General features: G+C 71.8%; 54 protein-coding genes (2 of these 54 running past the window's edge). 23 read left to right on the top strand and 31 right to left on the bottom strand.

Annotation, left to right across the window (positions count from 1 at the left end; genetic code table 11):
- Positions 1 to 289: the end of an ABC transporter permease gene (locus ACIBX3_RS38575; RefSeq protein ID WP_397125485.1), read on the top strand. It extends 605 nt beyond the left edge of the window; only the last 289 of its 894 coding nucleotides appear in the window; its start codon lies off the left edge, out of view; it ends in the stop codon at positions 287 to 289.
- Positions 290 to 353: 64 nt separating this feature from the next.
- On the opposite strand, the gene ACIBX3_RS38580 is transcribed toward ACIBX3_RS38575, so the two are convergent.
- Together ACIBX3_RS38580 and ACIBX3_RS38585 are read right to left on the bottom strand one after the other, a co-directional pair.
- Positions 354 to 1,370, bottom strand: coding sequence for a TIGR04222 domain-containing membrane protein (locus tag ACIBX3_RS38580; protein ID WP_397125486.1), 1,017 nt, complete (start codon positions 1,368 to 1,370; stop codon positions 354 to 356).
- A gap of 107 nt (positions 1,371 to 1,477) precedes the next feature.
- Positions 1,478 to 1,630, bottom strand: a complete 153-nt coding sequence (locus tag ACIBX3_RS38585) for a hypothetical protein (RefSeq protein ID WP_397125487.1) — start codon at positions 1,628 to 1,630, stop codon at positions 1,478 to 1,480.
- A gap of 241 nt (positions 1,631 to 1,871) precedes the next feature.
- Between ACIBX3_RS38585 and ACIBX3_RS38590 the strand changes: the two genes are divergently transcribed.
- Complete coding sequence (locus ACIBX3_RS38590) at positions 1,872 to 2,360, top strand: VOC family protein (RefSeq protein ID WP_397125488.1); 489 nt, start codon at positions 1,872 to 1,874, stop codon at positions 2,358 to 2,360.
- Between the two features lie 336 nt (positions 2,361 to 2,696).
- Here the strand turns inward: ACIBX3_RS38590 and ACIBX3_RS38595 are convergent, their stop codons facing one another.
- The 5 genes from ACIBX3_RS38595 to ACIBX3_RS38615 all read right to left on the bottom strand — a co-directional run bounded on the left by ACIBX3_RS38595 (position 2,697) and on the right by ACIBX3_RS38615 (position 9,192).
- A complete protein-coding gene (locus ACIBX3_RS38595; RefSeq protein WP_397125489.1) occupies positions 2,697 to 3,608 on the bottom strand; it encodes a carbohydrate ABC transporter permease in 912 nt (303 codons plus the stop codon).
- A complete protein-coding gene (locus ACIBX3_RS38600) occupies positions 3,605 to 4,540 on the bottom strand; it encodes a carbohydrate ABC transporter permease (RefSeq protein ID WP_397125490.1) in 936 nt (311 codons plus the stop codon). The genes ACIBX3_RS38595 and ACIBX3_RS38600 overlap by 4 nt, the downstream gene beginning before the upstream one ends.
- On the bottom strand, positions 4,537 to 5,688 hold the full coding sequence (locus ACIBX3_RS38605; RefSeq protein WP_397125491.1) for an ABC transporter substrate-binding protein: 1,152 nt from the start codon (positions 5,686 to 5,688) through the stop codon (positions 4,537 to 4,539). The genes ACIBX3_RS38600 and ACIBX3_RS38605 overlap by 4 nt, the downstream gene beginning before the upstream one ends.
- A 254-nt stretch (positions 5,689 to 5,942) precedes the next feature.
- Entirely contained in the window at positions 5,943 to 8,129 is a 2,187-nt protein-coding gene (locus tag ACIBX3_RS38610) for a hypothetical protein (RefSeq protein WP_397125492.1), read from the bottom strand.
- Between the two features lie 43 nt (positions 8,130 to 8,172).
- Complete coding sequence (locus tag ACIBX3_RS38615) at positions 8,173 to 9,192, bottom strand: family 1 glycosylhydrolase (RefSeq protein WP_397125493.1); 1,020 nt, start codon at positions 9,190 to 9,192, stop codon at positions 8,173 to 8,175.
- Between the two features lie 273 nt (positions 9,193 to 9,465).
- Here ACIBX3_RS38615 and ACIBX3_RS38620 point away from each other — a divergent pair, with 273 nt between their 5' ends.
- From ACIBX3_RS38620 to ACIBX3_RS38650, 7 genes are all read left to right on the top strand, one after another.
- Entirely contained in the window at positions 9,466 to 10,452 is a 987-nt protein-coding gene (locus ACIBX3_RS38620) for a LacI family DNA-binding transcriptional regulator (protein WP_397125494.1), read from the top strand.
- Between the two features lie 43 nt (positions 10,453 to 10,495).
- Complete coding sequence (locus ACIBX3_RS38625; protein WP_397125495.1) at positions 10,496 to 10,759, top strand: hypothetical protein; 264 nt, start codon at positions 10,496 to 10,498, stop codon at positions 10,757 to 10,759.
- Between the two features lie 66 nt (positions 10,760 to 10,825).
- The gene (locus ACIBX3_RS38630; protein ID WP_397125496.1) at positions 10,826 to 13,240 is read left to right on the top strand and encodes a glycoside hydrolase family 2 TIM barrel-domain containing protein; all 2,415 of its coding nucleotides are present in this window, start codon (positions 10,826 to 10,828) and stop codon (positions 13,238 to 13,240) included.
- A gap of 553 nt (positions 13,241 to 13,793) precedes the next feature.
- Positions 13,794 to 13,892, top strand: coding sequence for a helix-turn-helix domain-containing protein (locus tag ACIBX3_RS38635; RefSeq protein WP_397125497.1), 99 nt, complete (start codon positions 13,794 to 13,796; stop codon positions 13,890 to 13,892).
- Between the two features lie 26 nt (positions 13,893 to 13,918).
- Positions 13,919 to 14,044 (top strand): hypothetical protein, encoded by a 126-nt coding sequence (locus ACIBX3_RS38640; RefSeq protein WP_397125498.1) that lies wholly within the window; start codon positions 13,919 to 13,921, stop codon positions 14,042 to 14,044.
- Positions 14,045 to 14,245: 201 nt separating this feature from the next.
- Positions 14,246 to 14,413, top strand: a complete 168-nt coding sequence (locus tag ACIBX3_RS38645) for a hypothetical protein (RefSeq protein ID WP_397125499.1) — start codon at positions 14,246 to 14,248, stop codon at positions 14,411 to 14,413.
- Positions 14,414 to 14,522: 109 nt separating this feature from the next.
- On the top strand, positions 14,523 to 14,852 hold the full coding sequence (locus ACIBX3_RS38650; RefSeq protein WP_397125500.1) for a hypothetical protein: 330 nt from the start codon (positions 14,523 to 14,525) through the stop codon (positions 14,850 to 14,852).
- Between the two features lie 169 nt (positions 14,853 to 15,021).
- Here ACIBX3_RS38650 and ACIBX3_RS38655 read toward each other — a convergent pair whose 3' ends face one another.
- The 4 genes from ACIBX3_RS38655 to ACIBX3_RS38670 form a co-directional block, all read right to left on the bottom strand.
- Positions 15,022 to 16,203 (bottom strand): RNA polymerase sigma factor, encoded by a 1,182-nt coding sequence (locus ACIBX3_RS38655; RefSeq protein WP_397125501.1) that lies wholly within the window; start codon positions 16,201 to 16,203, stop codon positions 15,022 to 15,024.
- A 50-nt stretch (positions 16,204 to 16,253) separates the two neighbouring features.
- Complete coding sequence (locus ACIBX3_RS38660) at positions 16,254 to 16,601, bottom strand: YciI family protein (protein WP_397125502.1); 348 nt, start codon at positions 16,599 to 16,601, stop codon at positions 16,254 to 16,256.
- Positions 16,602 to 16,698: 97 nt separating this feature from the next.
- On the bottom strand, positions 16,699 to 17,277 hold the full coding sequence (locus tag ACIBX3_RS38665; protein WP_397125503.1) for a hypothetical protein: 579 nt from the start codon (positions 17,275 to 17,277) through the stop codon (positions 16,699 to 16,701).
- Between the two features lie 95 nt (positions 17,278 to 17,372).
- Positions 17,373 to 17,951 carry a helix-turn-helix domain-containing protein gene (locus tag ACIBX3_RS38670; RefSeq protein WP_397125504.1) on the bottom strand — a complete coding sequence of 193 codons (579 nt, stop codon included), beginning with the start codon at positions 17,949 to 17,951 and terminating at the stop codon, positions 17,373 to 17,375.
- Between the two features lie 93 nt (positions 17,952 to 18,044).
- Between ACIBX3_RS38670 and ACIBX3_RS38675 the strand changes: the two genes are divergently transcribed.
- Entirely contained in the window at positions 18,045 to 19,712 is a 1,668-nt protein-coding gene (locus ACIBX3_RS38675) for an FAD-dependent oxidoreductase (RefSeq protein ID WP_397125505.1), read from the top strand.
- Between the two features lie 38 nt (positions 19,713 to 19,750).
- Here ACIBX3_RS38675 and manA read toward each other — a convergent pair whose 3' ends face one another.
- The 8 genes from manA to ACIBX3_RS38715 form a co-directional block, all read right to left on the bottom strand.
- Entirely contained in the window at positions 19,751 to 20,926 is a 1,176-nt protein-coding gene (gene manA, locus ACIBX3_RS38680; protein ID WP_397125506.1) for a mannose-6-phosphate isomerase, class I, read from the bottom strand.
- Positions 20,927 to 20,935: 9 nt separating this feature from the next.
- On the bottom strand, positions 20,936 to 22,228 hold the full coding sequence (locus ACIBX3_RS38685; RefSeq protein WP_397125507.1) for a cytochrome P450: 1,293 nt from the start codon (positions 22,226 to 22,228) through the stop codon (positions 20,936 to 20,938).
- A 3-nt stretch (positions 22,229 to 22,231) separates the two neighbouring features.
- On the bottom strand, positions 22,232 to 23,320 hold the full coding sequence (locus ACIBX3_RS38690) for an NAD(P)/FAD-dependent oxidoreductase (protein WP_397125508.1): 1,089 nt from the start codon (positions 23,318 to 23,320) through the stop codon (positions 22,232 to 22,234).
- On the bottom strand, positions 23,317 to 24,261 hold the full coding sequence (locus tag ACIBX3_RS38695; RefSeq protein WP_397125509.1) for a hypothetical protein: 945 nt from the start codon (positions 24,259 to 24,261) through the stop codon (positions 23,317 to 23,319). The genes ACIBX3_RS38690 and ACIBX3_RS38695 overlap by 4 nt, the downstream gene beginning before the upstream one ends.
- A gap of 53 nt (positions 24,262 to 24,314) precedes the next feature.
- Positions 24,315 to 25,298 carry a hypothetical protein gene (locus ACIBX3_RS38700; RefSeq protein ID WP_397125510.1) on the bottom strand — a complete coding sequence of 328 codons (984 nt, stop codon included), beginning with the start codon at positions 25,296 to 25,298 and terminating at the stop codon, positions 24,315 to 24,317.
- Positions 25,299 to 25,360: 62 nt separating this feature from the next.
- Entirely contained in the window at positions 25,361 to 26,779 is a 1,419-nt protein-coding gene (locus ACIBX3_RS38705) for an RICIN domain-containing protein (RefSeq protein ID WP_397125511.1), read from the bottom strand.
- A gap of 161 nt (positions 26,780 to 26,940) precedes the next feature.
- A complete protein-coding gene (locus ACIBX3_RS38710; RefSeq protein WP_397125512.1) occupies positions 26,941 to 27,666 on the bottom strand; it encodes an ABC transporter permease in 726 nt (241 codons plus the stop codon).
- Positions 27,663 to 28,349: an ABC transporter ATP-binding protein gene (locus tag ACIBX3_RS38715; protein WP_397125513.1), complete on the bottom strand. Its 687-nt coding sequence runs from the start codon at positions 28,347 to 28,349 to the stop codon at positions 27,663 to 27,665. Before ACIBX3_RS38715 ends, ACIBX3_RS38710 begins: the two co-directional genes overlap by 4 nt.
- A 111-nt stretch (positions 28,350 to 28,460) precedes the next feature.
- On the opposite strand from ACIBX3_RS38715, the gene ACIBX3_RS38720 reads away from it, so the two are divergent.
- The 4 genes from ACIBX3_RS38720 (at position 28,461) to ACIBX3_RS38735 (ending at position 32,125) form a co-directional block, all read left to right on the top strand.
- Positions 28,461 to 29,567: a sensor histidine kinase gene (locus tag ACIBX3_RS38720; RefSeq protein WP_397125514.1), complete on the top strand. Its 1,107-nt coding sequence runs from the start codon at positions 28,461 to 28,463 to the stop codon at positions 29,565 to 29,567.
- Positions 29,564 to 30,220, top strand: coding sequence for a response regulator (locus ACIBX3_RS38725; protein ID WP_397125515.1), 657 nt, complete (start codon positions 29,564 to 29,566; stop codon positions 30,218 to 30,220). The genes ACIBX3_RS38720 and ACIBX3_RS38725 overlap by 4 nt, the downstream gene beginning before the upstream one ends.
- A 171-nt stretch (positions 30,221 to 30,391) precedes the next feature.
- On the top strand, positions 30,392 to 31,582 hold the full coding sequence (locus ACIBX3_RS38730; RefSeq protein ID WP_397125516.1) for an SRPBCC family protein: 1,191 nt from the start codon (positions 30,392 to 30,394) through the stop codon (positions 31,580 to 31,582).
- A 126-nt stretch (positions 31,583 to 31,708) separates the two neighbouring features.
- Complete coding sequence (locus ACIBX3_RS38735) at positions 31,709 to 32,125, top strand: SPW repeat protein (protein ID WP_397125517.1); 417 nt, start codon at positions 31,709 to 31,711, stop codon at positions 32,123 to 32,125.
- Positions 32,126 to 32,166: 41 nt separating this feature from the next.
- Here ACIBX3_RS38735 and ACIBX3_RS38740 read toward each other — a convergent pair whose 3' ends face one another.
- A complete protein-coding gene (locus ACIBX3_RS38740; RefSeq protein WP_397125518.1) occupies positions 32,167 to 32,499 on the bottom strand; it encodes a hypothetical protein in 333 nt (110 codons plus the stop codon).
- Positions 32,500 to 32,643: 144 nt separating this feature from the next.
- Entirely contained in the window at positions 32,644 to 33,066 is a 423-nt protein-coding gene (locus ACIBX3_RS38745; RefSeq protein WP_397125519.1) for a MarR family winged helix-turn-helix transcriptional regulator, read from the bottom strand.
- 100 nt (positions 33,067 to 33,166) lie between these two features.
- Between ACIBX3_RS38745 and ACIBX3_RS38750 the strand changes: the two genes are divergently transcribed.
- From ACIBX3_RS38750 to ACIBX3_RS38760, 3 genes are all read left to right on the top strand, one after another.
- The gene (locus ACIBX3_RS38750) at positions 33,167 to 34,615 is read left to right on the top strand and encodes an MFS transporter (protein WP_397125520.1); all 1,449 of its coding nucleotides are present in this window, start codon (positions 33,167 to 33,169) and stop codon (positions 34,613 to 34,615) included.
- Positions 34,616 to 34,665: 50 nt separating this feature from the next.
- Positions 34,666 to 35,235: a TetR family transcriptional regulator gene (locus tag ACIBX3_RS38755; protein WP_397125521.1), complete on the top strand. Its 570-nt coding sequence runs from the start codon at positions 34,666 to 34,668 to the stop codon at positions 35,233 to 35,235.
- 155 nt (positions 35,236 to 35,390) lie between these two features.
- The gene (locus ACIBX3_RS38760; protein WP_397125522.1) at positions 35,391 to 39,644 is read left to right on the top strand and encodes an HAD-IC family P-type ATPase; all 4,254 of its coding nucleotides are present in this window, start codon (positions 35,391 to 35,393) and stop codon (positions 39,642 to 39,644) included.
- A 695-nt stretch (positions 39,645 to 40,339) separates the two neighbouring features.
- Here ACIBX3_RS38760 and ACIBX3_RS38765 read toward each other — a convergent pair.
- Complete coding sequence (locus ACIBX3_RS38765; RefSeq protein WP_397125523.1) at positions 40,340 to 41,635, bottom strand: FG-GAP repeat domain-containing protein; 1,296 nt, start codon at positions 41,633 to 41,635, stop codon at positions 40,340 to 40,342.
- Positions 41,636 to 41,731: 96 nt separating this feature from the next.
- Here ACIBX3_RS38765 and ACIBX3_RS38770 point away from each other — a divergent pair, with 96 nt between their 5' ends.
- Complete coding sequence (locus ACIBX3_RS38770; protein ID WP_397125524.1) at positions 41,732 to 42,145, top strand: RNA-binding S4 domain-containing protein; 414 nt, start codon at positions 41,732 to 41,734, stop codon at positions 42,143 to 42,145.
- 25 nt (positions 42,146 to 42,170) lie between these two features.
- Here the strand turns inward: ACIBX3_RS38770 and ACIBX3_RS38775 are convergent, their stop codons facing one another.
- Positions 42,171 to 42,284, bottom strand: coding sequence for an acetate--CoA ligase family protein (locus tag ACIBX3_RS38775; RefSeq protein ID WP_397125525.1), 114 nt, complete (start codon positions 42,282 to 42,284; stop codon positions 42,171 to 42,173).
- Between the two features lie 56 nt (positions 42,285 to 42,340).
- Between ACIBX3_RS38775 and ACIBX3_RS38780 the strand changes: the two genes are divergently transcribed.
- From ACIBX3_RS38780 to ACIBX3_RS38790, 3 genes are all read left to right on the top strand, one after another.
- Positions 42,341 to 42,970, top strand: a complete 630-nt coding sequence (locus ACIBX3_RS38780; RefSeq protein WP_397125526.1) for a TetR/AcrR family transcriptional regulator — start codon at positions 42,341 to 42,343, stop codon at positions 42,968 to 42,970.
- 56 nt (positions 42,971 to 43,026) lie between these two features.
- Positions 43,027 to 44,358, top strand: coding sequence for an MFS transporter (locus tag ACIBX3_RS38785; RefSeq protein ID WP_397125527.1), 1,332 nt, complete (start codon positions 43,027 to 43,029; stop codon positions 44,356 to 44,358).
- 151 nt (positions 44,359 to 44,509) lie between these two features.
- The gene (locus ACIBX3_RS38790) at positions 44,510 to 46,414 is read left to right on the top strand and encodes a S41 family peptidase (RefSeq protein WP_397125528.1); all 1,905 of its coding nucleotides are present in this window, start codon (positions 44,510 to 44,512) and stop codon (positions 46,412 to 46,414) included.
- Between the two features lie 54 nt (positions 46,415 to 46,468).
- On the opposite strand, the gene ACIBX3_RS38795 is transcribed toward ACIBX3_RS38790, so the two are convergent.
- A complete protein-coding gene (locus tag ACIBX3_RS38795; protein ID WP_397125529.1) occupies positions 46,469 to 47,281 on the bottom strand; it encodes an N-acetylmuramoyl-L-alanine amidase in 813 nt (270 codons plus the stop codon).
- An 88-nt stretch (positions 47,282 to 47,369) separates the two neighbouring features.
- Positions 47,370 to 48,368, bottom strand: coding sequence for an NAD(P)-dependent alcohol dehydrogenase (locus tag ACIBX3_RS38800; protein ID WP_397125530.1), 999 nt, complete (start codon positions 48,366 to 48,368; stop codon positions 47,370 to 47,372).
- 154 nt (positions 48,369 to 48,522) lie between these two features.
- Here ACIBX3_RS38800 and ACIBX3_RS38805 point away from each other — a divergent pair, with 154 nt between their 5' ends.
- A complete protein-coding gene (locus ACIBX3_RS38805; RefSeq protein WP_397125531.1) occupies positions 48,523 to 49,179 on the top strand; it encodes a DUF2306 domain-containing protein in 657 nt (218 codons plus the stop codon).
- On the opposite strand, the gene ACIBX3_RS38810 is transcribed toward ACIBX3_RS38805, so the two are convergent.
- From ACIBX3_RS38810 to ACIBX3_RS38835, 6 genes are all read right to left on the bottom strand, one after another.
- Positions 49,169 to 49,825 carry a response regulator gene (locus tag ACIBX3_RS38810; RefSeq protein ID WP_397125532.1) on the bottom strand — a complete coding sequence of 219 codons (657 nt, stop codon included), beginning with the start codon at positions 49,823 to 49,825 and terminating at the stop codon, positions 49,169 to 49,171. The two genes, ACIBX3_RS38805 and ACIBX3_RS38810, sit on opposite strands and share 11 nt — an antisense overlap.
- Positions 49,822 to 50,961, bottom strand: coding sequence for a sensor histidine kinase (locus tag ACIBX3_RS38815; protein WP_397125533.1), 1,140 nt, complete (start codon positions 50,959 to 50,961; stop codon positions 49,822 to 49,824). Before ACIBX3_RS38815 ends, ACIBX3_RS38810 begins: the two co-directional genes overlap by 4 nt.
- A 105-nt stretch (positions 50,962 to 51,066) precedes the next feature.
- Positions 51,067 to 52,497 (bottom strand): arabinose isomerase, encoded by a 1,431-nt coding sequence (locus ACIBX3_RS38820; RefSeq protein ID WP_397125534.1) that lies wholly within the window; start codon positions 52,495 to 52,497, stop codon positions 51,067 to 51,069.
- Between the two features lie 13 nt (positions 52,498 to 52,510).
- Positions 52,511 to 53,332: a discoidin domain-containing protein gene (locus ACIBX3_RS38825; protein WP_397125535.1), complete on the bottom strand. Its 822-nt coding sequence runs from the start codon at positions 53,330 to 53,332 to the stop codon at positions 52,511 to 52,513.
- A gap of 12 nt (positions 53,333 to 53,344) precedes the next feature.
- Entirely contained in the window at positions 53,345 to 54,916 is a 1,572-nt protein-coding gene (locus ACIBX3_RS38830; protein ID WP_397125536.1) for an alkaline phosphatase D family protein, read from the bottom strand.
- 94 nt (positions 54,917 to 55,010) lie between these two features.
- Positions 55,011 to 55,796 carry a DeoR/GlpR family DNA-binding transcription regulator gene (locus ACIBX3_RS38835; RefSeq protein ID WP_397125537.1) on the bottom strand — a complete coding sequence of 262 codons (786 nt, stop codon included), beginning with the start codon at positions 55,794 to 55,796 and terminating at the stop codon, positions 55,011 to 55,013.
- A gap of 142 nt (positions 55,797 to 55,938) precedes the next feature.
- Here ACIBX3_RS38835 and ACIBX3_RS38840 point away from each other — a divergent pair, with 142 nt between their 5' ends.
- A protein-coding gene (locus ACIBX3_RS38840; RefSeq protein ID WP_397125538.1) for an extracellular solute-binding protein crosses the window boundary here: on the top strand, positions 55,939 to 56,466 show its beginning. Its footprint extends 786 nt past the window's final position; 528 of the gene's 1,314 nt are visible here — the first part of the coding sequence; its start codon is at positions 55,939 to 55,941; the stop codon falls past the right edge of the window.

Genomic DNA, 56,466 nt, shown 5'->3' on the forward strand with positions numbered 1-56,466 from the left:
CCTCAACCAGCTGCTGCCGTTCATCATGCGGACCTGGCTGTACGCCTCCGGCGTCTTCTTCGCCATCCACGACAAGGTGGTCAACAGCGCCGGACTGCCCGAGTGGGTGGCCACCGCCATGTACCTGAACCCGGCCGCCTCCTACATCGAGTGGATGCGCGACATCCTCCTCGAAAAGCACACGCCGCCGCAGCTGGTGTGGGTGTCCTGCCTGGGCTGGGCGGTGGCCACGCTCGTCCTCGGCTTCTGGTACTTCTGGCGGGCCGAGGACAGGTACGGGCGGGGCTGACGGCCTCCCGGCCGGGGGCTGGGCCCGCCCCCGGCCGGGAGTGGTCCTGGCCGGGGGCGGACCGTCAGGAGCCGCCGCCCCCGCAGCCCCCGCCCCCGCATCCGCCGCCGCCCCCGCCTCCGTCTCCGCCGCTGCCGCTGCCGCCTCCGCCGAAGTCACCGCCGCCGTAGCCGCCGCCGAAGTTGAAGCCGCCGAAGAATCCGCCCTCGGACGAGCCGCCGCTGTACGAGCCGCTGTCGTACACGGGGACGTACACGGGGCCGTACGATCCGCAGTGGCCGGGGGCGCAGCACGTGGTGGTGGTGCCGCCGCCGGACCTCACCCGGGTGTCGCGCCCGAGCGTGTCGGCCAGCTGCCGGTCCGGCAGCTTGGTGAGCCCGTGCAGGGCCACCACCTTGATGTCGTCGGAGCTCGACCACGCCCCGTCCGCCAGGTTCTCCACGTCCGCCCGCTCCAGCGCGGCCTTGCCCGTCTTCGTCACCGGGTCGGCCATGGCACGACGCAGCCAGAAGAAGCAGACCACGCCCACGACCGCCGCGGCGGCCGCGATCAGGGCCGAGCCGATCGACCCCAGCGGGAACACGCTCGCCGCAGCCGTGATCGCCGCGAGCACGGCGAAGACCATCAGCCGGTTCGCACGCCGCCGCGCCAGCCTCCGGTCGGCCGGCGACATCAGGAACCCCTGCCTCCACAGCGGCGTGGTCAGCCGCCGCATCGCGTTGTCGTCGACCGTTTGGTGCCGCACCTGTGCCGTCGTGCTCCCGCCCGGAGCCGCCGAGACGTGCTTGAACACCGCCCGCTCGACCGGCGTCCCCCGGCGCGGCCGGAACCCCTGCACCGGCGTGACGATCCCCTCGCTCGACACCCGTACCCCGCCCTGCGACACCAGCGACACCAGCGCGGTGTTGACGACCCGCCGCGGCCCACCCGCCAGATACGCCGCCTCGTAGAGGTCGAGCGAGTGGCCGGTGGCCGAAGCAGTGGCGGAGCGGGCGATGACCAGTGCCAGCCGGGTCCTGATCGCGGTGTACGCGACGAGCGCGAACAGCGCGATCGCGATCCCGTAGAAGACCTCGCTCATGAGCGTCCCCCTGACAGACGAATTGCCGGATACCCCGTTTGGTCAAATGACGTTTGCGGTGGGAGCGGCGGTTCCCGGGAAAGTTGGCAAAACGAGCAAAAGGGGGCTCAGTGGCGGTCGCGCGCCTCGAAATGGGGGTTGAAATGGTTTTTCTTACTGACCTTGATGAGGGTCTCGACGACCTTTCCCTTGAGGTCCACGATGCCGAATCCGTCGCTGGTGGGGGCGAGCAGGTGGCGCTCGTCGTACCAGCCGATCACGGGACCCAATAAGGGCTGGAAGCCGGCTTGACGCGGGTGACGGCCTTGCCGATGGCCGTGTCCCACACGCAGGCCGCCCTTTCCAGTGAGGCGCAGGCGGTGACGAAGCGGCGGCCGGAGCGGGGTTTCGCCAGGATGGTTGGGGATGAAAGGGCGGGATGATCAGGTTGCTGCAAGGGACCGGCCGGACGGCCGTCCGGCCCGGACCCGGGCTTCGACGCCGACTTCGCAGAGGAGATCCATGAGCACACACGCCGCCGATCCGCAGGGTGACCGCCCGGTCCGCCAGCTCCGCCTGGTGGTGGAGGCCGAGGACTACGACGCCGCGCTGGCCTTCTACCGCGACGTCCTGGGGCTTCCCGAGCAGGCCGCGTTCTCGAGCGGGGACGGGGCCAGGGTAACGATCCTGGACGCCGGGCGGGCCACGCTGGAGATCGCCAATCCGGCGCAGAAGAAGATGATCGACGAGGTCGAGGTCGGGCGGCAGGTGGCGCCCAAGATCCGGGTCGCGTTCGAGGTGGACGATGCCCGAGGGACGACCGGGCGCCTGGTCGCGGCGGGCGCGACCGAGGTCGCCCCGCCCACGGTCACGCCCTGGGAGTCGCTGAACGCCCGCCTCGACGCCCCCGCCGGCCTCCACATCACCGTCTTCCAGGAGCTGCGCAGCCTGGCCGAACGCGAGTCCATGGACGGCTTCGCCACCGACCAGGACCGGCACCCGGACTCCTGACCCGTCACGCCCCCTCGCCCCCGCACCGGACTCGGCCGACGTGGTCGCCGGCACGGCCGGGCTGCCCATGACGGCCGGGGACCTGCGCCGGCGCGCTCCGTCGGCCTTGCCCGGCGACCGTCGAAGAAGGTCACCCCGGCTTGCAACGCCGAACGGATCACGCCGATCATGTCCTGGCGGGTGCCCGGGTTCGGGACGAAGCTCTGCGACATGGCGCCCCTCGCCCGGCCAGCCCATCCATGCCAGCCGAAACGGGGCCGGGAGCTCGGGGACAACACCGGCACCGCGCCCCGAGCCGACCGCGCAAGTGCGCATCCGCGGTGTCGGCGGCCCTGCTTACTTGATCGCGCCCGCGCCGATGCCCTTCACGATGTGCCGCTGCGCCATCAGGTAGAAGATCACGACCGGCACGATCGAGATGGTCGTGGCGGCCAGGAGGATCTGCTGCTGTGGCGTCTCGGCGGAGGTGAAGGCGGTCAGGCCGCGCTGGACGGGCATGAGGGAGTTGTCCTCGAACAGGACGAGCGCCATGAGGTACTCGTTCCACGCGCCCAGCCCCTGGATGACCGCCACGGCGGCGAGGCCGGGCCGGGCCAGCGGGAGGATCACGTTCCAGAAGATGCGCAGCGGGCCGGCGCCGTCCAGCGCGGCCGCCTCTTCCAGGGCGCGGGGCTGGCTGACGAAGAAGCTGCGCATGATGAGCGTCGACATCGGGATGCCCGAGGTGATGAGGATCAGCACGTAGCCGACGGGGTTGTTCGTCAGGTTCAGTGAGATGAGCAGCTTGTACTGGGCGAGGAACATGGCGGGCGCCGGGATGATCATCACGGCGAGGATGACGAACGTGAACGCGCCCTTGCCCGCGAAGTCGAGTCGCGCGAGGGCGTATCCGGCGAGGCTGGACACCAGCAGGATGCCGATGACGGCGGATCCCGTGTAGAGCACGCTGTTGCGCAGGTAGATGCCGAGTTCGCCCTGGACCCATGCGGTCACGTAGTTGTGCCACTGCGGGTTGGCGGGCAGGAAGCTCTTGTTCGAGAGCAGCTCCGTGAGGCTCTGCAGGGACCCGGACAGCATCCACAGCAGGGGGAACAGCGCGGTCAGCGCGGCGACGCTCAGCAGTCCGTACAGGCCGATCTTGTCGAGGCGTACTCCTCGTCGAGGTGGACGAGTCCCGCCTTCGGTCGTGCTGGTCGGTACTGATGTGACGGACATCGCGCCGGCCTCTCCCCTCATCCGACTGCTCATGCGCGGGACCTCCGCCTGGTGATCGCGAGCTGGATCACGGACAGCAGAACGAGTGCGCCGCCGAAGATGACCGACATGGCCGCGGCACTGCCGTACCGCCAGTTGACGAACGCCTCGTTGTAGATCGCGAGGGTCGGCACCATCGTGTGGTGACCTGGCCCGCCGTTGGTCAGCACCTGGACGGTCCCGAAGATCTGGAGTGCGGCGAGCAGCGTGAGCAGGCTGACGATCGAGGTGACCGGGGCCAGTTGCGGCCAGGTGACGTAGCGGAACTTCGACCAGCGGTTCGCGCCGTCGAGCTCGGCGGCCTCGTAGAGCTCCTTCGGCACGTCTTGCAGGCCCGCGAGGAAGAGCAGGAAGCCGAATCCCCAGTGGAACCAGATGAACACCGCCGCCACGGTGGGCAGCGCGACGGCCGGGTCGCCCAGCCAGTTCTGCTGGAGCGTGCTCAGACCGGCCAGGTCGAGCAGCCGGTTGAGTATGCCGGATCCGGGGGCCAGGATGAAGGAGAACAGCAGGCCGACGACGACGACCGACAACACGCCCGGCAGGTAGAAGACGGTGCGGAAGAAGGTCTTGCCGCGGGTGATGTTGTTGACGGCCAGCGCCATGCCCAGGGCGACTCCGTTGCCGGCGACGAAACCGACGACGCCGAAGAACAGGACGTTGCGCATGGACGCCCAGAAGATCGGGTCGGAGGCGACGAAGCCGTAGTTGTCCAGCCCCACCCATGGGGTGTCGGGGCTGACGCCGTCCCAGGACTGGAAGCTCAGCAGGATGGCCTGCGCGAACGGCGTGATCGTGAAGATCCCGACGAGCGCGACGGCCGGCGCCAGGAACAGCCAGCCGATCAGGTTGCGCCGGAGAGCGCGCCTCCCGCGCGGCGCCCGAGAGGGGCGCCGTGCGGGAATCGCGAGGTGCTGCGTCGTCATGACGTACGGTCCTGCGCCGCCTGGATGGTGGTGAGTGCTTCGTCCACCGTCGTCTCGCCCAGCACCAGGCGCTGGGACTCCGCTCTGATCGCGGTGATCACGTCAGGCGTGAAGGTCGTCGACATGACCTGCATGGTCTTCACACCGGCGGCGAAGCCCGCGAGCTGGTCGGGGATGTCCGCGCCGGCGAGGAGTTCCGGATTGCTGGGCAGGATGCGAGCGGTCTTGGCGAACACCGCCTGCTGCTCGGGCTCGGTCAGCCACTTGACGAACGCGAGCGCCTCCTTGGGATGGTCGCCCCTCGGGTTGATCACCGCGCCCTTCCCGGGGATGCCCGGCGAGCGTGGGTCGTGGACGCTTCCGGGAGCCTTGGGCAGCCCGCTGGAGAAGTAGTCCTCGAATTCCGGGTTCGTCCTGAGGCCGACCGCGATGCCGGGGGCGGCGTCGAAGATGGCGCCCATCGACTTGGTGAAGAAGGACGACTCCACGTTCGGGTGGTCGTCCTGGCCACCGGGGATGGAGTCGTCGGCGAGGACGCCGGCCTTTTTCAGGTCGACCAGGAATTGGAAGGCGTTGCGCCAGCCGTCCTGTTTCCAGCTCGCCTTCCCGTTGAGGGTCGCTTCGATCTCGGCGTCCGTCAGCCAGTTCGAGGCGAGGCCCTGGACGACGTTCGGCGTCTGCGATGCCGCGATGGAGAATTTCGCTTTCTTCGCGGCGAGCGTGTCGATGAACTCGGTCGTCGTCGCGGGCGGCTTTTCCGCCGACATTCCGGTCAGCGCCGGGTTGATGAGGAAGCCGTACGTCTGCGTCTCCCAGTGCACCGAGTAGATGCCGGGCTTGACCCCGAGGTTGTTGCCTTCCTGGAACGTCGACATCTTGAGTACGGCGGGGCTGAAGTTCTTGCTCCAGCCGGCGTTCAACTCGGCAGAAAGGTCCATCGCCCAGCCGGCCTTGTAGAACGGCGCCATCTGGGACGCGTCGAAGGACGAATAGACGTCGGGCATGGACCGCGACTGCGCCTTCGCCTGGAGCTTGGGCAGGTAGTCGACCGGTCCGGGCGTGTCAATGGTGATCTTGACGCCGGTCTTCTTGGTGTACTGCTGCGCGAGCTGGGTGAGTGCGGCCTCTTGCCCGCGCGACTGGTTCATGAAGGTCAGTCCGGCGTCCCCGGTGTTGGTGGATTGGCCGGATGACGAACAGCCTGCCAGGGCAAGCGCCCCTGCGATTGCCAATGATCCCGCGGTCGCGATGATGGTGCGGCGGCGGGCGCCGCGTGCTGTGAATGTCGTACCCATGGTCCTCGCCTCTGGAAGCCTTGGATGGGGGAGGCGGCCATTCTTGATGCCCGCCCCGGCATTTCCGGTGGACGCCGTGTAATGCCGATGAAGTGGTTCTGGCCCTGTCAGCCGGCTGCCGGCCGACCGTTCTCCTTCCGTGTCCATGAAGATCCGCTCAGGACGCTGGGGCGGGGAAGCGCGCCCAGTCCTTCTGACGTGAGAATCCAGCCGCCGGGAAGCTCTGCCCCCTGGTTCACTGCTGTGGCGAGGTGCGCCATCGCAGCCAGCAGCCCTCCGTTCGCCGGGAGATAGATCGTGAGGAATCCCGGCATTTGCGGATTGTGTCCGTTGGGGAGGAACACGTTCTTGGGTGAGGGAAGCAGGAGGGCGTCGATCGCTCGGCCGACGTCGCCGAGGCGGGCCGCGGTCATCGCCATGACGGGGTAGTCCCAGCCCCAGCTGGACTGCAGGTCCCAGTGCTGCCATACGGCATCGAGCGTCGCCGACATCGTGGCCGGGTCCACGAGGTCGGTGTCCGGCAGCCACCCCAGCGCCATGAGCATGGACGGGTGATCCTTGCGGATGAGCCACGGGGACGTCGCGATGGCGGCGTACGTGCCGTCGGGCAGCAAAGCGGGCCTGCGCATGTTCCGCGCCACCCGGTCCCACTGCTCGTTCGGTTCGAGACCGAGGCGGGTTCTCCATTCGTTCGCCACGCCGAGCGCCCACGACCAGTACGCCAGCTCGAAGGTCGGATCGGCGTTCGTCGCCCGGTCGAGGAGGTAGCTCTCCTGCGCGGGGATGAGCGGAGGCGGCAGCCGGAAGGCCCCGTCGCGTTCCTCGGCGAAGTCGGCCATGAAGTCGGCGGTCGCCTCGACGAGCGGGTAGTGCTCCCGCAGGAACGACTCCTCGCGCCCCTCGCCGCGCAGCAGCTCCAGCAGGTAGATCACGTGCGGCTGCTGCCACAGGAGGAAGACGCCGATGTGGCTCGGCGACTCGCGCGCGGACGGGTCGGTCTGCTTCGGCCAGCGGGCTCCGAGATACCCCTGCCGGCGGGCGGTCGCCTTCGCGGCCTCCAGGGCGCCGTGATACCACCGCATGCTGCGCTCGAGCAGGTGCCCCCGACCCCACATCGGGAAATGCGCCGCGTGCCACCAGTGCATCTCGAGGTGGAACTTGCCCGACCAGGTGTTGTACGTCAGACCGGACTCCGCGGGAGGCGTGACCCCGGCGCTGTTGACGGCCATGAGGTACTGCGAGAGAACGACGCGGCGTTCGAGTTCTGCGGCGCGCGTGTCCGTGCTGCCGGCGAGGCTGATCGCGGCACCGGTGCTCCAGTGCTCGGCCCACCAGGTCCGCGCGGACGCGCTGACGGCGGAGAAGTCGTCTTGGTGCGGCGGCCGGTCCTGATCAGGTGTCAGGGTCACCACGACCTCGAGAACGGTGGCGCCCGTGTGCGCGACGACCGAGTCGGCCCCTTCACGCAGGCTGCCGGTGGTGCGGACGCCTACGCCGTAGGTCAGCGCCTCCACCGTGCGCCGCGCCTGCCAGTGGCGCTCCGTCCACTCGTCCCAGACCGTCTCCTGCGCGAGCGGCAGTTCGAAGGCGGCCAGGTCGTCCGGCTGATCGTCGAACACCCAGGCGACGCCCCACCCGCGCGGCAGCAGGCCGGACTCGATGCGCACGGCGAAGCGGTGATCGTGCGGGTCGGCGACGGTGGTGACGTGGACGCGCTCGCCGTCGAGGACGTAGGCGGCGTGGATCGTCGCCGTCCACAGGTCGAGCTCGGTGCGGACGTTCGTCAACGCGGCCGGGTCGTCGAGCCCCGTCCCGTCGGGGCGGACCAGGGCGAGGCGGCCGAGGTGGGCGCGGCGGGGGTTGAAGTGGTACCACGCGCCCGCGACGAACTCCTCGGCGATGGGGTCGCCGGCCCGTTGCAGGCCCATGCGGTCGAGGTAGGGCACCGTGCCGCGGGACGTCTCGTACAGGGTGGTCGTGTCCTCGAGCCGGAGCTCCCGGTCGGTGCGTATCTCGTACCAGCCCCAGGTCGACTGTGTGCGCAGGGGGATCTGGAAGTCGTCGGCGTCGAAGACGCGCGGGCGCTGCTCGGGCAGGCCGGACAGCCCGTCGTGAGCGACGCGGCGCGGGTCGGGGACCAGCTCGTGGAAGGACGGGAACGTCTGCAGTCCGGAGATGTCGACCGTGAGCGCGATGTCACCGTTGCCGACCGTGAGGACGCCGGCGGGGTGCGCGGACGTCAGCACGGGGTTGTGCCGTCGCACGAGCCGGCGCCGGTCGATTGCCTCGGACATCCTCGCCTTTCCTTGAATCTTGAGTTTCAGCTGCTGAGGTCTCTCAGAGCGCGTTGGCCTTGGCGACGCCGCCCAGCCACGCGAGGCTCGGTTTGGGCCGGCGCTCGAACGTCTCCCGGTCAACGGCGACGAGGCCGAACGTCGGGTCCCAGTGCCCCCACTCGTAGTTGTCGAGCAGGCTCCAATGGATGTAGCCCTGCACGTCCACGCCCGCTCCTAGCGCCTGGGACAGCGCGTCGAGCGCGCCGGTGGTGTAGGCGATGCGCCGGGAGTCGTCGCCCCGCGCCGCCTCCAGGTAGACGTCCTCCCAGACGTACTCGAGCCGCCGGCGCACCTCCTCCGCGCCAGGGCGGGTTTCGAACGCGCGGCTCGCGACCGACCATCCCACCCGGGCGTCCGTGCCCTCGCGCAGCACGTCCCGGGCCGCGTGATGCGCCTCGACGAGACGGCGCCCGATCTCCACCGGCGGCGCCGGCTTCACCGGCCGGGGCGTGTCCGCTTCCAGCGTGGGGCTCAGCCACTCCAGGCCCGAGCCGGGGTCGAGCGTCGCCTCCGCCTCGCGCACCATGATCGCGAGCATGTTGGGCTCGTTGATGGTGCAGACCCACTCGACGCCGTCGAGGATCGAGGTGGCCGTCTCGGCGTAGGCGCGGAAGCGGTCCACGGCCCGTTCTCCGCGCCAGCCGCCCTCCTCGCTGAACCATCTCGGCGAGGTGAAGTGGTGGATCGTGACGAACGGGGTGACGCCCGCGGCGAGACATGCGTCGATCATGCGCCGGTAGTGCGCGAGCGCCGCGCGGGACACCCTGCCCGGGGCCGGCTCGATGCGCGCCCACTCGATGCCGAAGCGGTAGGTGTTCAGGCCCGACTCCGCGACGAGCCGGATGTCCTCGGCGTATCGGTGGTAGCTGTCGAGGGCGTCGCCGCTGCGATCCGCTCCTGGCATGCGCTCCTCCTGCGCCCAGAAGTCGCTGTTGACGTTGTTGCCCTCGACCTGGTGCGGTGCGGTCGCCGCACCCCAGAGAAAGCCGTCGGGGAAGGTGCGCATTCGTCTCTCGATCATGTTCCGGGGCGACCTGGATCGCCTGCGGGGCCGGGACGGGCCCCGAGTGCGAGTTAACGTAGCCGTTACGTCGCGCGAAGGTCAAGGGAAAACGTGTACCGGTCTACGACGTATCTAGCGGGTGACATGGGCATGATCTGCGTCATCCGCTAGTGTTCATAAACCGGTCTACATCTGCGACAATCTCTGCGTCGTACGATCGGCAGGACTCGGCTGGAGAAGGGGATGCCCATGGTCGCGCCGGAGCGACGACGAAGAGTAACCATTTCCGACGTGGCGAAACACGCCGGGGTCTCCAAGGCGGCGGTCTCCAAGGTCATCCGGAACGACTACGGGGTCAGCGACGCCATGCGAGAGCGCGTCAAGCGGGCCATCGACGAGCTCGGCTATCGTCCCCAGGCCGCCGCGCGGGCGCTGCGCGGGCGGGCGTTCACCATCGGCGTGCTCATGCGGCACATCGGGATCCCGTTCTACGCCGAGATCATGACCGGGCTGGTGGATCAGCTCGCCGAGTCCGACTACCAAGCGATCATGATCCAGGGAGGCACCCTCGACAAGACCGAGAAACGTGCCCTGGACGCCTTGATAGACCGGCAGGTGGACGGCATCCTCCTGATCGCTCCATTGGTCGGGCGCACCCAGCTTGAGCAGGTGGCGCGCGAATTCCCCACCGTGGTGCTGGGCCGCCACGACAGGTCGCCGGCGTACGACTTGATCGTCGACGACGACAGGGTCGGCTCCGAGCTCGTCATGGAGCACCTGATCGCGCTCGGCCACCGTCGCATCGGGCACATCACCTTCCAGCGGGAGCACGGACGGGTGGCCGACCAGATGCCGCGCATCAGAGCCGAGACCTACGAGCGGGTGATGCGGGACCACGGGCTCGCCGACGAGATCGCCGTCGCCGTTACCTCGTACTCGGAGGAAGGCGGCTATGACGGCGCCCGCGAACTGCTGAGCCGCGATCCGCGCCCCACCGCGATCTTCGCCGGTTCCGACGAGGCGGCGCTCGGCGTGCTGGCCGCGCTGCACGAGGCGGGCCTGTCCGTCCCGGACGACGTCTCCGTGGCCGGCTACGACAACACCAGGCTGGCCGCCCACCCCAACATCGCGCTGACCACCGTCAACCAGGACGGAGTCGTCATGGGCCGGATGGCCGGGCGGCTGCTGCTCGAGCGCATCGAAGGCCGCACATCACCGGTGCAATTCTCGGTCGTTCCGAGCCTGGTCGTCCGGCGCTCCACCGCCTCTCCCCGCTGACGTCCCGCCTCTACCGGAATGCGAACACTGTCGAAGTGAGCAGTTGCACAAGGTCAACACCCCCTGCCACCCCTGGCCGATCGAGTCGCGCTCGCCGGGCGACTCGCCGGCCATCGCGCTGATGCTCTGTCCCGAACGTGGCAACCTTCGCGCGCAGCCTGCTCCCCGCATCGGCGTGGACGGCTCCTACCTGCCCGGCTCCACTCAGCCGATCCGGGTCTGCGAGGAGGCCGAAGTGCGCTTCCCGCTGGAGGACATGTTCGCCAAGATCCGGGCCTTCGGCCGCGCGCACGTCCAGTCCCCGTGACGAGATCGACAGGACCGGCAGGCCGTACACCTCTGATCTTCAGGAACTCTCATCCCGAGGAGTGACGTGATCCGCACATCGTTCAACGACAACTGGCAGTTCCGCCCGAAGGTCAATCCGTTCGCCGAACTGGCCGGCACCGCGGTCCCGTTCGAGCCGGTGATCGTGCCGCACGACGCGATGCTCACCCGCGACCGCGACGCCACCACGGACGGCGCCGCGACCGCTTACTTCCCCGGCGGGACCTACGAGTACCGCAAGACGTTCCTGGTACCGGGGGAGCGCCGAGGTAAGCGGATCATGCTGCAGTTCGAGGGCGTCTACCGGGACGCCACCGTGTTCATCAACGGCAACTACGCCGGGCAACGCCCGTACGGATACTCGCGGTTCCTCATCGACGCCGACCGGTTCCTGCGGTTCGGCGAGAACAACGAGGTCCGCGTGGAGTGCCGGAGCCACCAGGATTCGCGCTGGTACTCCGGCGCGGGCATCTACCGCGACATCTGGCTGCTCGTCGGCGAGGTCGTCCGCATCAGCCCGGACGGCGTCCACGTCACCACCCCGGACATCGACACCGAACGCGCGGTCGTGGAGGTCGCGACCACGATCGAGAACGACTCCAACGACCTGCGCACCGTCCACCTGGTGACCGAGATCCGCGATGCCGCGGGAACCGTCGTCGCGTCCGACACAACGCCGATCACGATACAACCTCACGAGCCGGCCATCGCCCGCCAGCGCCTCTACGTCCGCGACCCCTCGCTGTGGAGCGCGGACTCGCCCGCACTGTACACGTGCGCGGTGTCCATCACGGACATCGACGCCATGGAGGTCGCCTTCGGCATCCGCTCCTTGCGCCTGGACCCTGAGCACGGGCTGCGGATCAACGGCGAGACGGTCAAGCTGCGCGGCGCCTGCGTGCACCACGACAACGGCCCGCTGGGCGCCGCGACGTTCGCCCAAGCCGAGGAACGCCGCGTGCGGCTGCTCAAGAACGCGGGGTTCAACGCGATCCGCATGGCGCACCATCCCATGAGCACCGCGATGCTCGACGCCTGCGACCGTCTCGGCATGCTGGTGGTCGATGAGGCGTTCGACACGTGGACTTGGAGCAAGAGCCCCTTCGACTACAGCCTCGACTTCCCCGAATGGTGGGAACGCGACCTCGAGGCGATGGTGGCCAAGGACTTCAACCATCCCAGTGTCATCCTGTACTCCCTCGGCAACGAGATTCCCGAAACCGGCGCGGCCACCGGGGCCATATGGGGCCGCAGACTCGCCGGGAAGGTCCGTGCGCTGGACGACACCCGCTTCCTCACCAACGGGATCAACAACCTCCTGGCCCTGCTGCCCGATCTGCGCGTCCAAGAAGGCGACGACACGGGTATCAACACCCTGATGGCCGACAGCGGCTTCGACGTGAACGCCGTCGCCGGCTCCGACCTGGTGACCACCCGCACCGCCGAGTCCTACAGCGTGCTCGACGTGGCCGGGATGAACTATTCGGAGGTTCGCTACGCGACCGACCGCACACTGTTCCCGAACCGGATCATCCTGGGCACCGAGACCTTCCCGGCCCGCATCGACAACAACTGGCGACTGGTCAAACAGCACAGCCACGTCATCGGCGATTTCACCTGGACCGGCTGGGACTACCTGGGCGAGGTCGGTATCGGCCGGCCACAGTACGTCACACCGGATACCCCCCGCCCCACGTTCACCGCGCCGTATCCGTACCTGCTGGCCGACTGCGGGGACATCGACATCACCGGCCACCGGCTTCCCGTCTCCTACTACCGGGAGATCGTCTTCGGCCTGCGCGACCAGCCTTACCTCGCTGTCCAGCGGCCACAACACCATGGCAAGACCGTCATCAGCAGCCGATGGGCCTGGAGCGACACCATCGCCGGCTGGACCTGGCCCGGCCACGAAAGCGCCCCGATCATCGTCGAGGTCTACAGTGACGCGGACGAGGTCGAACTCCTCGTCAACGGTCGCTCCCTGGGACGCAGACCGGTCGGCGAGCACCACAGGTTCCGCGCCGAGTTCGAGACCACCTACGAACCAGGCGAACTGCTCACGATCGCCTACCGCGACGGCGTCGAATCCGGCCGCGACGTCCTGCGCACCGCGACCGGCCCCATCGTGCTGCACGCCGAACCCGAACGACCGATCATCACGGCCGATGTCGGCGACCTGGCCTACATCGCCTTCACCCTGACCGACTCGGCCGGGACACCGCACCCCGCAGCCGACCGGCCCGTGCGGGTGAACGTCACCGGCGACGGAACGCTGATCGGCTTCGGCAGCGCCGACCCGGCGAACAAGGAACGATTCGACTCGACCGAGCACCACACCTACCGGGGCCGCGCCCTCGCCGTGGTGAAGCCGACCGGACCCGGCACCATCCGCCTGACCGCCGTCGCCTCAGACTGCGACCCGGTCGAAGTGCTGGTCACGGTCGAAAAGCCGGACCGGTAACGGTAGAGCAGGTCTGTGCCGGCGTCGGGCGTGCGTCGTGAACGCGAGCGTCGGCGTCTTAGATCACTTCCTGTGACTGCCCGCGAGGCCGCCCGCCGGGCCGCCGCGTGACCTTACTCCGGTGGCAGCCAGCTGTCACCCCTCTGCGTCCGGGTCAAGCCGGGTCTCTAAAAGCAACCCCCTTCTTGAAGATCATGAACCAGGAGTCGAACTCTCTCGCACCGCGATTGTCGGTGCGGTACTGCCTCGTCTGTGGGGTGATCCCCACAAGCTCCCACCCCTTGCTGCCGAGTTCGTTGCACTGGGCCTCTAATTCCCAGGGCAACCCCTTTCCTGTCACGACCTTGTACCGCCACGTCGGACCGCCGCCGCTACCTTCCATGCCGACAGCAAACCTCAGGCCCCCGTATCACGCCACGTTCGGCATGACTCGCGCCAGGTGACGCGGTATCTGGCCGCATGCCATCCAGGTGTCCAACGCGAGGTCATGCCGTGATCAATGGCCAGATTGGATGTCACCTGGCATCGGATGTCACCTGACAAGGAGACCCTCGTGCAGATCAAGCCCCGCGTCCGCATCGTCGGCGCCGAACGAGCCCAGCTTGCACAGCTCGTCGCCGGCCGCTACCGATTGGGCGAGTCCATCCGGTAGCGGCCGGAACGGAGCAGGTGGAGGTCGTGTTCACCGTGCCCGGCGTCGAGCCGGTCTCCGCCGACTGGAAGCTTGCCGAATGGGCGCCGGGCCTGGCCACCGACCAGGGGGCGCGGTCGCGCGCATCCTGTTCGGTCCAGGCGGCACTGTGAGCCGGCCAGCCCGGCAGGCAGCACCGGAATCCTCGGTATCCGCTTCCACCGCGACCGCATTACAGCGCGCCGTGCAGAGCGACCGCAGGGTGAGGCGCCGACGACGGCGCTTCGGCATTCCAGCCGCACCCCGCCTCTGTGTGCTCGCCCTGCTGCCACACCATGTTGCGTCCCTTCGAGAAAGAGTGAGGGCGAGAGATCATGCCGCTTCCGGACCATGACCAGGAGTGGCCGCCGCCGCACATCCAGCGCGAGATGCGGCTGTATGACGAGTGGGGAGCCTGGTACGCGGGCGACCCGGACCGGCTGGCCGAAGTGTACGGCGCGCACAACCCGATGCACGCGGTCGGCTTGGACCCCAAGGGGTGAGACCGGCCGAGCAAGGGCTTCACCGGCTGGATTCAGCGCGCGGCCCGCTGGTTCTTGGGCACGCCGCCGCCGCTCGGGCAGGTCCGCTCGACGAAGTTGCGACAAGATCATGCACGAGGCGGGCATCTATGGGGCGCTGCTGGAGGCCGCCGAACTCGTGGCCGCGCTGGTCGCGCAGGAGGAGCGGGCCGGCGACGCCAAGGACTACGCCGGCTACCTGGCCCCCATCAGGCGCGGCCTGGACGCCCATATCTCCGGCGTTACGCCAGGCGCTCGGCAGGAAGGCCCGCGACTTCACCGACGTCGTCAGAGACGCGGCCGGAGCCTGGCGGACTTGACCTGGAGCCGGCACGGGCTGCCCGGCAACGCCGCCAAGCCCTCACGCCCGGAACGGGGCGGGTGGATGAATGAGCAGGTTCACCGCGACAGCGACCTGTAGCGCCCATCGCGCGAGCGTGGAGCGGCGAGGTCCTGGCTCGGAGCCTGCTGGTGCAGCGGGTCGGGTGGCTGACCGGGCCTGGCCCGGGACCTGACCGCCCGCTTGGTCGCCGCCCGGTGGAGTGCGGCGGATATGGACGTGCCGGCCTGCGGGGTGGGGCTCGGCCGCCCTAAGGCGTCTCCACGGCGCGCAGGCGCTCGGCGAGGAACTCCTGCTCGGCCGCGTTCTCGCTGAGCGCCAGCGCCGCCCGGTACGCCGCCACCGCCTCCACATCGCGGCCCAGGCGGTGCAGCAGGTCCGCCTTGGTGGCGGGCAGGTAGCGGTAGCCGGCCAGGCGGCCGTCGCGTTCCAGGGATTCCACCTCGGCCAGCGCCGCCTGCGGTCCCTCCACCATGCACAGCGCGACCGCCCGGTTCAGCGCGACCACCGGCGAGGGCCAGACCCGCAGCAACTCGCCGTACAGCGTGAGGATCTGCGGCCAGTCCGTGCTCGTGTAGCCGGGCGCCTGGGCGTGCAGCGCGGCGATGGCCGCCTGCAGCGTGAACCGCCCGGGCGGCCCCGACCGCAGCGACGCCACCAGCAGCCGGTCCGCCTCGGCGATCAGGTCGCGGTCCCACGCCGAGCGGTCCTGCTCCTCCAGCCGCAGCAGACGGCCGTGCGCGTCGGTACGGGTGGCGCGCCGCGCGTGGTGCGCCAGCAGCAGCGCCAGGAGCCCGGCGGCCTCCCGCTCGGCGGGCAGCAGCAGGCACAGCATGCGCGCCAGGTCCAGCGCCCGGTCCGTCAGCTCGTCGCGTACCAGGTCCCGGCCCGAGTGGGCGGTGTGGCCGGTGGAGTAGAGCAGGTGGATGACGGTGAGCACCGCGTCCACCCGCGCGGGCAGGTCCTCGGCGGACGGCACCCGGTAGGGAATCCGCGCGGCGGCGATCTTCTTCTTGGCCCGGGTCAGCCGGGCGGCCATGGTCGGCTCGCTCACCAGGAACGCCTGCGCGATGTCCGGCGTCGCCACCCCGCACACCAGCCGCAGCGTGAGCGCGATCCGCGCCTCGGGGGAGAGTGCCGGATGGCAGCAGGTGAAGATGAGCCGCAGGCGGTCGTCGGGGATGGCGTCCGGCTCGGGCGTTCGTGCCTCCTCCGGCTCCGGCTCCAGCAGCAGCGGCAGCTTGCGCTCCAGCGTGGTGCGGCGCTGCAGCACGGTGAGCGCGTTGCGCCGGGCGACCGTGGTCAGCCACGCGCCGGGCCGCGCCGGCACCCCGTCACGCGGCCACGTGCGCAGCGCCCGCACGTAGGCGTCCTGCACCGCCTCCTCGGCCGCGTCCAGGTCACGCGTGACGCGCACCGCCGCGGCGAGCACGAACGCCCACTCGCGGCGGTGCGCCTCGGCGACGGCGTCCTCGACCGCGGTCAGCTCTCCTCCAGGACCTCATAGCCGATGAGCGGCCGGACCTCCACGCCGCCCTGCACGGTCGGGGTGAGCCTGGCGATGGCGAGCGCGTGGTCGAGGTCGGGGGCCTCGATCACGAAGACGCCGGCCAGCACCTCCTTCGTCTCGATGAACGGCCCGTCCGTCACCAGGTCGCCGCGGATCGCGGTGGCCGTCTCCGGCTCGTCCAGGGCCATCCCGGAAATGATCCGCCCGCCCAGCCCGGCGGCCTTGGCCGGCATCTCCAGGTGTCCCCGCTTGACCTCCTCGGGCAGGTCCGCCGGGGGGACACGCTCGTACAGCAGCACCGCGTACTGGGCCATCGCCATCAACCTCCGCTTTCCGGCCGCTCCGGCGGCCCTTCTTCAGCACCGACAAGCGGCCACGGCCGGAATCGACAGGCTCCCGGGAAAACTTTCGCACGATCTACGGGCGGGGGCGGCGCCGCTCCCGGGTGCGCGCCGCCCAGGCGGCGTCCCAGGCGCGGTACCGGGAGCGATCCAGCAGCCACCGGAAGGCGGCGAACGCCACCGCCGTCAGCGCGGCGGCCACCGTCCAGACCATCATCCCCGTGACCACGGCCGTGACCCGGACCTCCTCGCGGTCCGGCGGCGCCAGGGCCGGCCGCCCGCCGGCGTCGACCCAGATCGGCACCTGCGTGCCCGCCTTCGCCAGTGCGGGAGCGCTCACCTGACCCGTGCGCTGCTCGCCTGAGGGCATCGTCCACCACGCCGCCGTCGTCTTCCCGGCGACGACCGCGCCGAACGACAGGGACGTGACGGGCGTGTCGGCCAGCAACGTCGCCCACACCCGCATCCGCCCGCCGTCGCCCGCGCGCACCGCCGCGTCGTGCGCCTGCCGCCCGGCCGCCACCGCCGGCCACACGCTGCCCAGCACCAGCAGCAGCGCCACCGCCAGCCCGGCGCCCTCCAGCCGATCGGAACGCCGGCGCAGCGGATTGCCGTCCGGCCAGTATCTCCGCACCCACCACAGCACACGCCTCATCGAGCACCCCCTCGCCGCCGGTGTGATCATGCCGGGCGGAGTCGCCGGTCCCCTCCGCCCACTGGGACTTTAGGCGCTCGGCGGCGACGGCGCGCTCACTTGGCGGCAGGACGGGCCCTGACGTGCATGCGCTCGCCCTGCGGCCCGAACAGCGCGAGCACCTCGGCCGGCTCGGCGTCCGGGTTGACGAAGGCGTGCGGCGTACGCGTGTCGAACTCCGCCGCCTCTCCCGCCGCCAGCACCACGTCGTGGCCGCCGAGCAGCAGCCGCAGCCGCCCCGACAGGACGTAGAGCCACTCATAGCCCTCGTGGACCTGCAGCTCCGGCTCGTACCCCGGCCAGTTCGGCGGGTAGATCTGCTTGAACGCCTGCAGCCCGCCGGGCCGGCGGCTCAGCGGGATGTACGTCATCCCGTGGCGTTTGACCGGACGCAGGTGCACACGCGGATCGCCGGTCACCGGCGCGTCGATCAGCTCGTCCAGCTGGACCTGGTGGGCGCGGGCCAGCAGGAGCAGCAGTTCCAGGGTCGGCTTGCGCTGCCCGGACTCCAGGCGCGACAGGGTGCTGACCGAGATGCCGGTGCCGCTGGACAACTGCGCCAGCGTCACGCCGCGCCCCTGGCGCAGCGCCCGCAGCCGCGGTCCCACCGCCTGGAGCGTCCCCTCGAGGTCCATGCGGCTACTTTGCCATTACGGCAACGATATTTGTCAAACGCGCGGCGCTCAGCGGACAGTGGCGCATCAGATGGATACGAGAGGAGTCGCGCTGTGGACGCGAAGTACGACGTGGTGATCGTGGGCGGCGGGGCCGCCGGGCTCAGCGGGGCGCTCACGCTGGGCCGGGCGCGCCGCAAGGTGCTGGTGATCGACGCGGGCCGGCCGCGCAACGCCCCCGCCCGGGGCGTGCACACGTACCTGACGCGGGAGGGCATGCCGCCGCTGGAGCTGCTGGCCGCCGGCCGCGAGGAGGTCGCCGGGTACGGCGGCGAGGTCGTGACCGGCACCGTCGTGGTCGCCGAGCGCCTCGACGGCGACGAGTCCGGGCGGTTCCGGGTGGTGCTGGAGGACGGGTCCGCGGTCGTGGCGGACCGGCTGCTGCTGACCACCGGCCTGGTCGACGAGCTGCCAGACGTGCCGGGGCTGGCCGAGCGGTGGGGACGCGATGTGCTGCACTGCCCGTACTGCCACGGCTGGGAGGTACGCGATCAGGCCATCGGCGTGCTGGCCACCGGGCCGCTCGCCGTGCACCAGGCGCTGCTGTGGCGCCAGTGGAGCGACGACGTGACCCTCTTCCTGCACACCGGGCCCGAGCTCGGCGAGGAGCAGCGCGAGCAGCTCGCCGCCCGCGACGTCGCGGTGGTCGAAGGGGAGGTGACCGAGCTGGACGTGGCGGGAGACGCGCTCGCCGGGCTGCGGCTGGCGGACGGCCGGGTGGTGGCCTGCCGGGCCCTCGCCGTCGCCACCCGGCTGACCGCCCGCGCGGACCTGCTGGCGGGGCTGGGGCTGGAGACCGAGGAACAGGAGATGGCCGGGCACGTGATCGGCACCCGCATCCCCGCCGATGCGACGGGCGCCACGAGCGTGCCCGGGGTGTGGGTGGCGGGGAACGCGGCCAGCGTCACCGACCAGGTCATCGCCGCCGCGGCCGGAGGCGTACGGGCGGCGGCGGCCGTCAACGCCGACCTGATCGCCGAAGAGACCCGCCGCGCCGTCACCGCCCGCCGCGCCGCGGCCGGGCACGGGAAGGCCGGCGGCGAGCCGGAGTCGCAGGACGCGCCGGCTCCGCACGGGCACCATCCCTGGGCCGGCGGTGTCCCGGCCTCCGCCGAGGAGTTCTGGAACGGCTTCTACACCGACAAGGCGCAGGTCTGGAGCGGCAACCCCAACGCCATCCTCGTCAGGGAGGCCGCTGACCTCCCGCCCGGGCGGGCGCTGGACCTGGGCTGCGGCGAGGGGGCGGACGCCGTCTGGCTCGCCGGCCGCGGCTGGCGGGTCACCGCGACCGACATCTCCCAGGTGGCGCTCGACCGCGCCGCCGGACACGCCAAGGCGGCGGAGGCCGCCGACCGCATCGACTGGCAGCGGCACGACCTGGAGACGTCCTTCCCCGAAGGCTCCTACGACCTCGTCTCCGCCCACTACCTGCACTCTCCCGTCGACCTGCCGCGCGAGAAGATCCTGCGCGCCGCGGCCGCGGCCGTCGCGCCCGGCGGGGTGCTGCTGATCGCCGGGCACGCGGGCTGGCCGTCCTGGGAGGAGAACCCTCCCTTCGACGCGCACTTCCCGACGCCGCAGGAGGTCCTCGACGCGATGGAGCTCGCGGAGGGGGAGTGGGAGGTGCTGCGCAGTGAGGAGGTGGAACGTCCCCAGAGCGCCCCCGACGGCCGCCCCGGCACCCGCATGGACAACGTACTCAAGGTCCGCAGACTCCCCTGACCACCCAGGTCATTCGGCGAGACGACGGTCGCAGGGCGTCAACTGCCCGGCAGTGCCCGGTAGACCGTGCCCTTACCGCCGAGCCGGGTCGCGAACGCGCTCGCCGGGATGAAGGCCGACTCCCCAGGTCGCAGCGTCAGCCCGTCGGCGCCCAGCCGGGCCTCGCCCTCGATGCACACCATGATCTGCGGCTGGCCGCCCGGCAGCTCGTGCGAGATCTCGCCGTCCAGGTCGTGGCGGCTGAGGGCGAACTCGGGCGCCGGCGGCCGGTAGTGGTGCTCGCCCCGCGCGCCCGGCTCCGCCCGCACCAGATGCGGCTCGCCGGGCGTGAAGTCCACGACCCGCATCAGCTCCGGAACGTCGATGTGCTTGGTGGTGAGCCCGCAGCGCAGCACGTTGTCGGAGTTGGCCATGATCTCCACGCCGATGCCGCCGAGGTAGGCGTGCGGGACGCCGGCCCCCAGATAAAGGGCCTCGCCGGGGAGCAGGTTCACGTGGTTGAGCAGGAGCGCGGCGGCCACGCCCCGGTCGCCGGGGCAGGCCCGCGCGATGTCCGCGTAGACGGCGAGCCCGGGGTCGTCCGTGCCGGCCAGCGCCCGCTCGGCCTCCTGGCGCAGCGGCCGCGCGGCGTCGTCGAGCATCTCGGCGAAGACCACGCGCAGTGCTTCCCCTGGCTCCGCGGTGCGCAGCGTGTCGATCCAGGGCCGCAGGCCCGGCACGCCGAGGCGGCCGAGGAGGGCGGCGGTGGCGGCGGGGGAGCGGAAGCCGCACAACCCGTGGAACGGGGTGACCGCGCACACCATCTCGGGCTTGTGCGAGGCGTCCTTGTACGTGCGGGCGAAGTCGTCGAGGGGGATGCCGCGCGCCGTCTCGTCGGCGAACCCGGCCCGCGCCTGCTCGGTGCTGGGATGGACCTGCAGCGACAGCGGCCGCGCCACGGCCAGGACCTTGAGCAGGTACGGCAGGGCGGGGCCGAAGCGGGCGACGGCCCGCTCGCCGAGCGTGCCGGCGGGGTCGGCGGCGATGAGCCGGTCGAGCGGGGTGCCGCCGGCGATCGACGGCGCGCCGGGGTGGGCGCCCATCCAGAGCTCGGCCTGCGGCTGCCCGGTGGGCTCCGCTCCGAACAGCTCGGGCAGGGCGGTCACCGATCCCCAGTCGTAGGGGCGGATCGTGGTGGCCAGGCGCATGGGGGCGAGCAGGGCGGGCTGTGACACGGCGCAAGACTATCGCGCGGACCTCCGGGAGTGTCGCCGGGCCTGGTACGGAGCCGGGGCGCCTGGATCGGCGGCCTGGCGGGCCCGGGGCCCGAGGACGGCGGGCATGGAGCGGGTGCTGTTGCCCAGCAGCGTGTCCAGCGGGCGCAGTTCCTCCGGCCGGGCGGCGGCCCGGATGCCGGGGAACGCCTCGAACAGGGCCCTCAGCGCCACCTCGGCCTCCAGCCTGGCCAGCGGCGCGCCGAGGCAGAAGTGCGGCCCGTGCCCGAACGCCAGGTGCGGGGCCGGCGGCCGGCTGATGTCGAAGCGGTCCGCGTCCTCGCCGTACTGGCCGGGGTCGCGGCCCGCCGAGGCGAAGCAGGCCAGCACCGGCTCCCCGGCCCGCAGGTGCACGCCGTCGATCTCGACGTCGCGCACGGCGTACCGGAACGGGAAGTAGGCGATCGGCGAGTCCCAGCGCAGCGTCTCCTCCACGGCGGCGGTGAACGGGCACTGGCCCGAGCGCAGCAGGTCGAGCTGCCCCGGCGTGTTGAGCAGGGCGCCGATGGCGTTGGTGATGAGGTTGACCGTGGTGACGTGGCCGGCGATGAACAGCAGGTCGATGGTGGCGAACAGCTCCGTCTCCGACAGCCGCCCGCCGTCCTTCTCACGCAGTGTGATCAGATCCGTGATCAGGTCCTCGCCGGGCGTCCGCCGGCGCTCCTCGATGATCTGGTGGAGCAGCCCGTGCAGAGCCTCGCGTACCTCAGGACCGTCCTCGAGGTCGTTGCTGACCTGGGCGACCGCGTCGGTGAGCTCGTGCAGCCGGTCCTGGTGCCCGCGCGGGATGCCGATCATCTCGGAGATGACCTCGCGCGGCAGCGGGTAGGCGAACTCCCGCCGCAGGTCGACCGGCTCGTCCGGCGGCATGTCCGCGAGCCGGTCGAGCAGCTCGGCGGTGATCGCGGCGATCTTGGGCCGGAGCCGCTCCACCCGGCGCGGGCCGAACCCGGCGGCCAGCGGGGCGCGCAGGCGGCGGTGTTCCTCGCCGTCGGCGTTGAGCATGGAGACGTCGGTGACGATGCGGGTGATCGCGGTCCCCGGCGGGGCGCTGTCGCGGGCCGCCGGGTCCCAGTACTCGATCTCCCTGGTCATGTCGGGATGGGTGAGGACGGTCATCAGCGTCGCGTACCGGGTGGCGGCCCAGGCGTCCACGCCCTCCGTGGTCACGGGCACGAGCGGCCCGGCCCGGCGCAGCCGCTCGTTGTCGGCGTGCAGGTCGCGGGTGGCCGGGTCGAGGATGAAGCGGATCAGCTCGGTCATGGGTCATCCCGTCCGTTGTCTGCCGACCGCCAGCGCGGTCACGTCGATGCCGGGGTCCTGGTCGAGATAGAGATCGCGGACCAGCTCGCCGGCCGCCGGCGCGTTGCACAGGCCGTGGCCGGAGAAGCCGGTCGCGTACAGGAACGCCGGAGGTCCAGGGTGGTGGCCGATGAAGGCGGTGCGATCCGGGCTGGCGTCGCGCAGCCCGGTGACCGCCGGGTGCAGGGCGAGCCCGGCCAGGCTCGGGTACGTCACCGCGACCTGGGCCGCCACCCCGCGCCGCCAGGCCTCCCGGTCGGGACCCGGGTACCCCATGCCGATGAGCAGCCGGTCGCCGCGCACCCGTACCAGCAGCCCGCTGGCGGCGTGCAGGGTGACCGGGATGTCCGGCGTGCCGGGCGGCAGCGGGTCGGTGACCAGCAGCTCCTGCTCGATCGGCTCGATGAACGGCATGTCCACTCCCGCGCTGCGCACCAGTGAGGCCGACCAGGCGCCGGCGGCGCACACGATCGCGTCGGCGGTGATCTCGCCGTCGGCGGTGAAGACGCGGCCGGCCCGCGTGTCCAGCCCGGTGACCGGGCATTCCGTCTGGAGCGTGGCCCCCGCCCGCGCGGCCGCCTCGGCGTACGCCTGGACGATGGCGGTGGTGTCGGAGACGTACGCCTGCGGCGAGTACGCGGCGGCCAGCAGCGGCAGGTCGCCGATGAGCGGGTTGTGCTCCCTGGCCTCCGCCGCGCCGATGAGGCCGACGTCGACGCCTGCCTCCCGCTGGGCGGGCAGGTCGGCCTGGAAGGCCGTGACCTGCTCCGGCTCGGTGAACAGCACCAGGTAACCGACCTGCCGCAGCGGCAGGTCGGTCCCCGGCCTGGCCGGGAAGTCGTGATAGGCCTCGAGGCTGCGCACGGCCAGCGCCGAGCTGACGGGGTTGCCGGCGAAGTACGACCGGACCACGTCGGCGGTTGCGCGGGAGGCGCCGGAGCCGAGCGCGCCGCGTTCCAGCAGCGTCGTCTCGACCCCGGCCTCCGCGAGATGGAAGGCGATCGACAGCCCGATCACGCCGCCGCCGATCACCGCCACACGCGTTGAGCTCATGCCATCGCCTCCACGCGGCGCAGGTTGTCGCCCGCCTGCCACGGGAACAGGTGCAGGTTCCACCCGCCCAGGCAGTTGCAGTAGAGCGCCATGTGCGCCATCGCCGACATGAAGTCGACGTGGCTGTTGAGGCGCTCCAGGTCGTCCATGAGCCGCTTGGTGAAGCCCCACAGCGTGTCCAGGCCGCAGTAGCCGAGGAACTCCGCCGGGGTGTGGGCGAGCTGGCGGGTCATCTGGCGCAGCCACGGCAGCGGCATGCCGTCGATGGCGGCGCGGACGAGGCCGCCGTAGCAGCTGTAGCCGAGCGGGCGGGTCTCGCCGTTGACGAACAGCAGCGTGGTCAGGACCGTCTCGTAGCTGCCGGCCCGCGACGGGATGCGGCCCGCGTGCAGGTCGACCAGCTCGCGCGGCGGATCGAGCCAGATGCGCTCGGTCTCCGCGTGCACCTCGGCGATCAGGTCGTTGAGCTCCGGGTCGCCGACGGGCAGCCGGGGCAGCTTGTGGCCGCCGGGCTGGCCGGCCCGCCGCACCTCGGCGATGACCGGCTCCTTGGTGGTGTAGACCGACCGCCACACCTCGCGGCCGGCCTCGATCAGGGCGTCGAGGTCCTCCGCGACGACCTGCCCGATGGGCGTGGCCGTCATCGGCTCGGTGAGTTCGCCGTACTTGATGCCGAGGTGCTGCAGTCGTGAGCAGAACAGGGTCCCGTCGGGGACGGTGCGCCGGTCCACGCGGTACTCCGCGGGCGCGTGCAGCAGCGAATGGACCGGTGCGACGTGGTACAGATGATGGCCGGCGACCAGGGCGTGGCCCTGCAGGCTGCGGTACGGCAGCGCGTCCCAGAAACACTGGGCCAGGGCCGCGTTGCGCTGGTCGAGTTCGGCGGCCACGGTGATCCCGAGGCCGGGCCAGGCTATTTCCACACGCTTCGATTCGTTCACAATTCGTCACTCTAACGTCACGATTTGTGGTGATTCGGGCGGGGGTGTGTGTTTTACCAGGTCATGACCGCGTCTGGGGGCTTCAGCAGGGCCCAGCTCCGGTCGTCGCCCCAGATCGAGTCCGCGGCCACGTACGGCCGCAGCAGCTCGGTGAGCCCCGCGTCGCCGCGCCCGTTCAACTCGGCCGTGGCGAGCGCTCTGGCCACGCCGGCCAGCACGTCCGCGACCTGGACGCGGGCGTCCAGGTGCGACTCGGCGAGCCGCAGCCCGGCCAGCCCGGGGGCGAGCCGGCGCAGCTCGGCGATCCGCTCATCGGTCAGCGTGGTCTGCCGGTCGTGGACCACGGAAACGGGCCGGCCGTCGCGGCCCCAATGGGCGACGGCGTGCAGGATGCCCGGAATGAGCGGGTCCAGCGACGGGAAGGCCTGCGGGTCGGCCAGCAGCCGGTCGCGGAAGGCGGCGACCCGCGGCCGGGCCGCCCACAGCAGCTCCATGATCTCGCCCGCCGTGCCCTCCGCCCGGCGCAGCTCGCCGACCAGCCGGAACACGTCGTCGACGGCGACGGTGACGCCCTGGCCGTTCTTGGCGCGCAGCAGGTAGTTGAACGCGTCGAGGAAGGCCGCCCACCGCCCGGCCCCGAACGCGCGCGGGCCCTCCCGGTAGAGGGCGACGGCCATGGCCCTGGCCTGCGGATCCAGCCGCAGGCCCGGCACGGGCTCGCCGCCCAGCAGGCCGATGACCTTGCCTGCGACGAGGAACGTCTTGTCGGTCAGGTAGACGTGGACGTGGCCGAGCACCGGCCCGTCCACGCCCAGGAGCCAGCGCAGCGCGACCCGGTGCTTCTCGCGCAGGATGTGGCCGGCTTTGTACTCGGTCACCGGGGACGGCGCGCGGGCACGCAACTCCCGTATGCACGCCTCGGCCGTGGCGAGGTCCATCAGCACGCTGGCGTGCGCGAACACGACGGTGTTGCCGCCGACGAGCTTCTCGCCCTCGGCGCCTGACTCGTCGCACGCGATCTCGAGTGCCTGGCTCACTGCCAGCGAATCTAGCCAAGGCCCGGGCCTCACCGCGAGGGAATTTCCGGTTATAGCGGGAGCTATTGCGAGGTACGGGTGAATTGCTGGTTCTGGCCGCCGTTGCACGGGTACTGCTTGAACTGCACGTCGTTGGCCTGCGACGACGACGGCAGGTCCGCGCACTTGCCCGAGTGCCTGGCCACCAGCCGCACGTAGCCGCCGCCCGCGTCCTGAACCTGCCACTGCTGGTTGTGGCCATTGCCGCAGCCGTACACCTGCAGCGCGGCCCCGTCGGCGGTGCTCACGCCGTCGACGTCCAGGCACTTGCCGGAGTGGCGGGTGACGATCTGCACGTAGCCGCCGCTGACCGACTGGATGCGCCACTGCTGGTTGGTCCCGGAGCCGCAGGTGTACTGGATGACCGGGGCCAGGTTGGCGGTGGAGGCGTTGCGCACGTCGGCGCACTTGCCCGAGTGCCGCACCGCGAGCCGGTCGTAGCCCGAGCCGGTCGCGGTGATCGTACCGGCCGCGGCGTCGATGGTGAGCTCCCGCGCGTACGTCAGGCTCATCGTCGTGTTGCCCGGGAACTGCACCGGCAGCCACACGTACCGGGAGTCGTTGACCGGGCCGCCCCAGGCGCCGGCCCACCGGTCGCCCATGTACAGGTACGACGTGCCGGACGTGCCCTGGACCGGCAGCACGAACGCCGGCTGGGAGCCGTACGTGAGCGAGTCCCCGGCGTTCTGCCAGGCGCTCCACGTGCCGGTGATGCTGGTGGCGGTGGCGTACTTGGCCTGGTTGGGCTGCCAGCCGGTGGCGCCGGAGGTGAGCAGGAAGTACACGCCGTTGCGCTTGAACATCGCGGGGGCCTCACGGTGGTCGCCGTCCCACATGCGCGCCAGCGCGGCCACGTCGGTGTAGCCGGCGGTGAGCCGGTAGACGTGCAGGTCGTAGTTCTGGTCGGCGGCCGAGATCATGTAGCCCGTGCCGTCGGTGTCGACGAACGCGGTGATGTCGCGCGACATGTGCCCGAGCGGCCGGAAGCTGCGCAGGTACGTGTAGGCGCCGTCGACGGTGCTGGAGACCGCCACGGCCGCCCGCGCCTCGCCGTAGTCGCGGCCGTTCTCCTTGTGCATCCACATCACGAACTGGCCGGTGCTCGCGTTGTAGATCACCTTCGGCCGTTCGATGTTGGCGACCTGCAGCTCGGCGTGGCTGGACTGGGTGAGCACGTGGTTGCGGAACTCCCAGGTGCGCAGGTCGGCCGAGCGGTAGGCGGAGACGTAGCGGAAGGTGCCGTCGGCGTTGCGGTTCTCCCCGAACCAGTAGTAGTACGAGCCGGCCTTGACCACTCCGCCGCCGTGGGCGTGCAGCAGGTTGCCGGAGGTGTCGGTGAACGGGGTGCCCACGGGGACGGTGACGGGCGCGGCGGCCGGGGCGGGGGCGGCGGGTAAGAGCGCCAGGCAGAGCCCGGCCAGGAGGGTGAGGACGCGGGACATGGTGTGGCGGCTCCTCTGTCAGGTGACCGGTCACGTCAGACGTTGGTGAAGCGGACGGTAAACGCGGTCAACGGCGACGTCAATCGTGGGCCACCGCCCCGCTCGTCACCGCCGGCGTCGCGTTCTCCGGCCCGTGGGCGGCCACCACGGAGACGCCCGCGCTAGGTGATGTCCCGCCGGAGCGTGATGAGCCGGGCGAGGAGGACGAACGCGGCGACGTACGCGGCGAACAGCAGGCCCCCGCCCCAGGCCGGCAGCAGCGCGCCCGTGTCCGGCCGCAGGCCGCCGAGCGCTCTGGCGGCGCCCGTGGGCAGCCAGCGGAAGACGTCGGGCGCCAGCCACGCCAGCAGGCCGTCGCCGTACATGAACAGCAGGAAGGCCAGCACGATGGCCCCCACCTGGTTCCTGATCAGCGCGCCCAGCGCGACGCCCAGCGGCGCGTACAGCGTGGTGCTCAGCACCGCGCCCACCAGGATGAGCGGCACCTCCGAGGACAGCGCCGGACGCCCGAGTGCGGCCAGCACGGACGCCCCCACGGCCACGGTCATGATCGCCGACAGCACCGCCACGACCAGGCCGATCAGCCCGTACGCGGCCAGTTTCGCGGCCACCACCGCCCCTCTCCCCGGCGTGACCAGGAAGGACCAGGTGATCGTCTGATGCCGGTACTCGCCGGCCATCCCCATGATCCCGAGGACGAGGACCAGCACGTACGCCTGCTGAGCCATCGCATGGACGTTGGCCAGCCTGATCGCGTCGTCGGGAGCCGGCAGGACCGCCTGGAGCACGGCCCACAGGGCGCAGAACACGGGCGCGATGACGACGAGCGTCACCGTGGCACGGCTGGAGCGCGCCTTGAGCAGCTCGGCGCGGACGAGGGAGGTCATCGGGTCGCCTCCAGGTAGAGATCCTCCAGGCCGGCCCCGGACTCCAGGCCGCCGCTCCACCGCAGTCGCCCGCCGCTGATGATGACCACGTGGTCGGCGATCTGCTCGATCTCGGCCAGGATGTGCGTCGAGACCAGGACGCTGTTGCCGTCCAGCGCGTACGCGCGCAGGAACCCGCGCAGCCACCGTATGCCGTCCGGGTCCAGCCCGTTGGCCGGCTCGTCCAGGACGAGCACGGGCGGCGCGCCCAGCAGCGCCGTGGCCAGCGCGAGCCGCTGGCGCATGCCCAGCGAGAACCCGCCGATCCTGCGCCCCTGGACCGCCTCCAGCTCCACCTGCCGGAGCACGTGGCCGACGCGTGAGGCGTCCAGGCCCGCGGCGACGCGGACGGCCTCGAGGTGGTTCCCGGCGGTGAGGCCGGGATGGAAGGCCGTGGCCTCCAGGATCGCGCCGACCCGCTGGAGCGGCCGGTCCAGCCGCCGGTAAGGCAGGCCGTGGACGGTGGCGCTGCCCGCCGTGGGCGTGACCAGGCCGAGGATCATGCGCAGGGTCGTGGTCTTGCCGGCGCCGTTCGGGCCGAGGAAGGCGGTGATCGCGCCGGACGGCACGTCGAACGACAGGTCGTCGACGGCGGTCACCTTGCCGAAGGATTTGCCGAGATGGCTGACGCTGATGGCTGTCATGGTCCTCAGCGTGCGAGAACGACGGCCGCGAGCGCATGGGAGCACGGTACGAGAAGGCGGATCCACCCACGGGTGGATGACGTGCCACCCGTGCCCGGCTAGCGTGACGGCGTGGCCTTCTTCAGGCGTCCCAGGGTCCGCGTCACCTTGGTCACCTTGTTCGTGCTCTACGTCGCCGCCGGGCCGGTCACCTTCGTCGTCTGGCGGCCGAGCCTCGCCGATGCCCTGCTCGCGCTGCCGGTCGCCGCGCTGACGGTGGGCGGCTACCTGATCGCCCTGTGCGGGCAGGCCTCGGACCGCCAGGCCTGGTGGCTGCTGCTCCTCTCGTTGGCCGGTGCCTCGGTCATGCACGTGGCCGCCCCGTACTCCGGCACGTCGTTCTTCTTCGTCGTGATCTTCCTCGCGCCCTTCCGGTTGCGGACGCGCCTCGCCGGTCTCCTGACCACGGTCGACATCCTGGCGTGGCTGCTCGTCTCGTACGCGATCAGCCTCGAGGCGAGCTCCGTCCTGGGGGTCGCGGCCGGGCTGGCGTACTGCGCCGTGCTCGCCTTCCTGCTGCAGCACCTGTCGGTCACGAGGCGGCAGACGGCGGAGGTCGCCGAGGCGCGGGCGCGCGAGGCGGTTCTGTCGGAGCGGGCGCGGCTCGCACGGGAGGTCCACGACATCCTCGCGCACACGCAATCCGCGCAGATCGTGCATTTGGAGGGCGTGCGGCTGCTGCTGAAGGAGGACGGCGACCGCGCGCTGGCGCTCGACCGGGTGGAGCGGGCCGTGCGGCTGGCCAGGTCGAGCCTGGAGGAGACACGCCGGGCCCTCGACGCCCTGCGCGAGGACGCCCTGCCGCTGACCGAACGGCTCGAACGGTTCGCGGCCGAGTTCCAGGCGGCCACGGGAGCACGCTGCGCCCTGTCGGTCGACACGGGTGTCCGGGCGCTGCCCGCCGAGGCCGGCCTCGCGGTGGCCCGCACGGCGCAGGAGGCCCTGACCAACGTGTGCAAGCACGCGCCGGGCGCGTCGGTCTCGGTCGCCGTGCGCCGCCGGGGGCGGTGGTGCGAACTGGTGGTGCGCGACGACGGCGGGCAGCGGGCGGGCACCGCCCCGGCCGGCAACGGCTACGGGCTGGTCGGGATGCGCGAACGGGCCGAACTCCTGGGCGGCTCGCTCAGCGCGAAGGCCGAGGAGAAGGGGTTCGCGGTGGTGCTGCGGGTGCCGGTATGACCGTGCGGGTCCTGGTCGCCGACGACCAGACCGTCGTGCGCGAAGGGCTGATGCTCCTGCTCGGGCTGTTGCCCGGTGTGGAGGTGGTCGGCGCCGCCTCCGACGGTCTGGAGGCCGTCGAGATGACGGCCCGGCTGGCGCCGGACGTCGTGCTCATGGACCTGCGGATGCCCAGGCTCGACGGGGTGGAGGCGACGCGGCGGATCCGCGCGCGGCACCCGGAGGCCGAGGTCGTGGTGCTGTCGACGTACTCCGACGACGCGTCCGTGTTCGCGGCGCTGCGGGCCGGCGCGCGGGGATACCTCACCAAGGACACCGACGCCGAGTCGCTCGCCCGGGCGATCTCCGTCGTCGCGGGCGGCGAGGCGCACTTCGCCCCGCACGTGCAGCGCCGCCTGGCCGAAGCGGTGGCCGACGGCGGCCGGCCGGCGGCCAGGGCCCTGCCCGACGGGCTGACGCAGCGCGAGGCGGAGGTGCTGGGGCTGATCGCCGCGGGCCGGTCCAACGCGGAGATCGCCTCCGAGCTGTTCATCTCCGAGGCCACGGTGAAGAGCCACATCAACAACCTCTTCGCCAAGGCGGGCGTGCGCGATCGCGCCCAGGCCGTGACGTACGCCTTCCACCACGGCCTGGCTCCCACGCGCATGACGTGAGGCGCACGTCCGGCCGAGCGCACGGGGTCGCGGGGCCCGCCCGAGCCGCCTCCCGGCTCGCCTCGACCGGCATCGCCTTCCTGGCAGGAGGTGCAGGCAGGCGGTCGTTAGGCGGGGGAGGCGCCGGGTAGCCGCACTGCTCCAGGGGTGAGCACGAGGGAGTGAATCGCTATGCGCGCGAGAAATACCGGGATGACCGCCGAGGAACGGCGGCCGCGCCTGTCCAGGAGCATCGCCGCGGCCGGGCTCGGCTTCTGCGCGGGGGCCGCCATCGCCTATTTGTTCGATCCGGCGCGGGGACGGTCGCGCCGGGCCCGGAGCCGTGACAAGGCGTCGCACGCGACGCACGAGCTGCGTGACGGCCTCGGCGTCCTCGGCCGGGACCTGACCAACCGCAGCCGTGGCTCGGCCGCGGCCGTGCGCTACCGCGTGGCCGGCCGGTCGGCCGACGACCGGATCCTGTACGAACGCGTCCGCGCGGAGCTCGGCCGCCATGTCAGCCACCCGCACGCGGTGGAGGTCCACGTCCAGGACCGCGTCGTCACGCTCACCGGTGACGTGCTCGCCGCCGAGGAAGAGCGGACCCGCCGGGCGCTGCGCCGCATCCCGGGCGTCAAGCGCGTCGAGGCAGGCTGGGTCACGCACCGCGCCGCCGAGGAGAGCTTCCGGCTGCGGGGAGGCGGGCGGCGCCGCGAGCCGGTGCCGGAGCTGATGCAGGAGCAGTGGTCGCCGACCGCCAGGTTCCTGGCCGGTACGGGCGCCGCCGCCCTGTGGGCCGCGTCGGGCGGGCTGCCCCGGCCCGCCGCGTGGGCGATCCGCGGCGCCGGCGCGGTGCTGGCCGCCCGGGCCGCGACGAACCTGCCGCTGCGCCGCCTGACCGGGGTCAACGCCGGACGGCGCGCCGTCGACATCACCGCCGCCATCACGGTCGACGCGCCCGCGGAGACCATCTGGGCGCTGGTGAGCGACTACTCGGTCTTCCCCCGGTTCATGCCGGACGTGCGCGAGGTGCGCCGCTCCGGCGACGGGCGGACGTCCCACTGGCTGATCAGCGGGCCCGCCGGGGCGCCGATCCGGTTCGACGCGACCGAGACCCGCCGCGAAGAGGGCCGGGAGATCGCATGGCGGTCCGCCGAGGGCGAGCTGATCGCCCACACCGGCGCGCTGCGCCTGACGGAGCAGCCCGACGGCCGGACCCGCGTCCAGGTGCGGCTCACCTACAACCCCGTGACGGGCGCCGCGGGGCACGCCGTGGCCCGGTTGCTCGGCGCGAACCCGGCCCGCAGGCTGCGGCAGGACCTGATGCGCTTGAAGTCGTACGTCGAGAGCGAGCGGCAGCCCGTCGGCCCGCGGGGCGCGTGACGGCGCCGCGTGGGACGGCCAGGCGTTACCGCATGTCACCGGCGGGTATGCGTGTGCCCGGCCCGGGTAGAGGGAGCCGAGGGACGGGAAGGTCCCGTCATCACAATGGGGGAGGTGATGTCCCCAATGACCCGCCAAATGGAGAGCCATCCCGACATCATCCGCATGCGGGAGAGGTACGAGGTGGCCGCGGCCAATCCGGCAGTTCAACTGGCGGACGGGCTGACTCTGCTGGCCGGGCTGTTCCTGGCGCTGTCGCCGTGGATCGTGGGATTCACCAACATAGGGTCGCTCACCATGAACAACCTGGTCACGGGGATAGCCGTGGCGCTGCTGTCGCTGGGCTTCAGCTCGGCGTTCGGCCGCACGTACGGCATCGCCTGGACCGCGCCGCTTCTCGGCGTGTGGACCATCCTGGCCCCGTGGCTGATCAGGGGCGAGGCCGACACGGCCGCGACGATCACCACCAACGTGATCGTCGGTGCGGTCATCGCGATCCTCGGCCTGGTCACGGTCGGCATGGGCATGACGAGAAGGCGGTGAGGAACATGTCCCGGGCCGGATGACCTCCGGCCCGGTCCCTGTCACCGATCCGGCTTCTCGGACTTCTCCGGCTTTTCCGACTTCTCCGCCGAGGGCGACGCCGTCGGCGATGCCGCCGGTGATGCCGCCGGTGATGCCGCCGGTGTTGCCGTGGGTGGTGATGGCTGGGGCGAGGCGCTCGCGGCGGGCGCGGTCGTGTCCGGGGGAGTTCCGACGGAGGTGAACACCAGGACCGCTGTCCCGGCGGCCACCACCACCACGAGGGCGGCGGTGACGTACACGAACCTGCGTACCACTCGCCTGCGCTGCTCCCGCAGCCTGGCCTCCTCGCGCCGCAGTGCGGCGCGCCTGCGCTTGACCTTCCGCTGTGACATGGGCACTCCCGAAAAATCCTCGGGCGTCACCATAGGAGGAAGCGCGTAAGCCCCGGCTAAATGATCAGCCCGCACGCCTCATGTGCCCACCGTGCGGTGGACACGGGCGGAGCGGGTGAATCGCGGGCGGAAGCCGGCGGCGGGCTACCGTTCGATGCTGGCGTTGAAGTGGGCCAGGCCTTCGGCGAAGGAGGCCAGTTCCTCGGGAGTCCAGTCCTTCAGGACCGTGGCCAGGCCGTTGAGCCGGTACTCACGCTCCGCCGCCACCAGCCGCAGGCCTTCTTCGGTGATGCGGAGCTTGCGTGCCATGCCGCCCTCGGGGTCCGGGATGCGCTCGGCCAGACCGCCGCGGAGCAGGACGGCGGTCTGCCGGTTGACGGTGGAGGTGTCGAGGCTGAAGGCCTGCGCCAGCTGGCCGATCGACATCGGCCCTTCGGTCTCGAGCCGCCGGAGCAGGATGTAGCTGCTGCGCTCGAGCCGCCGCTCCTCGGCGGCGGCCATGGCCAGCTCCTTGTACCGGCCGATGAGCATGAGCTCACGCTCGATGTCGGCGATCTCCCTGCGCACGTGTGCCTCCCGTCGGAGGCCAGGATATCCGTCAATCGGGAAATGTGTAAGATACATACCTTATGTATGGTGCACAGTGAGGCGAGACTTGGGGGAACGCATGGGTTCAACGCGCGCCGCGCCGCGCAGTGGAGCGATCATCGGCGTGCTGGCGGCCGCGGGCATCACGGTCTCGCTGATGCAGACCCTGATGGTCCCGCTGATCGCCAGCCTGCCGGCGTTGTTGCACACCACCACAGCCAACGCCTTCTGGGCCATCACCGCCACGCTCCTGGCCGGCGCGGTCGCCATGCCCGTCTCAGGCCGGCTCGGTGACCTGTACGGCAAGCGCCGCGTCATGGTGGTGAGCGCGTTCCTGCTGGCCATCGGCTCCTTCGTGTGCGCACCCGCCGAGTCGCTGATCCCCATGGTCGTCGGCCGCACGCTGCAGGGACTCGGCATGGGGGTGATCCCGCTGGGCATCGCGATCATGCGCGACGTGCTGCCGCCGCAGCGGCTCGGCTCGGCCATCGGCCTGATGAGCTCCTCGCTCGGCGTGGGCGGCGCGCTCGGCCTGCCCGCGGCGGCACTGGTCGCCCAGTACGTCAGCTGGCACGCGCTGTTCTGGGCGGCGGCCGGGCTCGGCCTGCTGATGAGCGTGCTGATCCTGCTGATCGTGCCGGAGTCCCCGGTCAAGTCGCCCGGCCGCTTCGACTTCGTCGGGGCGGCCGGTCTGTCGGCCGGCCTGGTGTTGTTCCTGTTGCCGGTCTCCAAGGGCGCCGAGTGGGGCTGGACGAGCGGTCTCACGCTGGGCATGTTCGCGGCCTCGGCGGCGATCCTGCTCGTGTGGGGATGGTGGGAGCTGCGCACGCCCGCGCCCCTGATCGACCTGCGCACCAGCGTGCGCCGCCAGGTGCTCCTGACGAACCTGGCCTCCATCGTCATCGGCTTCGCCATGTACGCGATGTCGCTGATCACCCCGCAACTGCTGCAACTGCCCGCGGCCACCGGCTACGGTCTGGGCCGGTCGATGGTCGAGGCCGGCCTCTGGATGGCGCCGGCCGGGCTGGTCATGATGGCGATCTCGCCTCTGGCCGCACGCCTGTCGGCGGCCAGGGGGCCCAAGGCGTCGCTGCTGCTCGGCGCGCTCGTCATCGCCTCCGGCTACCTGCTGGCGCTGTTCCTGATGGGGTACGCGTGGGGCGTCCTGATCTTCTCGTGCGTGGTCAGCGCCGGGATCGGCTTCGCCTACGCGGCCATGCCCTCGATCATCATGGGAGCCGTGCCGCGTACCGAGACGGCCGCCGCGAACGGTCTCAACAGCCTGATGCGCGCGATCGGCACGTCCTGCGCCAGCGCGGTCCTCGGCGCGGTCCTGGCCAACATGACGATCAAGCTCGGGCCGGTGACCCTGCCGTCGGAGGCCGGTTTCCGCGCCGGCTTCGTCATCGGCGGTGGCATCGCCCTGGTGGCGGCGCTCATCGTCGTGACCATCCCCGGCCGCCGCGCCGCCGCCCGGGAGGCGGCGGGCACGGCGGCCGACCTCGGCCGGCAGGTCCGCACACCCTGAACCCGCCGTGGTACGGCCAGACAACCGGACAACTCTGTCCGGTTGCTAGCATGGCCGTTGTGCCGGGCTCGCGCCGACCGAACAGAGGACCGAGCGCCGCCGCGGAGAACCGGGCGGCGCTGATCGCCGCTGCGCGGGAGGTCTTCGCGAACGCCGGCTACGCCGCGCCGCTGAGCACGGTCGCCCGCGCGGCCGGAGTCGGCCAGGGCAGCCTCTACCGGCACTTCCCCGACCGCGTCAGCCTCGCCATGGCCGTGTTCGAGGAGAACGTCGCCGAGCTGGAGGCGCTGGTCGCCGAGCCGGACACGACCCTGGCCGACGTGCTGGCCCTCATGACCGAGCAGACCCTCGCCTCGACGGCGTTCATCGACATGGTCGGCACGCCGCCGCTCGACCCCGACCCCCGCATCGTCGGCCTGCGCCGGCGGGTGGCGAGCCTGCTGGCGGGCCCGCTCTCCGACCCGCGCCGCGCGGGCGGCATCCGCGCGGACGTCACGGCGGACGACCTGGTCCTGGTCGTCGGCATGCTCGCCGGTGTGATCGCCAAGATCCCGGCCCCCGAACGGCGCGGGACCGCCGACCGCGTGTGGGCCCTGCTCCGCAAGGGCATCGAGGCCTGACGGCAGCCGATCGCAGGGCGGTCCGGACGTGCGCCCGGCCCGGCGGCCACGGAGATGCCGTGTCGATCGGGCAAGATCGAGAACGTACGGTTCCGTTCATTGAGAATTCATCGGGGACGCTGACTGATCTCCGCACGCGGGGTACGAGGACCCGCATGCTCGGACACATCACTCGTTCCCTGCGCCGCGTGGCGGGCGTCGTCGGCGCTCTCGGCGGACGCTCCACGTGGCGGTATCCGGGTCGTATCCACCTGGAACTGCTGTGCCGCCCGGTTCATGAGGCCGAGATCGAGAGCAGGCTGCAGGCGGTGCCCGGAGTCCTGTGGGCGCGCGTCAACGTGCCGCTGGGCCGGGCCATCGTCGCGCTGGACGACCCGCCGGCCGAGACCGGCGAACTGATGAGGGCGCTGGACGAGGCGGAGGCCAAGGGCGAGTCGCGGGTGCCGGGGGAGCCGCCGCCCGGGCTGGTCCTGGCGGCGGACGTGGGCGGCATCGTGGCGACCGGCGTGGAGTGGCTGGTACGCCGCACCCCGCTGCCTGCCGAGGCCGCCGGCCTGCTCTCGCTGGTCGACAACCTGCCCCGGCTGCGCGAGGCGATCGACGACGCGATCCCCCTGCCCGCGCTGAAGACATGGCTGCCCGTGGCGAGCGCCGCCGTCCAAGGGCTGGCGCCCGGTATGACAGGGCTGGCGGTCGACCTGGCGCAGCGGGTGGTACAGGTGCGCGAGGGCAGGGCCGCCGACGAGGCGTGGCGGGCGGCCCAGGAGAGCCTGACCGGGACACCGGAGCAGGCCGCCGCGTCCGAGATCCCCCGGCAGCGTCCGGTCGCCCTGCCGCCCGGCCCGGCCGAGCGGTACGCCGACCAGTTACTCACAGGGGCGCCCCTCGGCGGGGTGGCGGGCGCACTGCTGACCATGAACGCGCGGCGCGGCCTGCAGACGATGATGATCTGCACTCCCAAGGCGGCGTTCGCGGGGCGAGAGACGTTCGCGGCCGAGCTCGGGACCATGCTGTCGCGCCAGGGCGTGGTGATCGTGGACCGCAGGGCGTTGCGGCGGCTCGACCGCATCGACACGGTGGTGTTCGACGAGGAGGTGCTGCTGTCGCCGCGCAGCGTGATCGCCGAGGTGACGCCGGTGGACGGAGCCGACCACGAGGAGGTCGCCACCTGGCTCTACCGGCTCTTCGACCCCGACCGGCCACGCGCCGCCCGGCAGGACGGCCCGTGGCGGCTGCGCGCCCGCGGCGCCAAGCTCACCTTGACCCGCGACGGTGACAAGCAGGCGACCGCCGTGACGACCCGCCAACGCTCACCTGACGGCGAGGCCGCCGTCGCCGCCACCCGCGCGGCGGGACTGCGCGTGGTCGTAGGTCCGGGCGTGGACGCCGGACAGGTGCGGCGGCTGCAGGCCGAAGGAGCAGGCGTCCTGCTGGTGTCCGCGGACGGCCACGCCCTGGCTCAGGCCGACTGCGGGGTCGGTGTGCCGCCCGTGTCCGCGGACGGCCGGACGGCGGCGCGCTCCGGCCACGGAGCAGGCGTTCCATCGCACGACTCGCCGCGAGGCGACGCGCCGTCGCCGAGCGTCCCCTGGGGTGCCCACATGCTGCTCGGAGACGGCCTCGGCCCGGTGGTGGGGCTGGTCGCGGCGGTGCCGGTGGCGCGCGAGGTGGCCGACGGCGGGGTACGGCTGGCTCGCGCCGGTACGGGAGTCGGCGCGCTGCTGGCCCTCGTCTCACCCGCCGCACGATCGGCCGCCCATGCCTTGACCGCGGTCCACATGACGACCGGCCTGTCGATGAGTCACGGTGCCTGGCGCGCCTGGCGTATCCGGCGCACTCCCGCCCGCGCTGCGGCGGACGCGCGCCCGTGGCACGCGATGCCGGTCGAGGCGGTGCTGCGCGAACTGGACACGGGCCCCGAAGGCTTGAGCGCGGCGGAGGCGGACCGGCGGCGAAGACCGGCCACTGCCGGCAGACGATCGTCGCTGCTGCGCGAGACGGGGGCGGAGCTGGCCAACCCGTTCACGCCCGTGCTCGCGGCCGGGGCGGCGGGCTCGGCCGCGGTCGGCTCGCTTGTGGACGCCGTCCTGGTGGCGGGCGTCATGGGGCTGTCGGCGCTGGCCGGCGGCGTGCAACGGCGGGCCGCCGCACGTACGCTGTCCGACCTGGCCCGCCACGTACGTGTCCCCGCCCGGGTTCTGCGCGACGGGACGGAACGCGACACCGACGCCCGCGACCTGGTACCCGGCGACATGGTCGTGCTCTCGGCCGGTCAGGTGGTGCCCGCCGACTGCCGGATCACGGCGGCGGAGGGGCTGGAGGCCGACGAGTCGGCGCTGACAGGCGAATCCCTGCCCGTGGCCAAGAACGCCGCGCCGGGGTTCGCCCGCGAGGTGGCCGAGCGCGGCTCGATGCTGTACGAGAGCACCTCGATCGCCGCCGGCACCGCCAGGGCCGTGGTGGTGGCCGTGGGTGAGGACACGGAGGCGGGACGCGCCATGGCCGCCGCCGGGGAGCGGGTCCCGCGCAGCGGCGTGGCCGACCGGCTGGCCGAGATCACCCGGGCCACCGCGCCGATCGCGCTCGGCGCGGCGGCGGCCGTGACGCTGGCCGGCCTGGTCCGCGGCCGCCCCTTGCGCCAGTCGCTCGGCGAGGGCGTCAACCTCGCCGTGGCCTCCGTGCCCGAAGGGCTTCCGCTCCTGGTCAGCGCGGCCCAGCTGGGGGCGACCCGCCGCCTGTCAGCGCACGGCGTACACGTACGCGATCCGCGCACCATCGAGGCGCTCGGCCGGGTCGAGGTGCTGTGCTTCGACAAGACCGGCACGCTCACCGCCGGCGAGATCCGGCTGGCCCGCGTCTGCGACGCCCGCCGCGAGGCACCCGTGCGGGAGCTCGGCGATCTCGGCGCGGTCCTGGCCGCCGGCCTGCGGGCGACGCCCGGCGAGGACGGCGACGGCGAGCACAGTCACCTGACCGACGCGGCCGTCGCCGCGGGCGCAGAGGCGGCCGGAGTGACCCGGCGTACGGGGGCGCGCGGCTGGCGCGAGCTGGTGGCGCTGCCGTTCGAGCCGTCCAGGGGCTTCCACGCCACTCTCGGCCGCACCGGCAGGTCGCGGCTGCTCAGCGTCAAAGGAGCGCCGGAGACCGTGCTGCCGCGCTGCGCCCGCGTACGCGTGGACGGCGCGGAACACCCCCTCGACGACAAGGAGCAGCGCCGCATCGAGGAACGCGTCGAGCGCCTGGCCGCCTCCGGCCACCGGGTGCTGGCGGTGGCCGAGCACCGGACGACGGCGGAAGAGCTCGACGACGGCGACGTGACCGGCCTGACGTTCGTCGGGCTGCTCGGCCTGGCCGACGCGGTGCGCCACGCCGCCAGCCCCGCCGTGAGCCGCCTGCGCGAGGCCGGCGTGCAGATCGTCATGCTCACCGGCGACCACCCCAGCACGGCGGCGGCCATCGCCGCCGAGCTGCTCGCCGGCGAGCAGCGCGTGCTCACCGGCGCCGAGCTGGACGACCTGGACGACGCGCGATTGGACGAGCGGCTGACGTCCGCCGACGTCGTGGCCCGCTGCACGCCGGAGCAGAAGGTCCGGGTGGTGCGGGCGTTCCAGCGGCTCGGCAAGGTCGTCGCGATGACGGGCGACGGCGCCAACGACGCCGCCGGCATCCGGCTGGCCGACGTCGGCATCGCGCTGGGCGGCACCGGGACCCCGGCCGCGCGGGCCGCCGCCGACCTGGTCGTGAGCGACGACCGGCTGGAGACCATCGTGTCGGCTCTGGCCGAGGGCCGCGCCATGTGGGCCTCGGTTCGCGAGGCGCTGGCCATCCTGGTGGGCGGCAATCTGGGCGAGATCGGCTTCACCCTGCTCGGCGCGGTCGCCGGCGGCGCCTCCCCGCTGTCGGCCCGGCAGCTGCTGCTGGTCAACCTGCTCACCGACCTGGCGCCCGCGCTGGCCATCGCGCTGCGCGCGCCCTCGCCAGAGGAGACGGCGAACCTGCTGCAGGAGGGTCCCGAGAGCTCGCTGGGCCGGGCGCTCGACCGCGACATCGCCCGGCGGGCCGTCGTCACGGCGTTCGGCGCCGGGCTCGCCTGGACGCTGAGCCGGTACACCGGGACGGCGGCGCGGGCGCGTACGGTCGGGCTGGTCGCCCTGGTCGGCACCCAGCTGGCGCAGACGCTGCAGGCTGCGGGACGGGACCGTACCGTGCTGGCCAGCGCGCTCGGCTCGGCGGCGGCTCTGGCCGCGATCGTCCAGACGCCCGGCGTCAGCCACTTCTTCGGCTCCACGCCGCTGGGACCGGTGGCCTGGTCGACGGCCATCGGGGCCGTGGCCGTCGCGCTGATCTGCGACCGGGTCGCCGAGCGTCCGCTGAACAGGATCCTGGACAGACTCGGTCTTGTCGGGTGAACGCGGCGAGCGGATCTGCGAACGATCCGCCCGTCGCGCCGCACCTCTGCTCAGTTGTAGGGATTGTCGTAGTCGGCCCAGTCAGTGTCCTGCTGGTACTGGTTCTGGTTGTTGAACCACCCGGCGACCACCTCGAGGCGGACTGTCGTCACGGCGCTGCCGTGATCCCTCTGCTCGGAGTGCAGGGTCAGCGTCTGGCACCCGGATTCGGACGCCGAGCCGGTCTGGGGCGGGCCGTACGAGAATGATCTATTGATTCTGACCCAGAGGTTCGGTGCGGGGTAGCTGTGCTGCCAGCACAGCCGCAGCGAGTATGTCAGCTTCTCGGCCGTAAACGGACCGAGCTTGCAGCTCCTCGCCGTCGATGGCTTCGACGGTCCGGTCCGCGTCAGGCAGCGTGACTCACTGCCCAGCCCGTCTCACCGCGTGAGGCGATGTTCCGGGCTGCGTTGACGTCGGCGTGCTCAGCGAAACTGTGAGGTGTAGGCCGCATTGCCGCCGGACGGACTCTAGGAAAGCGTTTTCCCGCCCGTCAACACAGACCTCGGACCGCGCCCGGCGGTCGTGGGCATCGGTGCTGGTCGAGGCATGACAGGCTGGTTTTCTGGCGGTGAAACTTTTCAGTGGTGCCCCGCGCGTCCCAGAGCCGCCTGGCGCGGACGTAGTACCCGGGTTCGCGGCCGGTGGGCGGAGGCTCAGTCAGGCGACACCTTGAAACGGGTCAGCACTCTCCTGCCGTCCGTCATGAAGATCTCGAACCTGTCCTCGCCGGCCGCGTGGGCCGGCGAGACGGACGCGAAGGCGAGTTCGTCGTCCCCGTCGCCGTCATAGTCGCCCGCCGCCAGTGGCATGGCCTGGGTCAGGCCGTGGACCCCGTCGCCGGGACGCAGGCCGGCTGAGCTGCCCCAGGAGATGCGGGTCGAATCGTAGCGGGGGTGCGCCCCGCCGAATGCGAGGTCGTCGCGGCCGTCACCGTTGAAGTCGCCGGAGACCGCCGGGCCTTTGGTGCCCTTGAACGTCTTCGTACGGCCGTCCCCGTAGTAGACGGTCAGGGTCTTCGAGACCGAGGGGGCCTCGGTCTCGTAGCCCGGCTCGTCGTTGCGGCTGCCGTCGTCGCCGACCGCCACGTCCCTGCTGCCGTCGCCGTCGAAGTCGCCGAACACGGCCGCCATTCCCTTGGTGAGCTTGTACCCCTGCTTGGACAGCCCGCCGGGCCCGGCTTCGAGCAGCCAGCCGGAGGTCTGCTCTCCGTCGTCGCGCTCGAACACGATCAGCCCGGTCGCGCGCCGCCCCTTGATCTTGTCCACGGTGATCCGCCAGAACTCGTCGCCGGTCGGCGACTCCTGGACGATCTGGCGGCTCGAAACTCCCTCGCGGCTGAACGGGCCGTACAAGATCATCAGGGTCGCGTCGCCTTGGCCGACTGCGGGCGGCCTGGACACCGCCACGTCGGCGTTGCCGTCCCCGTCGAAGTCACCGGCCGCGGCCCGGTTCGCCGCCACGTTGCTCTCCATGGGCAGCGGCATGCGGGTCGGAAGCGTCGTGGCGTCGATGCCGCGCGGGCCGCCCCAGAAGATGTGCGGGCGCATGTCCTCGTGGGTGTTCGGCCGGCCGTATCCCACGATGTCCCCGAAGCCGTCGCCGTCGAGGTCGGCTCTGCTACTCGGGCCGATCAGCCAGGGATAGAACATGTCCGGCGGGACGATCGTCTTCTTCCGCTGGTCGAGGCCCCGGGGTGAGCCGTAGACGGCGGCGAGGTAGTGCAGGTTCTTACTGGGCAGGCCCACCTCGACGATCAGGTCGGCCCGGCCGTCGCCGTTGAGGTCGTCGGCGCGTCGCTTGTCCTTGGCCGCACGAGGCGTGGACGTTGGCGGCGCGGCGGTCGTGGGAGCGGAGGAAGCCGTGGGTGTGGGCGGTTGCGGGGTCGTCCGCGGCCCGGTCGCGGGCCTCGGCTCGTTGCCGCAGGCCGCCGGCACGAGGCTCAATGCCACGCAGATCATCATCCTTAACGGCACAGGCACAGGCACAGGCACAGACCCTACGCTTGTGCGAACCACGTGTGTCGAGTCACTCAGTACAGTGTCGGGGTGGCAGGTGAGCAGGTGAGCGCCCGGGTGGACAGCTGGATCTGGTCTGTGCGGCTGACCAGGACCCGTTCGATCGCGTCCGATGTCTGCCGGGGCGGGCACGTCCGGGTCAACGGAGTGCGGGTCAAGCCCGCGCACGCCGTCCGGGTCGGTGACGAGGTGCGGCTGCGGCACGAGGGGCGCGAACGCATCGTGGTCGTCTCCCGGATCATCACCAAGCGCGTCGGCGCCGCCGTGGCCGCCGAATGCTACGTCGACAAGAGCCCTCCGCCTCCTCCGCGCGAGGAGACCGTGACGGTGGCTGTTCGGGCTCGTGGCGCGGGTCGTCCCACCAAACGCGAGCGGCGCAGCATCGAGAAGCTGCTCGGTCGCCCGGCGGCGGAGGGGCGAGGCCGCGGGGCGCGCCCGGAGTGATTCGGGCCGCCGGCGCGCCTACTGATCAGCCGCACCTGCTCCGGGTCCGCAGGTTCAGCCGGACGCCGCCGACGTCGCTCTTGTGCACCGGCCCGGCGGCCTTGAGCACGACCGGCCGGCCGAGCCGCCGGGCACGCATCAGGCCCGACGAGGGCGCTGCGGGAGCCGCCCGGCAGGGGCCACTACAGTGAGGGCGTGGTCACCCGTGCGAGCTCCAGCGGACGTCGCCAGTTCCTCACCCGCAGGATCGTCGTGGCCGCGGGACGCCGCGTGGCCGAGTCCGAGGGCGTCGGCGGGCTGACCATCCGGCGGGTCGCCGCCGAGCTGGGCGCGGCCCCCATGGCGATCTACCGGCACGTCAAGGACAAACAGGAGCTCATCCTCGCGCTGCTGGACGACGTGGCCCAGGGCCTGCCGCCGCTGCCCGCCGAAGGGGGGACCCCGCAGGAGCGGATCGTGGGCGCGTTCGCCGCCGTGGACGCCTACCTCGCCCGGCACGTGTGGGTGGTGGAGATCCTGCGGCAGGGCGAGCTGTTCGCGCCGCGCGCCGCCGCCCTGTTCGTCTGGACCCTCGACCAGTTCGCCGAACTGGGGAAGGACGACCGTCAGGGGACCGACGCGTACGCGCAGTTGTGGTGGTATGTCCTCGGCCACCTGTCCTACCTGCCCGGCGTCGCCCCCGAGCGGCGCGCCGCCCGCATGGAACTGCTGGCCTCCTCGGTCGGCGACCCCGGCCGCGTCCGCGAGGCGGTCCGCTCCTTCGGCCACGAGACCGCGTTCCTCAACGGGCTCCGGACCCTCGTGGACGCGCTCGCGGCCCGCTGACCCCATCGCACCCACCCACTATTTAGGTTTGCCTAATTTATGTGTACTTTGTACGCATGACTCAGCGCCCGAAGGCCGGGTGGACTTTGGCCGTGGTATGCCTGGCCGCGGTCCTGCTCACCCTGGACATCACGATCGTCAACGTGGCACTCCCCGAGATCGCGGGTGAGCTGCAGGCCCGCCTGGACGGCCTGCAGTGGGCCATCAACGGCTACACGCTCGCGTTCGCCGCCCTGCTGCTGACCTCCGGATCGGTCTCCGACCGCGTCGGCCGCCGCGCCATCTTCACCGCCGGGGTGGTCCTGTTCACCGCCGCCTCCGCGGCCTGCGGATCGGCCTGGAGCCCCGGAGCCCTGGTGGCCTTCCGCATCGCGCAGGGCGTGGGCGGCGCGATGGTCATGGGCACCGCGATGGCGCTCATCGCCGGCGCCTACCCGGCGGGCCGGGCCCGCCAGAGCGCGATCGGCGCCTTCTCCGCCGCCGGTGGTGCCGCCGCCGGGCTCGGGCCGCTGGCCGGCGGCCTGCTGGTGGACACGCTCGGCTGGCGCTGGATCTTCTGGATCAACGTGCCCGTGGGCGTGCTCGTGCTGGCCGGGGCGCTGCTGCGGCTGCGTGAGCCGGCCAGGCAGGCCCCCGCGGGCCGGATCGACGCGCTCGGCGCCGCGCTGGCCGTCGTCATGCTGTTCGTCCTGAACTACGCGCTCATCGCCGGACCCGACCAGGGCTGGGGCTCGCCGGGAGTGCTGGCCACGCTGGTCGCCGGGCTGGTGCTGCTCGGGCTGTTCGGCGTGGTGCAGGCGCGCCGCCCGTACGCGGTGCTGGACGTGCGCCTGTTCCGGGTGCCGACCCTGCCCATCCTCGTCGTCGCCCCGCTGGCCGGGCGGCTGGGGCAGAAGATTTCCGCCTCCCGGCTGATGGCCGGCGGCTTCGCGCTGATCACGGTCGCGTTCCTGCTGCTGGCCAGGGTGGGCCCCGACAGCGACTGGAGCGTCGCGTTCCCCGGCTTCGTGCTCCTCGGCGTCGGCGGGGCGCTGGCCTTCCCGCCGCTGCTGGGCGTCACGCTCGACGTCGTCCCGCGCGAGCGGGCCGGAATGGCCTCCGGCCTGTCCAACACCTTCTTCCCGCTCGGCACCGCCACCGGCGTCGCGTTGTTCGGTGCGATCTTCACCTCGCGGATCGGCGCCGAGCTGCCCGGCCGGGCCGCCGCGGTCGCCGGCGGCCGGTTCGACCTGGTGAGCGGGTCCGACCTGGAGGCGGCCAGAAGCGCCTTCACCGGCGCGCTGTCCACCACCTGTCTGGTGGCGGCGGCCGCCGGGCCGGCCGGCGTGGCGATCTCGCTGCTGCTCATCCGGGCCCGCGACATGGAGCCCGTGCCGGTGAGCACGTAGCCGCAGGCGCCCCGCCGCACTAGGGAAAGTCCTAGGGCGTTCCCCGGGGCGCCGCCCCGGGGGACGTGTCAGCCTGCTGCAAACGAGTCGGCTTCGAGGAGGTCGGGCGGCGCGGTACGGGGGCGCCCACGACCGAGGGATGGGTGGAGGCATGACCCAGGCATCAGGTCCGATGGCGAAATCGGCGGAGCTGCGGGACTTCCTGCGCACGGCGGGCACACTGACGCCCGCCGACAGGCGCACGCTGGTCCAGCAGGCGCTGCTGCTCATCGAGCAGAACTACGCGCATCTGCCGCTCAAGGTCGCGATGCACGCGGTGAACCCGGTCCAGCGGCTACGGCTGCTCGGCCTGCGGCTCAGCAGGCAGACCGAGACGAGCATGGATCCGGAGTGGCGCTTCCACGCGGAGCTGTCGGAGATCTTCCACTCGGTACGCGACCTGCACACGAACTACCTGCTGCCACAGCCCTACGCCAGCAAGATCGCGTACCTGCCGTACCAGATCGAGGAGTACTACGAGGGCGAGGACCGCCACTACGTGGTGACCAGGGTCGTCGAGGGCTTCTCCGCGCCGGGGTTCGGCCCGGGCGTGGAGGTGACCCACTGGAACGGCGTCCCGATCGACCGGGTGGTGGCGCTGAACGCGGCGCGCTTCGCGGGAAGCAACCCGGCGGCGCGGCACTCGCGCGGTCTGCAGTCGCTCACGATCCGGCCGCTGCGCATGCACGTGCCGCCGGAGGAGGACTGGGTGACGCTCAGCTACGTCAACGGCGACGGGATCGCCAAGGAGCTGCGGGAGAGATGGCGCGTCGCCGACAACCTGCCGCCCTTCGTCGACGCCGACCGGCTCAGCACCGCGGCCGTGGCCCAGGGCCTCGACCTCGGCACGGACGAGATCGGCCGCGCCGTCAAGCTGCTCTTCGTCCCGGAGGCGATCACGACCAGGGAGGCGCTGGACGTCGCGGACCTCACGGCCGAGCCCGCGGCGCCGGGCGCGCACGTGCCGACGTCCATGCCGTCGGTGTTCCGGGCCAGGAGCGTGGTCACCGCGGCCGGCACGTACGGCCACATCCGCGTGTTCACCTTCAACGTCAACGACCCCGACGGGTTCGTGGCCGAGTTCGTCCGGCTCATCGGGCTGCTGCCGCAGAACGGGCTCATCGTCGACGTACGCGGCAACGGCGGCGGGCACATCTTCGCCAGCGAGTTCCTCCTGCAGACGCTCACCCCCCGCGCCATCACGCCGGAGCCGACGCAGTTCATCACGACGCCGCTGAACGTGCGGATCTGTCACCAGCACAAGGGCGACCCGACCGGCCAGATCGATCTCACGCCGTGGTGCGCCTCGATGGAGCAGGCGCTGGAGACCGGCGCCGTCTACTCGGGCGGCTTCCCCATCACGCCCGCCGACGGGGCCAACGCCATCGGCCAGCGCTACCACGGCCCGGTCGTGCTGATCACCGACGCGCGCTGCTACTCGGCGACCGACATCTTCGCCGCCGGCTTCCAGGACCACAAGATCGGCCCTGTGCTGGGCGTGGACGACAACACCGGCGCGGGCGGCGCCAACGTGTGGACCCACCAGCTGCTCAAGCTGCTCCTGGAGCTGCCGGAACCGGCGGCCGACAGCCCGTACCGGCCGCTGCCGGGGGAGGCGGGCATGCGGGTGTCCATCCGGCGCACCCTGCGTGTGCACGACCGCGCGGGCACCCCCGTCGAGGACCTCGGCGTGGCGCCGGACCACCGCCACCGCATGACCCGCCGCGACGTCCTCCAGGACAACGCGGACCTGCTGGAGCGGGCCGGGCAGCTGCTCGCCGCCCAGCCGGTGCGCCACCTGGACGCGCGGGTCGCGGCGGCCGGCGAGGAGCTGGCCCTCCAGACCCGGTTCCTGGACCGGGCCGACGTCTACCTGGACGGCCGGCCGAAGGTGTCGGTGGACCTGTCGCAGGAGAACGTGACGGTCCCCGTCCCCGGGATCGGCGCCGCCCGGGTGATCCGCGTGGAGGGCTTCCAGAACGGCGACCTCGTGGCGGCCCGCACGATCACGCGCTGAGCCGCCCAGGCCGTCTCCCCAGGCCGTGTCCCCGGGCGCCGGGGGCACGGCCCTTCACACGCGCAGCAACGACGGCCAGGTCTTCGGGCCGACGGAGCCGTCCTCGTCGAGGCCCTTGGCCCGCTGGAACCCGCGGATGAGCTCGACCAGGCCGGAGTCGCACTGGGTGGACTCCAGCCAGCCCTGCAGCCCTTCCGGGATGCCCGTGTACGCGGCGGAAGGCACGTGACCCCGGGCGAACAGGCAGCCTCTGACGGTCTTGACGTCGTAGTTGTCGTCACCGGGCCGGATCACCGGCAGGTCCTTCACGATCTTCTCCGTCCAGGATAATTCCGACTCCTCGCCGCCCTCGAGGAGGGCCTCGACGGCCTTCCGGAAGTCGTTCATGTCGATGGAGTGCGGGTCGGGCTTGGAGGTGTTGACCTCCCGGTGCGCCTTCACGCGCGAGGCGGGCAGCCCGAACTCGCGGCAGAGCTCCGCGCACAGCCGGACGTAGGCGTCCTTCTGCGCCTGCGGCCAGGGCTGCCTGCCGTCGTTCTCGGCTTCGATGCCGATCGAGCTGGAGTTGTCGTGCCGCGGCGAGGTCGAGGGCGCGTTGTGCCAGCAGCGGCCGGCGGCGATGACGTAGATGGTGCCCGACCTGCCGAGGCCGAAGTGCGACAGCGGCCCGTCGAGCCCGGGCCGGCCGTCGCGCACCACCGCGAGCGACGGGTAGTCCCCGCCGCCGGCCGGGCCCGCGGTGTGGTGGCAGACGATGCCCTGCACCTCGGGTTGCGGCCCGTGACCGCGGGTCTTCCAGCCGGCCACTTCGGTCACCGGGCTGCCGGTACGGCGGGCGACGTCGGCGAGCTGGGTCAAGAACGGCATGAGGGGACCTCCATAACGGTCTGCTATCACCGCTTTACAGATCTTTGCATGCTGTCCCATATCGAGGTTGGGGAAATCCGGAAATGTCCTACGTGGTCTTCGCCACGGTGACGACGACCTTCCCCGAGGAGCGCCCCTCTTCCTGGTACCTGACGGCCGCCGGGATCTCCTCGAACGCGTACTGCCGGTCGATCACCGGATGGATCTCGCCCGCCTCGATGAGCTCGGTCAGCGTGATCAGGTTCCGCTTGTTCTCCTTGCACGCGACCACGTCCGTCCGGGTCACCTTGTGCGGCAGGAACAGTGAGGCCGCGAGCGCGGCGAACATGGTCCCGGCCGGCTGCAGCCACCGGCCGCCCGGCCCGCCGACCAGCACGTGGACGCCCCCCGGCTTCAGAACCCGCCGGTAGGCGGAGGCACCGTGGCTGCTCGCGTTGTCGATCACCAGGTCGTAGCGGCGGCCCTGCCGGGTGAAGTCCTCCTTGGTGTAGTCGACGACCTCGTCGGCGCCGAGCGAGCGCACCAGATCCACGTTCCGGTGGCTGCAGACGCCGGTGACCTCGCCGCCGAACGCCTTGGCGAGCTGCACGGCGAACGTCCCCACACCTCCCGACGCCCCGTTGACCAGGACCTTCTGCCCCGGCTTGAGCCGCCCGTCGTCACGTACGGCCAGCAGGGCCGTGTTGGCCGCCATCGGCACCGCCGCGGCCTCCTCGAACGACAGGTTCCGCGGCTTCGGCGCCAGCTCGCTCTCCCGTACACAGGCGTACTCGCCGAACCCGTCCCGCTTGGACATCGCGTACACCTCGTCGCCCGGCTGGAACTCGGTCACGGCCTTCCCGACCGCCTCGACCTCCCCGGCCAGGTCGGCCCCCAGGATCGGGATGCCCGGCTTGCGCAGCCCGAGGCCGCCGGGCATCAGGCGGGCGACGTACGGCTCGCCGCGCATCAGGTGCCAGTCGTAGGGCTGGACGGAGGTGGCGCGCACCCGCACCAGCACCTCGTCGTCGCGGGGCTCGGGCTTGTCGATGTGCTTGAGCTCGAGGGCGCTGGGCGGGCCGTACGAGCTTGAGACGAAGGCCTTCATCACGTTCTCCTCATGTCGGGTGAACGTCAGTGTGACCAAAGGCCGCGGACGGGGTAACAGCCGAAAGTACGACCTCGCCGGTGGCCGATAGGACGGTCCCGCGCGGGCCGTTGTGCCGATGAGCCGGCACCGTCCCGGCCGTCACCATCGAGGCATGACCACCCTCCAGCGCACCGCCACGACCAGGCGGGGATGGCTGATCCCCGCCGGGCTGCTCGTCCTCGGCTTCATCCCCGTGGTCGCCGGGGCCGTCCGCCTGACCGAGCTGACCGCGGGCGCGGACATCACACCGGCGAACGAGCGGTTCTTCGCGATGCCCCTGCCCGTGGTGCTGCACATCGTGTCCGTCACCGTGTACAGCGTGCTGGGGGCCTTCCAGTTCGCGCCCGGGTTCCGCCGCCGCAGGCCCGGCTGGCACCGCGCCGCCGGGCGGGTCCTCGTCCCGAGCGGCCTCGTGGTGGGGTTGTCCGGCCTGTGGATGACCCTGTTCTACGCCCTCCCGGCCGGCGACCAGGGGCTGCTCACGGTCTTCCGGCTCGGGTTCGGCTCGGCCATGGTGGTCTCCATCGTGCTCGGCGTCGCCGCGATCCGGCGGCGCGACATCGCCCGCCACCGCGCCTGGATGACCCGCGGCTACGCGATCGGCATGGGCGCGGGCACGCAGGCGGTGACCCAGGCCGCCTGGATCGCGGTCAGCGGCACGCCCGGCGAGCTCACCAGGCAGCTGCTCCTGGGCGCCGGCTGGGCGATCAACGTCGCCGTCGCCGAATGGGTCATCCGCCGGCGCCGGCGCCCCCGCGTCAGTTCTTGATCCGGTTGGTCTCGTACGCCCACATCGCGATCTCGACGCGGTTGCGGACGCCGAGCTTGGTCATCAGGCTCCCGACGTGGCTCTTGACCGTGCTCAGCGAGATGTGCAGCTCCTTGGCGATCTCGCTGTTGGTGCGCCCCCGCGCCACCGTCGCCAGAATCTGCTCCTCCCGGTCGGTGAGCGCCTCGATGGGCTGCGCCGGCGGCGCGGCCGGCCCGGCTCCGGCGAACGCGCCCAGCAGCCGGGCCGTGATGTTCGGCGCGATGAGCGCGTCGCCGTCCGCGGCCGCCCGGATGGCCTGGGCGAGCAGCTCGGGTCCCGCGTCCTTGAGCAGGAAGCCCCTGGCGCCCGCCCGGAGCGCGGCGTAGACGTACTCGTCGAGGTCGAACGTGGTGATGACGACCACGGCCAGCGGGTCCGCGACGTCCGGCCCGGCGAGCAGGCGGGTGGCCTCGATCCCGTCGAGGCCGGGCATGCGGATGTCGAACAGGCACACGTCGGGCCGCAGCCGCCGTGCGAGCTCGACGGCCCGCCGCCCGTCGCCGGCCTCGCCGACGACCTCGATACCAGGCTGGGCGTCGAGGATCATCCGCAGCCCGGTGCGGGCGATCTCCTGGTCGTCGGCCACGATCACCTTGATGCTCATGTCGCCACCCTGGTACGTGGTAACACGGCCGTCACCGTCCATCCCCGGCCGGGATTCGGGCCGGCCTCGCAGGTGCCGCCCAGCAGGCCGGCGCGTTCGATCATGCCGATGAGACCATACCCCGGCGTCGCGATCGTCCGGCCGGAGACACTGTCGCCGTCGTCGCTCACCCGCAGGCGCACCGACGTGTCGTCGGCGGCCACGCTGACGTCGATGCGGGTGGCGTGCCGCGCGTGCCGCCGGGCGTTGGTGACCGACTCCTGCGCGATGCGGTAGATCGCGGCCCCGACCGACGGGGGGACGCCGTCGAGGTCGCCGCTGATCTCCACGGCGACCGCCGGGCCGACCCGGCCCCGGCCGGCCAGCTCTTTCAGATCGGCGATGTGCTTGCCCGGTGTCAGCTCCGCCGGCTCGTTCCTGCGCAGGAGGTGCACCATGGCCCGCATCTCGGCCAGGGTGCGCGACGCCTCGGCCTCGATCACGCGCAGCGCGTCGGTCGCGGCGTCCGGCTGCGTCGCCGACGCCGCCAGGCCCGCCTGGGCGCGGATCGCCATCGCCGAGACGTGGTGGGCGACGGTGTCGTGCAGGTCGCGCGCGAGCTGCTCGCGTTGGAGGAGCTTGACCTGGTCGAGCTCGCGCAGCCGGGCCCGCGCCCGGTAGCGGAACGCCACGCCCAGCGTGAGGCAGGAGAACATCACGGCGAACGCGCCCACCAGGTCGCCGGAGATCAGCCGGCCCGAGACGATCGAGGCGCACACCACGCCCAGCGTGATCAGGAATCCGATCACGGCCTCGCGGCCGGATCCCCACCGATACAGCGAGTAGATCAGTATCAGGACGTACACCATCGTGTACGCGTCCAAGGAGGTGCCGCCCATCAGGAGCGGGGCCAGGCTCGTGCCGACGAACATGATCAAGGCCATCAGCAGCGGCTTGGTCCGCCGCCACAACAGCGTGGGCACCAGCGCGATGGTGACGGCGACCGAGACGGCCCGCCACGGAAGGTCCGGCCGCAGCACCCCTTCGACAACCGCGAGCGGCACGAGCACGCCCACGAGCGCCCAGTCCCACCACGTCCGGCGCGGCACGCTGGGGGGACGTGGCTCGTTCCACACGGAGCGAAGAAGACCGCGCACGCCATCATCGTACGAGACCGCGCCACCCGACCGGCCCACGCCACCAGGCCGGACGACAACGCGCGCTTCGCGCCGCGACGCCGGGCGGAGGAGCCGCCGGCGGGCTCAGCGGCCGGGCTGGACGTGGGTCAGGTCCGCGCCCAGGAGGTCGGCCACCGCACGGAGGTCGGCCAGGCGGTGGCCGGTGCCGAGGGCCCAGTGGTGGGAGATGCCGCTGGCGCTCCAGGCGTCGGTCCACTCACCCGGGTCGCAGCCGAAGTCCACCCGCGACGTCGTGTTCCCGATCCGCAGCAGCGGACCCTCCACCACCTCGCCCTCCGACACCACGAACCCGTACCCGCCGTCCCGCGCCTGCCGCAGCCCGAACGCCGTGACCGGCCCCCGCGTCACGTCGAACTCGACCGACACGCCCCACCCGCGCTTGCCGTGGTAGACGCCGAGCCCGCGCAGCAGCGGGCGGCGTGAGCTGATGGCCAGGTGGGCGGGCCCGTCGTGGCCCATCTCCACGTGGCCGCGGGCGAAGTCGAGCGCCTGCAGCTCCGTGAACGAGCCGCCGCCGCCCAGCCGGTCCATGATCAGCATGGCGAGCGACGTGCGCAGCTCGTACTCGCCGGCCGCCGGCACGCCGCGGGCCGTGAGCAGGGACGCGCCGAGGATCATGCCGGCCCCGAGCCGCTCGTGGATCTCGCCGTCGAGCCCGCGGTGGTAGTACGCCAGACTGTCCAGCTGGAAGTCGTCGACCAGCCGGTCCAGCCCGGCCGACACGCGCGCGGCCCACGCCAGGTCCTCGTCGTTCACGGAGTCCGCGAGCTCGAACACCTCGCGGGCCAGCTCGACGCGCTCGGCGGTCTCGCCGTCGGTGACCTTCTCCACGCGTACCCGCAGGTCGTCGAATTCCAGCACCTCGACGTGCCCGCCGAAGTTCGCGCTGACCAGGGTGAGGTCGGTGGCCACGTCCAGCATGCCCGGGTACAGGTGCCCCATCAGGCCGTGCCGTCCCCGCCGCAGCGCGGCGCGCACGGCGGCCGCCCGCACCCACCGGCCGATCCGGTCCCACGCCCGCTCGTCCTCCAGGTAGCCGGAGACCGAGCGGAACGGGATGCCGCAGCGGGTGAACGCGTTGGCCATCTCCGGCAGCGGGCAGGCGCCGCAGTAGGCCAGCCACTGGCCCGTGTCGAACGTGGCGTGGTCCATCGACTCGGTCGGCTGCAGGTTGATCAGCAGCACGGGCGCGCCGCTGCGCTGCGCGATCGGCACGAGCATCGTGGCCGTCATGTACGTCGTGAGGAACCCGACGATGAGGTCGCACCCCGCCTCGCGCAGCTTCTCCGCCGCCGCCGCGCCCTCCTGGGCGTCGGAGATGAAACCGACGTCCACCACCTCGCAGTCCAGCGCCTTCATGCGCTCGGCCACCCGCGCGGACGAGCGCTGGAGCTGCGGCAGCAGGTCGGGGAACTGCGGCCAGTACGCCCCCAGTCCTCCGGCGACCAGCCCCACCTTGGTCGGGGGCGGTGTGATCCGAGTGAACGTGCTCACCGGTTCTCTCCCTTCAGCGGACTTCGACCTCGATGATCCGGGTGTAGTCGTTGGCGCCGTTCGAGGCGAGCGCGACGACGCGGACGGCGTCCGCGGTGACGGGCGCGAAGTCCGAGCGCGCGCTGCCCGCGGTGTTGCCGCGCACCTGCGCGACCGTCTGCCACTGGCCGCCCACCTGCGCCTGGACGTCCCAGTCCCGCAGCCCGTAGATCGCGGCGGGGTAGCGCTCGGTGTCCAGCGTGTACAGCTCCACGCGGGAGACCTGGCGCGGGCCGCCGAGCGCGACGGCGACGGTGTCGGGCCAGGCCCGGCCGGTGGCGTCGTTCCAGCCGTTGCCGCCGGCCCAGCCGTTGGAGGACCGGTCGCCGTCGGCGACGCTGCACGGCGGGTAGTTGGCGTTGGTGTGCTGCGAGGAGGCGGTGACGGGCCGGCGCAGCGCGTGGTTGCCGCCGTTGTCCAGCCGGTCCACGGGCATGACCTCGACGGGCACCTCCAGCGTCCGGCCGGAGGCGCGCAGGCGCAGCCCGTAGGTGCCCTCCTTCGCGTCGGGCGGGACGGCGACCAGCAGCTTCGCCCCGAGCTCGTAGCCGGGCGGCAGGTAGCTGGTCAGCATCGAGCGGGAGGCGGTCAGCGGCGGGTCGGTCTCGACCCGCATGGTGGCGTACGCGGGCTTCCTCTCCTCGCTGCGCATGCCGATTTCGATCTTGGCGGGGCAGGCGGGGTCCACGCCCAGCGGGGCGATCAGGCGGCCGGCGCCCGCGATGGGGGTCACTCTGGGCTCCCAGGAGGCCCCGAGGGAGAGCGCGAGGGCGAGCGCCGCGGTGAGGTAACGCATGATCGTTCCTTCCTAGAGCGCGTGCAGGCCGGGGGCGCCGTCGAGGGTGACCAGGCTCGCCCTGGTGGAGACCGGCGCGCCGGGCCGGTCCACGTACGGGACGACCTTGAAATCGGCCCGCCACCGGTCGCGGGTCACCTCGCAGGAGACGTAGCCGCGCTGGTAGCTGGAGAACCTGAGGTGCGGGTTGACCGGGTCGCTGCCGCCCGGCGGCAGCCCCGTCTGGGCGTTGCCGTTGCCGCCGCTGCTGACGGACGTGCCGACGAACTCCACGCCGACCGTGGGCGAGGCCGGGTCGTCGAAGTTCGCCTTGAGCTCGCCGGCCAGGTTGTAGTGGATGTCGCCGGTCAGCACCACGGGATTGCTCACCCGGCGCTCGATCATGCCGTTGATCAGGCGGTCCTTGGCGGCCTTGTAGCCGTCCCAGAGGTCCATGCTGAGGCGCTGCGCGGGTCCCTGATCGAAGTCGAGCTGGATCATGGCGACCTGCTGGGCCAGCACGTTCCACTTGGCGCGCGAGCCGCCCAGGCCGTCGAGTAACCAGGACTCCTGCTCGGCGCCGAGCATCTGCCTGGCGGGGTCGAGGCGGGCGGCGCAGTCCACCTGCTGCCCGTCGCCGCAGACCTGGTCGTCGCGGTACTGCCGGGTGTCGAGCACGTTGAACTCGGCCAGGTCGCCGAAGGTGAACCTGCGGTGGATCCGGGCGTCCGGGCCCTGCACGGCCGGCGCCCGTACGGGCATGTTCTCCCAGAAGGCGCGGAAGGCGTTGGCGCGGATCACCAGGTAGTCCTGCTCGGTCACCTCGCCGCCGGGGCCGTGCGGGCCCGCCCAGTTGTCGAGCACCTCGTGGTCGTCCCAGGTGACGATCCACGGCGCCCGGTGGTGCGCGGCCTGCAGGTCGGGGTCGCTCTTGTAGAGGCCGTACTGGACGCGGAAGCGGTCGAGGGTGTCGCACTGCACGCGGAACTGCTCGGGCACGGGCGTGTTCCGCAGGCCGCCCATCGGCACGATGCCGTACTCGTAGATGTAGTCGCCGAGGTGGAAGACCACGTCGGGGTTCTCCTCGGCCAGGTGGCGGTAGGCGCTGTAGTAGCCGTCCTGCCACGACGCGCACGAGGCGAAGGCCAGGCGCAGCGCCTCGGGGCTGCTCCGCGGCGCGGGCGCGGTCTTCGTCCGGCCCACGGGACTGATCTCGCCGCCGGTGCGGAAACGGTAGAAGTACTCGCGGCCGGGCCGCAGGCCCTTGGCGTCCACGTGGACGGAGTGACCGTACTCGGGGGTGGCCCGGGTGGAGCCGTGCCGGACGCGCCTGGTGAACGCCTCGTCCTCGGCGATCTCCCAGTCGACCTTGATCGTGTTGTACGGCAGCCCGCCGAGCGGCTCCAGCGGCCTGGGCGCCAGCCGGGTCCAGAGGATCACCCGGTCGGGCAGCGGATCACCCGAGGCCACGCCGAGCTGGAAGGGGTAGTCTCCGCCGCGCACGCTCGCCCGCGCCGTCCAGGGATCGGCGAGGCCGGTGGTGAAGGCCAGGGCGAACGCGGCGCCGCCGAGGCCGAGGAAGGATCGACGCGAAGGGCCATCCATGCTTGCTTCCTAAGCTGGGGGGCGAAAGCCCTCACTTTGTAGCAAGCGGGCGAGCGTGTAACAAGACTCTAGTTACAAATAACGTCCTTTAGCGTTACATCTGTGCCACCTGGACGTTGCGGTGCCGGTCGCGCAGCCGCTGGAGCCGCTCGGCCGGGGCGGCCGAGTCGACCACGACGACGTCGAAGTCGTCGAGCGGCGCGACCCGGTGCAGCGCCACCCGGGCCAGCTTGGAGCCGTCTACGGCCAGGATGCGGCGGGCGCCCGCGCGCAGCATCGCCCGCTTCACCAGGACGATCTCCTGTTCCTGGTGGTAGGCGTACTCATCGGAGATGGCCGAGGTGGAGACCACGACCACGTCGGTGCTCACCGCCTCGACCGCCTCCACGCAGCCCAGGCCGAGGAAGGAGTCGTGGGTGGCGTGGTATTCGCCGCCGAGCGCGATGAGGCGGATGTCGCGCCGCCCGGTGAGCAGCCTGATCGCCTCCAGGAAATTCGTCACCACGGTGAGCGGGGCCAGTTCGCTCAGGTGGCGGGCCACGGCCAGCGCCGTCGTGGAGTCGTCGAGCATGACCGAGCTGCCCGGCTCGATCATCCCCGCCACCACGCGGGCGATCGCGTCCTTCTCGGCGGTGTGGGCCTGGAGCCGGTAGGCGATGTTGCTCTCCCAGACGTTGCTGGGCTGGGCGGTGGCGCCGCCGCGGACCTTGCGCACCATGCCCTGGCGCTCCAGCTCGTCGAGGTCGCGGTGAACGGTCATCACGCTCACGCCGAAGCTCTCGGCGAGCTCCGTCACCGAGGCGGAGCCCTGGCGGACGATGTGCTCCACCATGCCCCGCCACCGGGCCGACTTGCTGGGGGTGTGGTTACGCGACTCCACCGAAGCCCTCTCACCCGTTGTGGCCGGCTGCGAATCTTATCCCTTGACACCGGTCTCGAGCGACTCGTAACCTCCGCAGATATATCACTTTTAACAAATTGGCTGTTAACTTAACAACCAGTTCACGGAGGTGGGCGCCGGCATGACCGACCTTCTGCACGAGGCCAAGGTGAGCCGCGGGCGGTTTCTGCGGATGATGGGCGGCCTGGCCGCGGCCACGGCCGTCACTGTCGTCAACTCAGGCTGCTCCACCAGGCCGGATACCACTGCGACGACCGGCGGCGGCGCCGCGACCGAGCTCAAGTTCGTCGGCGTGGCCGACCAGAAGGCGCCGATGGACAAGCTGGCGGCCGCCTACCAGCAGGCCAAGCCGTCCGTGCGCATCGCCGCCTCCTACGCCCCGACCGACCAGGTGCAGACCTCGCTGCGCACCCAGCTCGGCGCCGGCAACGCCCCCGACCTGCATGTGGTGTACCCGGGCAACGGCAGCGCGATGTCGATGTCCCAGATCGCCGGGGCCGGACTGCTGGCCGACCTGTCGGCGCAGGCGTGGACCAAGACGATCCCGGCGGGCTTCAAGCCCGCCTTCCAGCTCGACGGCAAGACCTACATCTTCTCGGCCGGCTCGTCGGTCATCGGAGCCGTCTACAACAAGAAGGTCTTCGAGAAG

It is taken from the genome of Nonomuraea sp. NPDC049480, from assembly GCF_044465905.1.
GTDB lineage: Bacteria > Actinomycetota > Actinomycetes > Streptosporangiales > Streptosporangiaceae > Nonomuraea.

Coding starts and splice junctions, on each gene's coding strand:
- ACIBX3_RS38790 (WP_397125528.1), top strand. CDS start 44,510: ATGACCCAGGCATCAGGTCCGATGGCGAAATCGGCGGAGCTGCGGGAC.
- ACIBX3_RS38685 (WP_397125507.1), bottom strand. CDS start 22,228: ATGACCGAGCTGATCCGCTTCATCCTCGACCCGGCCACCCGCGACCTG.
- ACIBX3_RS38645 (WP_397125499.1), top strand. CDS start 14,246: ATGCCGCTTCCGGACCATGACCAGGAGTGGCCGCCGCCGCACATCCAG.
- ACIBX3_RS38795 (WP_397125529.1), bottom strand. CDS start 47,281: ATGCCGTTCTTGACCCAGCTCGCCGACGTCGCCCGCCGTACCGGCAGC.
- ACIBX3_RS38725 (WP_397125515.1), top strand. CDS start 29,564: ATGACCGTGCGGGTCCTGGTCGCCGACGACCAGACCGTCGTGCGCGAA.
- ACIBX3_RS38580 (WP_397125486.1), bottom strand. CDS start 1,370: ATGAGCGAGGTCTTCTACGGGATCGCGATCGCGCTGTTCGCGCTCGTC.
- ACIBX3_RS38605 (WP_397125491.1), bottom strand. CDS start 5,688: ATGAACCAGTCGCGCGGGCAAGAGGCCGCACTCACCCAGCTCGCGCAG.
- ACIBX3_RS38610 (WP_397125492.1), bottom strand. CDS start 8,129: ATGTCCGAGGCAATCGACCGGCGCCGGCTCGTGCGACGGCACAACCCC.
- ACIBX3_RS38590 (WP_397125488.1), top strand. CDS start 1,872: ATGAGCACACACGCCGCCGATCCGCAGGGTGACCGCCCGGTCCGCCAG.
- ACIBX3_RS38690 (WP_397125508.1), bottom strand. CDS start 23,320: ATGAGCTCAACGCGTGTGGCGGTGATCGGCGGCGGCGTGATCGGGCTG.
- ACIBX3_RS38785 (WP_397125527.1), top strand. CDS start 43,027: ATGACTCAGCGCCCGAAGGCCGGGTGGACTTTGGCCGTGGTATGCCTG.
- ACIBX3_RS38715 (WP_397125513.1), bottom strand. CDS start 28,349: ATGACAGCCATCAGCGTCAGCCATCTCGGCAAATCCTTCGGCAAGGTG.
- ACIBX3_RS38750 (WP_397125520.1), top strand. CDS start 33,167: ATGGGTTCAACGCGCGCCGCGCCGCGCAGTGGAGCGATCATCGGCGTG.
- ACIBX3_RS38600 (WP_397125490.1), bottom strand. CDS start 4,540: ATGACGACGCAGCACCTCGCGATTCCCGCACGGCGCCCCTCTCGGGCG.
- ACIBX3_RS38735 (WP_397125517.1), top strand. CDS start 31,709: ATGACCCGCCAAATGGAGAGCCATCCCGACATCATCCGCATGCGGGAG.
- ACIBX3_RS38730 (WP_397125516.1), top strand. CDS start 30,392: ATGCGCGCGAGAAATACCGGGATGACCGCCGAGGAACGGCGGCCGCGC.
- ACIBX3_RS38650 (WP_397125500.1), top strand. CDS start 14,523: ATGCACGAGGCGGGCATCTATGGGGCGCTGCTGGAGGCCGCCGAACTC.
- ACIBX3_RS38595 (WP_397125489.1), bottom strand. CDS start 3,608: ATGAGCAGTCGGATGAGGGGAGAGGCCGGCGCGATGTCCGTCACATCA.
- ACIBX3_RS38615 (WP_397125493.1), bottom strand. CDS start 9,192: ATGATCGAGAGACGAATGCGCACCTTCCCCGACGGCTTTCTCTGGGGT.
- ACIBX3_RS38705 (WP_397125511.1), bottom strand. CDS start 26,779: ATGTCCCGCGTCCTCACCCTCCTGGCCGGGCTCTGCCTGGCGCTCTTA.
- ACIBX3_RS38740 (WP_397125518.1), bottom strand. CDS start 32,499: ATGTCACAGCGGAAGGTCAAGCGCAGGCGCGCCGCACTGCGGCGCGAG.
- ACIBX3_RS38710 (WP_397125512.1), bottom strand. CDS start 27,666: ATGACCTCCCTCGTCCGCGCCGAGCTGCTCAAGGCGCGCTCCAGCCGT.
- ACIBX3_RS38805 (WP_397125531.1), top strand. CDS start 48,523: ATGACCACCCTCCAGCGCACCGCCACGACCAGGCGGGGATGGCTGATC.
- ACIBX3_RS38660 (WP_397125502.1), bottom strand. CDS start 16,601: ATGGCGATGGCCCAGTACGCGGTGCTGCTGTACGAGCGTGTCCCCCCG.
- ACIBX3_RS38810 (WP_397125532.1), bottom strand. CDS start 49,825: ATGAGCATCAAGGTGATCGTGGCCGACGACCAGGAGATCGCCCGCACC.
- ACIBX3_RS38775 (WP_397125525.1), bottom strand. CDS start 42,284: ATGCGTGCCCGGCGGCTCGGCCGGCCGGTCGTGCTCAAGGCCGCCGGG.
- ACIBX3_RS38800 (WP_397125530.1), bottom strand. CDS start 48,368: ATGAAGGCCTTCGTCTCAAGCTCGTACGGCCCGCCCAGCGCCCTCGAG.
- ACIBX3_RS38665 (WP_397125503.1), bottom strand. CDS start 17,277: ATGAGGCGTGTGCTGTGGTGGGTGCGGAGATACTGGCCGGACGGCAAT.
- ACIBX3_RS38755 (WP_397125521.1), top strand. CDS start 34,666: ATGGCCGTTGTGCCGGGCTCGCGCCGACCGAACAGAGGACCGAGCGCC.
- ACIBX3_RS38670 (WP_397125504.1), bottom strand. CDS start 17,951: ATGGACCTCGAGGGGACGCTCCAGGCGGTGGGACCGCGGCTGCGGGCG.
- ACIBX3_RS38760 (WP_397125522.1), top strand. CDS start 35,391: ATGCTCGGACACATCACTCGTTCCCTGCGCCGCGTGGCGGGCGTCGTC.
- ACIBX3_RS38830 (WP_397125536.1), bottom strand. CDS start 54,916: ATGGATGGCCCTTCGCGTCGATCCTTCCTCGGCCTCGGCGGCGCCGCG.
- ACIBX3_RS38825 (WP_397125535.1), bottom strand. CDS start 53,332: ATGCGTTACCTCACCGCGGCGCTCGCCCTCGCGCTCTCCCTCGGGGCC.